Annotated in this window: 60 protein-coding genes (1 of these 60 only partly in view); 15 read left to right on the forward strand and 45 right to left on the reverse strand. The window is 56.5% G+C overall.

Annotated elements, in window-relative coordinates; genetic code table 11:
* The 4 genes from ACTG19_RS09670 to rpsF form a co-directional block, all read right to left on the reverse strand.
* Positions 1 to 578, reverse strand: the 5' portion of a protein-coding gene (locus ACTG19_RS09670) for a ferredoxin--NADP reductase (protein WP_201990774.1). The gene continues 163 nt to the left of window position 1, outside the view; the window shows 578 of its 741 coding nt (coding positions 1-578); its start codon is at positions 576 to 578; its stop codon lies off the left edge, out of view.
* A gap of 101 nt (positions 579 to 679) precedes the next feature.
* Positions 680 to 1,126 carry a 50S ribosomal protein L9 gene (gene rplI / locus ACTG19_RS09675; RefSeq protein WP_005340490.1) on the reverse strand — a complete coding sequence of 149 codons (447 nt, stop codon included), beginning with the start codon at positions 1,124 to 1,126 and terminating at the stop codon, positions 680 to 682.
* A 52-nt stretch (positions 1,127 to 1,178) separates the two neighbouring features.
* A complete protein-coding gene (gene rpsR / locus ACTG19_RS09680) occupies positions 1,179 to 1,409 on the reverse strand; it encodes a 30S ribosomal protein S18 (protein ID WP_005308890.1) in 231 nt (76 codons plus the stop codon).
* 30 nt (positions 1,410 to 1,439) lie between these two features.
* The gene (rpsF, locus tag ACTG19_RS09685; protein ID WP_005308887.1) at positions 1,440 to 1,826 is read right to left on the reverse strand and encodes a 30S ribosomal protein S6; all 387 of its coding nucleotides are present in this window, start codon (positions 1,824 to 1,826) and stop codon (positions 1,440 to 1,442) included.
* A 237-nt stretch (positions 1,827 to 2,063) separates the two neighbouring features.
* On the opposite strand from rpsF, the gene ACTG19_RS09690 reads away from it, so the two are divergent.
* The 3 genes from ACTG19_RS09690 to ACTG19_RS09700 all read left to right on the forward strand — a co-directional run bounded on the left by ACTG19_RS09690 (position 2,064) and on the right by ACTG19_RS09700 (position 4,860).
* Positions 2,064 to 3,287: an Nramp family divalent metal transporter gene (locus ACTG19_RS09690; protein WP_005340487.1), complete on the forward strand. Its 1,224-nt coding sequence runs from the start codon at positions 2,064 to 2,066 to the stop codon at positions 3,285 to 3,287.
* A 112-nt stretch (positions 3,288 to 3,399) separates the two neighbouring features.
* Positions 3,400 to 4,257 (forward strand): hypothetical protein, encoded by an 858-nt coding sequence (locus ACTG19_RS09695; protein ID WP_439973736.1) that lies wholly within the window; start codon positions 3,400 to 3,402, stop codon positions 4,255 to 4,257.
* 159 nt (positions 4,258 to 4,416) lie between these two features.
* Positions 4,417 to 4,860, forward strand: coding sequence for a PACE efflux transporter (locus tag ACTG19_RS09700; protein ID WP_005358045.1), 444 nt, complete (start codon positions 4,417 to 4,419; stop codon positions 4,858 to 4,860).
* Positions 4,861 to 4,987: 127 nt separating this feature from the next.
* Here ACTG19_RS09700 and hupA read toward each other — a convergent pair whose 3' ends face one another.
* Positions 4,988 to 5,260 carry a nucleoid-associated protein HU-alpha gene (gene hupA / locus ACTG19_RS09705; protein ID WP_005340484.1) on the reverse strand — a complete coding sequence of 91 codons (273 nt, stop codon included), beginning with the start codon at positions 5,258 to 5,260 and terminating at the stop codon, positions 4,988 to 4,990.
* Between the two features lie 337 nt (positions 5,261 to 5,597).
* On the opposite strand from hupA, the gene ACTG19_RS09710 reads away from it, so the two are divergent.
* Positions 5,598 to 6,080 (forward strand): Rsd/AlgQ family anti-sigma factor, encoded by a 483-nt coding sequence (locus ACTG19_RS09710; RefSeq protein ID WP_005348975.1) that lies wholly within the window; start codon positions 5,598 to 5,600, stop codon positions 6,078 to 6,080.
* 100 nt (positions 6,081 to 6,180) lie between these two features.
* Positions 6,181 to 6,561: a PilZ domain-containing protein gene (locus ACTG19_RS09715; RefSeq protein WP_005340482.1), complete on the forward strand. Its 381-nt coding sequence runs from the start codon at positions 6,181 to 6,183 to the stop codon at positions 6,559 to 6,561.
* 81 nt (positions 6,562 to 6,642) lie between these two features.
* On the opposite strand, the gene radA is transcribed toward ACTG19_RS09715, so the two are convergent.
* A complete protein-coding gene (gene radA, locus ACTG19_RS09720) occupies positions 6,643 to 8,010 on the reverse strand; it encodes a DNA repair protein RadA (protein WP_005340481.1) in 1,368 nt (455 codons plus the stop codon).
* A 100-nt stretch (positions 8,011 to 8,110) separates the two neighbouring features.
* Between radA and ACTG19_RS09725 the strand changes: the two genes are divergently transcribed.
* On the forward strand, positions 8,111 to 10,489 hold the full coding sequence (locus tag ACTG19_RS09725; protein WP_064337329.1) for a PilZ domain-containing protein: 2,379 nt from the start codon (positions 8,111 to 8,113) through the stop codon (positions 10,487 to 10,489).
* Between the two features lie 53 nt (positions 10,490 to 10,542).
* On the opposite strand, the gene ACTG19_RS09730 is transcribed toward ACTG19_RS09725, so the two are convergent.
* Positions 10,543 to 11,448 (reverse strand): alpha/beta hydrolase family protein, encoded by a 906-nt coding sequence (locus ACTG19_RS09730; RefSeq protein WP_110304068.1) that lies wholly within the window; start codon positions 11,446 to 11,448, stop codon positions 10,543 to 10,545.
* Positions 11,449 to 11,476: 28 nt separating this feature from the next.
* Positions 11,477 to 12,487, reverse strand: a complete 1,011-nt coding sequence (gene serB / locus ACTG19_RS09735) for a phosphoserine phosphatase SerB (RefSeq protein WP_113740113.1) — start codon at positions 12,485 to 12,487, stop codon at positions 11,477 to 11,479.
* A 120-nt stretch (positions 12,488 to 12,607) separates the two neighbouring features.
* On the opposite strand from serB, the gene ACTG19_RS09740 reads away from it, so the two are divergent.
* Entirely contained in the window at positions 12,608 to 13,228 is a 621-nt protein-coding gene (locus ACTG19_RS09740; RefSeq protein WP_005348965.1) for a YtjB family periplasmic protein, read from the forward strand.
* Positions 13,229 to 13,295: 67 nt separating this feature from the next.
* Here ACTG19_RS09740 and deoD read toward each other — a convergent pair whose 3' ends face one another.
* From deoD to ACTG19_RS09775, 7 genes are all read right to left on the reverse strand, one after another.
* Positions 13,296 to 14,012: a purine-nucleoside phosphorylase gene (deoD, locus tag ACTG19_RS09745; protein ID WP_005340471.1), complete on the reverse strand. Its 717-nt coding sequence runs from the start codon at positions 14,010 to 14,012 to the stop codon at positions 13,296 to 13,298.
* Positions 14,013 to 14,088: 76 nt separating this feature from the next.
* A complete protein-coding gene (locus ACTG19_RS09750; protein ID WP_021230981.1) occupies positions 14,089 to 15,297 on the reverse strand; it encodes a phosphopentomutase in 1,209 nt (402 codons plus the stop codon).
* A 14-nt stretch (positions 15,298 to 15,311) separates the two neighbouring features.
* Positions 15,312 to 16,643, reverse strand: coding sequence for a thymidine phosphorylase (gene deoA / locus ACTG19_RS09755; RefSeq protein WP_111901018.1), 1,332 nt, complete (start codon positions 16,641 to 16,643; stop codon positions 15,312 to 15,314).
* A 109-nt stretch (positions 16,644 to 16,752) separates the two neighbouring features.
* Positions 16,753 to 17,526: a deoxyribose-phosphate aldolase gene (gene deoC / locus ACTG19_RS09760; RefSeq protein WP_113740112.1), complete on the reverse strand. Its 774-nt coding sequence runs from the start codon at positions 17,524 to 17,526 to the stop codon at positions 16,753 to 16,755.
* 423 nt (positions 17,527 to 17,949) lie between these two features.
* Positions 17,950 to 18,120, reverse strand: coding sequence for a XapX domain-containing protein (locus tag ACTG19_RS09765; RefSeq protein WP_005340467.1), 171 nt, complete (start codon positions 18,118 to 18,120; stop codon positions 17,950 to 17,952).
* A gap of 125 nt (positions 18,121 to 18,245) precedes the next feature.
* A complete protein-coding gene (locus ACTG19_RS09770) occupies positions 18,246 to 19,520 on the reverse strand; it encodes a NupC/NupG family nucleoside CNT transporter (protein ID WP_439989031.1) in 1,275 nt (424 codons plus the stop codon).
* A 216-nt stretch (positions 19,521 to 19,736) separates the two neighbouring features.
* Positions 19,737 to 20,516, reverse strand: coding sequence for a TatD family hydrolase (locus ACTG19_RS09775; protein WP_270656970.1), 780 nt, complete (start codon positions 20,514 to 20,516; stop codon positions 19,737 to 19,739).
* Between the two features lie 41 nt (positions 20,517 to 20,557).
* Between ACTG19_RS09775 and ACTG19_RS09780 the strand changes: the two genes are divergently transcribed.
* A complete protein-coding gene (locus ACTG19_RS09780) occupies positions 20,558 to 21,199 on the forward strand; it encodes a type II secretion system protein (RefSeq protein ID WP_042053354.1) in 642 nt (213 codons plus the stop codon).
* Positions 21,200 to 21,524: 325 nt separating this feature from the next.
* On the opposite strand, the gene luxS is transcribed toward ACTG19_RS09780, so the two are convergent.
* The 4 genes from luxS to ACTG19_RS09800 all read right to left on the reverse strand — a co-directional run bounded on the left by luxS (position 21,525) and on the right by ACTG19_RS09800 (position 24,678).
* Positions 21,525 to 22,034 (reverse strand): S-ribosylhomocysteine lyase, encoded by a 510-nt coding sequence (gene luxS, locus ACTG19_RS09785; RefSeq protein ID WP_101531102.1) that lies wholly within the window; start codon positions 22,032 to 22,034, stop codon positions 21,525 to 21,527.
* Between the two features lie 18 nt (positions 22,035 to 22,052).
* On the reverse strand, positions 22,053 to 22,646 hold the full coding sequence (locus ACTG19_RS09790) for a transglycosylase SLT domain-containing protein (RefSeq protein ID WP_272868849.1): 594 nt from the start codon (positions 22,644 to 22,646) through the stop codon (positions 22,053 to 22,055).
* Positions 22,647 to 22,707: 61 nt separating this feature from the next.
* On the reverse strand, positions 22,708 to 23,046 hold the full coding sequence (gene glnB / locus ACTG19_RS09795; RefSeq protein WP_005308848.1) for a nitrogen regulatory protein P-II: 339 nt from the start codon (positions 23,044 to 23,046) through the stop codon (positions 22,708 to 22,710).
* Between the two features lie 9 nt (positions 23,047 to 23,055).
* A complete protein-coding gene (locus ACTG19_RS09800) occupies positions 23,056 to 24,678 on the reverse strand; it encodes an NAD+ synthase (RefSeq protein WP_439989032.1) in 1,623 nt (540 codons plus the stop codon).
* Between the two features lie 146 nt (positions 24,679 to 24,824).
* On the opposite strand from ACTG19_RS09800, the gene ACTG19_RS09805 reads away from it, so the two are divergent.
* Together ACTG19_RS09805 and ACTG19_RS09810 are read left to right on the forward strand one after the other, a co-directional pair.
* Positions 24,825 to 25,343 (forward strand): GspH/FimT family pseudopilin, encoded by a 519-nt coding sequence (locus ACTG19_RS09805; protein WP_439989033.1) that lies wholly within the window; start codon positions 24,825 to 24,827, stop codon positions 25,341 to 25,343.
* Positions 25,344 to 25,441: 98 nt separating this feature from the next.
* A complete protein-coding gene (locus ACTG19_RS09810; RefSeq protein WP_139735219.1) occupies positions 25,442 to 25,969 on the forward strand; it encodes a GspH/FimT family protein in 528 nt (175 codons plus the stop codon).
* A gap of 27 nt (positions 25,970 to 25,996) precedes the next feature.
* Here ACTG19_RS09810 and tapY2 read toward each other — a convergent pair whose 3' ends face one another.
* From tapY2 to murJ, 12 genes are all read right to left on the reverse strand, one after another.
* Positions 25,997 to 26,278, reverse strand: coding sequence for a type IVa secretion system protein TapY2 (tapY2, locus tag ACTG19_RS09815; protein WP_139735220.1), 282 nt, complete (start codon positions 26,276 to 26,278; stop codon positions 25,997 to 25,999).
* Complete coding sequence (locus ACTG19_RS09820; RefSeq protein ID WP_439989034.1) at positions 26,275 to 29,961, reverse strand: pilus assembly protein; 3,687 nt, start codon at positions 29,959 to 29,961, stop codon at positions 26,275 to 26,277. The genes tapY2 and ACTG19_RS09820 overlap by 4 nt, the downstream gene beginning before the upstream one ends.
* Positions 29,962 to 29,971: 10 nt before the next feature.
* A complete protein-coding gene (gene tppD / locus ACTG19_RS09825; protein ID WP_110304056.1) occupies positions 29,972 to 30,409 on the reverse strand; it encodes a type IVa pilus pseudopilin TppD in 438 nt (145 codons plus the stop codon).
* Entirely contained in the window at positions 30,406 to 31,407 is a 1,002-nt protein-coding gene (locus ACTG19_RS09830) for a PilW family protein (RefSeq protein ID WP_101530170.1), read from the reverse strand. The genes tppD and ACTG19_RS09830 overlap by 4 nt, the downstream gene beginning before the upstream one ends.
* On the reverse strand, positions 31,404 to 31,973 hold the full coding sequence (pilV, locus tag ACTG19_RS09835) for a type IV pilus modification protein PilV (RefSeq protein WP_439965112.1): 570 nt from the start codon (positions 31,971 to 31,973) through the stop codon (positions 31,404 to 31,406). Before pilV ends, ACTG19_RS09830 begins: the two co-directional genes overlap by 4 nt.
* Before the next feature lie 2 nt (positions 31,974 to 31,975).
* Positions 31,976 to 32,380 (reverse strand): type IV pilin protein, encoded by a 405-nt coding sequence (locus tag ACTG19_RS09840; RefSeq protein ID WP_216949680.1) that lies wholly within the window; start codon positions 32,378 to 32,380, stop codon positions 31,976 to 31,978.
* Positions 32,381 to 32,490: 110 nt separating this feature from the next.
* The gene (gene ispH / locus ACTG19_RS09845) at positions 32,491 to 33,426 is read right to left on the reverse strand and encodes a 4-hydroxy-3-methylbut-2-enyl diphosphate reductase (RefSeq protein ID WP_058057986.1); all 936 of its coding nucleotides are present in this window, start codon (positions 33,424 to 33,426) and stop codon (positions 32,491 to 32,493) included.
* Positions 33,426 to 33,878 (reverse strand): FKBP-type peptidyl-prolyl cis-trans isomerase, encoded by a 453-nt coding sequence (fkpB, locus tag ACTG19_RS09850; RefSeq protein ID WP_042059691.1) that lies wholly within the window; start codon positions 33,876 to 33,878, stop codon positions 33,426 to 33,428. Before fkpB ends, ispH begins: the two co-directional genes overlap by 1 nt.
* Positions 33,875 to 34,372, reverse strand: coding sequence for a signal peptidase II (lspA, locus tag ACTG19_RS09855; protein ID WP_439989035.1), 498 nt, complete (start codon positions 34,370 to 34,372; stop codon positions 33,875 to 33,877). Before lspA ends, fkpB begins: the two co-directional genes overlap by 4 nt.
* On the reverse strand, positions 34,372 to 37,233 hold the full coding sequence (gene ileS / locus ACTG19_RS09860; RefSeq protein WP_113740102.1) for an isoleucine--tRNA ligase: 2,862 nt from the start codon (positions 37,231 to 37,233) through the stop codon (positions 34,372 to 34,374). Before ileS ends, lspA begins: the two co-directional genes overlap by 1 nt.
* Positions 37,233 to 38,207 (reverse strand): bifunctional riboflavin kinase/FAD synthetase, encoded by a 975-nt coding sequence (ribF, locus tag ACTG19_RS09865; protein ID WP_113740101.1) that lies wholly within the window; start codon positions 38,205 to 38,207, stop codon positions 37,233 to 37,235. Before ribF ends, ileS begins: the two co-directional genes overlap by 1 nt.
* 155 nt (positions 38,208 to 38,362) lie before the next feature.
* Positions 38,363 to 39,925, reverse strand: coding sequence for a murein biosynthesis integral membrane protein MurJ (murJ, locus tag ACTG19_RS09870; RefSeq protein WP_005348927.1), 1,563 nt, complete (start codon positions 39,923 to 39,925; stop codon positions 38,363 to 38,365).
* Positions 39,926 to 40,116: 191 nt separating this feature from the next.
* Between murJ and rpsT the strand changes: the two genes are divergently transcribed.
* Entirely contained in the window at positions 40,117 to 40,380 is a 264-nt protein-coding gene (rpsT, locus tag ACTG19_RS09875; protein ID WP_005308808.1) for a 30S ribosomal protein S20, read from the forward strand.
* 49 nt (positions 40,381 to 40,429) lie between these two features.
* On the opposite strand, the gene ACTG19_RS09880 is transcribed toward rpsT, so the two are convergent.
* The 8 genes from ACTG19_RS09880 to rppH form a co-directional block, all read right to left on the reverse strand.
* On the reverse strand, positions 40,430 to 40,732 hold the full coding sequence (locus ACTG19_RS09880; protein WP_013724128.1) for an ArsR/SmtB family transcription factor: 303 nt from the start codon (positions 40,730 to 40,732) through the stop codon (positions 40,430 to 40,432).
* Between the two features lie 51 nt (positions 40,733 to 40,783).
* Positions 40,784 to 41,716: a transcriptional activator NhaR gene (gene nhaR / locus ACTG19_RS09885; RefSeq protein ID WP_005340434.1), complete on the reverse strand. Its 933-nt coding sequence runs from the start codon at positions 41,714 to 41,716 to the stop codon at positions 40,784 to 40,786.
* Positions 41,703 to 42,110: a hypothetical protein gene (locus ACTG19_RS09890; protein WP_019445581.1), complete on the reverse strand. Its 408-nt coding sequence runs from the start codon at positions 42,108 to 42,110 to the stop codon at positions 41,703 to 41,705. The genes nhaR and ACTG19_RS09890 overlap by 14 nt, the downstream gene beginning before the upstream one ends.
* The gene (gene nhaA / locus ACTG19_RS09895; RefSeq protein WP_005348917.1) at positions 42,107 to 43,297 is read right to left on the reverse strand and encodes a Na+/H+ antiporter NhaA; all 1,191 of its coding nucleotides are present in this window, start codon (positions 43,295 to 43,297) and stop codon (positions 42,107 to 42,109) included. Before nhaA ends, ACTG19_RS09890 begins: the two co-directional genes overlap by 4 nt.
* 223 nt (positions 43,298 to 43,520) lie before the next feature.
* Positions 43,521 to 44,315 (reverse strand): thymidylate synthase, encoded by a 795-nt coding sequence (thyA, locus tag ACTG19_RS09900; RefSeq protein WP_113740099.1) that lies wholly within the window; start codon positions 44,313 to 44,315, stop codon positions 43,521 to 43,523.
* Complete coding sequence (lgt, locus tag ACTG19_RS09905) at positions 44,315 to 45,139, reverse strand: prolipoprotein diacylglyceryl transferase (RefSeq protein WP_113740098.1); 825 nt, start codon at positions 45,137 to 45,139, stop codon at positions 44,315 to 44,317. The genes thyA and lgt overlap by 1 nt, the downstream gene beginning before the upstream one ends.
* 67 nt (positions 45,140 to 45,206) lie before the next feature.
* Positions 45,207 to 47,486 carry a phosphoenolpyruvate--protein phosphotransferase gene (ptsP, locus tag ACTG19_RS09910; RefSeq protein WP_005348914.1) on the reverse strand — a complete coding sequence of 760 codons (2,280 nt, stop codon included), beginning with the start codon at positions 47,484 to 47,486 and terminating at the stop codon, positions 45,207 to 45,209.
* Between the two features lie 14 nt (positions 47,487 to 47,500).
* Entirely contained in the window at positions 47,501 to 48,028 is a 528-nt protein-coding gene (gene rppH, locus ACTG19_RS09915; protein ID WP_005357996.1) for an RNA pyrophosphohydrolase, read from the reverse strand.
* A 733-nt stretch (positions 48,029 to 48,761) separates the two neighbouring features.
* Here rppH and mutH point away from each other — a divergent pair.
* Together mutH and ACTG19_RS09925 are read left to right on the forward strand one after the other, a co-directional pair.
* Positions 48,762 to 49,436: a DNA mismatch repair endonuclease MutH gene (gene mutH, locus ACTG19_RS09920; protein ID WP_042084339.1), complete on the forward strand. Its 675-nt coding sequence runs from the start codon at positions 48,762 to 48,764 to the stop codon at positions 49,434 to 49,436.
* An 80-nt stretch (positions 49,437 to 49,516) separates the two neighbouring features.
* Positions 49,517 to 49,840 (forward strand): isoamylase early set domain-containing protein, encoded by a 324-nt coding sequence (locus ACTG19_RS09925; protein WP_005348910.1) that lies wholly within the window; start codon positions 49,517 to 49,519, stop codon positions 49,838 to 49,840.
* A gap of 108 nt (positions 49,841 to 49,948) precedes the next feature.
* Here ACTG19_RS09925 and rplS read toward each other — a convergent pair whose 3' ends face one another.
* The 5 genes from rplS to ffh all read right to left on the reverse strand — a co-directional run bounded on the left by rplS (position 49,949) and on the right by ffh (position 53,461).
* On the reverse strand, positions 49,949 to 50,296 hold the full coding sequence (gene rplS, locus ACTG19_RS09930) for a 50S ribosomal protein L19 (RefSeq protein WP_005313505.1): 348 nt from the start codon (positions 50,294 to 50,296) through the stop codon (positions 49,949 to 49,951).
* A 32-nt stretch (positions 50,297 to 50,328) separates the two neighbouring features.
* Entirely contained in the window at positions 50,329 to 51,078 is a 750-nt protein-coding gene (gene trmD, locus ACTG19_RS09935; protein WP_113740097.1) for a tRNA (guanosine(37)-N1)-methyltransferase TrmD, read from the reverse strand.
* Positions 51,079 to 51,112: 34 nt separating this feature from the next.
* Positions 51,113 to 51,634 (reverse strand): ribosome maturation factor RimM, encoded by a 522-nt coding sequence (gene rimM, locus ACTG19_RS09940; RefSeq protein ID WP_113740096.1) that lies wholly within the window; start codon positions 51,632 to 51,634, stop codon positions 51,113 to 51,115.
* 24 nt (positions 51,635 to 51,658) lie between these two features.
* Complete coding sequence (gene rpsP, locus ACTG19_RS09945) at positions 51,659 to 51,907, reverse strand: 30S ribosomal protein S16 (RefSeq protein WP_005340392.1); 249 nt, start codon at positions 51,905 to 51,907, stop codon at positions 51,659 to 51,661.
* 177 nt (positions 51,908 to 52,084) lie between these two features.
* Positions 52,085 to 53,461, reverse strand: a complete 1,377-nt coding sequence (gene ffh, locus ACTG19_RS09950) for a signal recognition particle protein (protein WP_005357987.1) — start codon at positions 53,459 to 53,461, stop codon at positions 52,085 to 52,087.
* A 202-nt stretch (positions 53,462 to 53,663) separates the two neighbouring features.
* Between ffh and ACTG19_RS09955 the strand changes: the two genes are divergently transcribed.
* Complete coding sequence (locus ACTG19_RS09955; RefSeq protein ID WP_005340390.1) at positions 53,664 to 54,452, forward strand: cytochrome C assembly family protein; 789 nt, start codon at positions 53,664 to 53,666, stop codon at positions 54,450 to 54,452.
* A 42-nt stretch (positions 54,453 to 54,494) separates the two neighbouring features.
* On the forward strand, positions 54,495 to 55,775 hold the full coding sequence (locus tag ACTG19_RS09960; protein WP_206900538.1) for an HlyC/CorC family transporter: 1,281 nt from the start codon (positions 54,495 to 54,497) through the stop codon (positions 55,773 to 55,775).
* Positions 55,776 to 55,815: 40 nt separating this feature from the next.
* Here ACTG19_RS09960 and ACTG19_RS09965 read toward each other — a convergent pair whose 3' ends face one another.
* Positions 55,816 to 56,286 carry an Rrf2 family transcriptional regulator gene (locus ACTG19_RS09965; RefSeq protein WP_005340388.1) on the reverse strand — a complete coding sequence of 157 codons (471 nt, stop codon included), beginning with the start codon at positions 56,284 to 56,286 and terminating at the stop codon, positions 55,816 to 55,818.
* Positions 56,287 to 56,328: the final 42 nt, after the last annotated feature.

Here is a 56,328-nt window from a genome sequence, read left to right on the forward strand (position 1 = left end):
AACTGACCATTGGCAATCGCCGCCGGGATCCGCCCTGCCATTGCATCGGGCCAGAGCTCGCGGCTGACAAAGGGGACATAGCGAAAGCGCGCGCCATATTGCTCGGCAAAGCTGGCGATCAAATCCTGATAGCTCAGCTCTTCGCCTTTGCGCACCCCGTGCACCAACACCAAATTCTCGAAACGGTTGAAGGCCTCGCCATCGGCCAGCATGGAGAGGAAGGGGCCGATGGCAGTGCCGGTCGAGAGCAGCCAGAGATCGCACCCGGCGGGCACCTCATCCAGCGTCAGAAAGCCGGTGGCCTGGGATTGCACCAGCAGGGTATCGCCTGCTTGCAACGAGCCGAGGGACGGAGTCAGCTCACCGCTCGGGATCTCGACCAGATAGAACTCGTGATATGGCGCAGAGGGGGGATTGACGAAGGAGTAGGCCCGCTGGATGCGGCGATCGCCCTGAACAAGGGCCAGTTTGGTAAATTGCCCTGCCTTGTAGGGGGCCAGCTCGGCCGCTACCCGCAGGGAGAACAGGGTGGGTGTCCATTCGATGCGTTCGATGACGCGGCCTTCTACCCAAGCCATAAGGATCTCCTCCTGTGGAACAGACCTTCACTCTACCCCCGGGCCGGAAAATAAAAAACCCGCGCAAAAGCGCGGGTTTTCTCTGCAAAAGCGAATCGCTATTACAGGGCAACAACCTGGATCTGTACGGTTGCTTTAACGTCAGCGTGCAGCTGAACAGCAACTTCGTAGTCACCGGTGTTACGCAGAACGTTGCCCATGCGGACTTCGCTCTTGGCAACGGCTACGCCAGCAGCAGTGATGGCTTCAGCCACATCACGGGTACCGATGGAACCGAACAGCTTGCCTTCGTCGCCAGACTTGGAAGCGATAACCACGGTAGCCAGTTCGGCCAGCTTGGCAGCACGCTCTTCAGCAGCAGCTTTGTTGGCAGCCAGTTTGGCTTCCAGCTCAGCGCGACGAGCACCGAAAGCTTCGATGTTGGCCTTGGTGGCCATAACAGCTTTGCCTTGCGGGATCAGGTAGTTACGGGCATAACCAGATTTCACGGAAACTTGGTCACCCAGACCGCCCAGTTTGGCGATTTTGTCGAGCAGGATAACTTGCATTACCTTTCCTCTATAAATTTCGTTGAGTTAGGCTTAAGTGCCGGGCCGATTCTTACTTGTTGTGCAGATCGGTGTACGGCAGCAGAGCCAGGTAACGAGCACGCTTGATGGCGCGTGCCAGCTGACGCTGATACTTGGCGCGGGTACCGGTGATACGGCTCGGTACGATCTTGCCAGATTCAGTGATGTAGTTTTTCAGAGTAACGATATCTTTGTAGTCGATCTCGGTAACGTTCTCGGCGGTGAAGCGGCAGAACTTACGACGACGGAAATAACGTGCCATGGCCTTTATCCTCTAGTCAGTGATCCAGAATTACTCTTCGGAAGCAGCTTCAGTAGCTTCTTCGCGGCGCTCGTCGTCACGACGGGTGAAGCGCTCTTCTTTGGCCTTGGCCATCGGAGAAACTTCAGTCACGGCGTGCTTGGTGCGCATGATCATGTTGCGGATAACGGCATCGTTGAAGCGGAAGTTGGTTTCCAGCTCATCGATAACGGCTTGCTCTGCTTCTACGTTCATCAGAACGTAGTGGGCTTTGTGCAGTTTGTCGATCGGGTAAGCCAGCTGACGGCGGCCCCAATCTTCCAGGCGATGAATGGTACCACCGGAGGTGGTGATGGCGCCGGTGTAACGCTCGATCATGCCGGGAACTTGCTCGCTCTGGTCCGGATGAACCATGAAGACGATTTCGTAATGACGCATTTTAGCTCCTTACGGATTAATTCAGCCTCCGCCCAGGTGCAGCCAGACCTCGGAGGCAAGGAACATAAAGGTGTTTAGTCGCTGCTTTTCTAGGGCGGCGTATTGTACGAAATCACATCCCTCACTGCAACTGACCGCCTCAAATGTTTTTCCCGATGGAAATCATCAGAAACAACAATTGATAATGATTATCACTTAGATCTATTCTCTCTCCATATCCTTATGGAGGGTGATGCCATGCAACCCGCACTGACGACTACGATTCCAGCCCGCAAATTCAAACTGACCCTGCTCGGGCCTGCCTTTATCGCCGCCATCGGCTATATCGATCCGGGCAACTTCGCCACCAATATTCAGGCGGGCTCTACCTTTGGCTACCAACTGCTCTGGGTGGTGGTATGGGCCAACCTGATGGCCATGCTGGTGCAGACCCTCTCGGCCAAACTTGGTATCGTCACCGGCAAGAATCTGGCGGAGCACATCCGCGACCGACTGCCAAAACCGGCGGTCTGGGCCTACTGGGTACAGGCAGAGATCATCGCCATGGCCACCGATCTCGCCGAATTTATCGGCGCCGCAGTCGGCTTCAAGCTGCTGCTTGGCGTGACCTTGCTTGAAGGAGCCTGTATCACCGCCGTAGTGACCTGGGGGATCCTGATGCTGCAATCCCGTGGTCAGAAACCGCTGGAGTTCGTGGTCGGTGGCCTGCTGCTGTTTGTCGCGGCGGCCTACATCGTCGAGCTGATCTTCTCCCGCCCCCATCTGCCCAGCCTGCTGGAGGGCGCCCTCTTCCCCGGTCTGCCCAACAGCGATGCCGTCTATCTGGCCGCCGGTGTACTCGGTGCCACCGTGATGCCCCACGTTATCTACCTGCACTCGGCACTGACCCAGCACACGCAGGATCAGGGTTCAGTCAGCCAGCGGCTGCACACCACCCGGGTCGATGTGGCGATTGCCATGACCATCGCCGGCTTCGTCAATCTGGCGATGATGGCGATGGCGGCCGCTGCGTTCCACAGCTCGGGCCACCAGCAGGTAGCGGAGCTGGAATCCGCCTACCAGACCCTCACTCCGCTGCTGGGTCAGGCAGCAGCCACCCTGTTTGGCCTCTCGCTGGTCGCATCTGGCATCAGCTCTACCGTGGTAGGGACCCTGGCCGGGCAAGTGGTGATGCAGGGCTTTGTCCGCTTTACCATCCCGCTCTGGCTGCGTCGCGCCATCACCATGGCTCCCGCCTTCGTGGTAATCGCTATGGGGCTCAACACCACCGAAATTCTGGTGTTGAGTCAGGTAATCCTGAGCTTTGGCATCGCGCTGGCCCTGATCCCGCTGTTGATGCTGACCGGCGATCGGGCACTGATGGGACAACATCGTAACCACCCCGTCACCCAGGCGGTAGGACGCCTTATCGTTGCGCTGGTGATCGGGCTCAACGCCTATCTGCTGGTTGCCATGATCTAGCGAACCGTAAAACCGAGAGAGAGGGGCTCATTAACACTGGTTAATGAGCCCTTTCGCACTTTGGCGTATGCTGCCGCTTTCTCTTCTCATTTATCGTTGCGGGAGCCTTGCCATGGAACATACCCGAGCCAGCTTCGTACTGGGCCATCATCAGGAGCAGGCCAGCGTGGTCTGCTGCCAGCGCGGTGACACCACGCTGCTGGTCACCGACCTCACCCCTTTTCATCCCCAGAGCCACCTCTGGCCCGATCAGCCGGGGGATGTGGGCCATGCTCGCTGGGAAGGGGGCGAAGCAACCATTGGCCCTTGCCGAATGGGGGCCATCAGCCCGGATGGCGAGCTGTTCGTCGATACTGCCATTCCGGTCAAGCGGGGCGCAGAGGGGTGGCGTTTCGTGGTGGTCCATCCAATGACCGGAGACCACGCGCTAGCCATTGGCAGCCAGGTCGAATTACAAGTAGATAGCGCTGCCCGCCACGCCCTGAGTCTGGGCCATAGCGGCTGCCATCTGGCGGCACTAGCCCTCAACCGGGTACTCATCCCCTACTGGCGCAAGGAGGTAAGCGAGTGTGATGCACTGGGCCAGCCCGACTTCGACCGCCTGGCTATTCAAAGCTCTCGGGTCGAGCCTTGCGGATCACGGGAGCAGTACCGCATCGGCAAGAGCCTGCGCAAGAAGGGGGTCAACAGCGAGGCGCTGCTGGCAGATTTGGCGGTGATTGAAGAGAAGGTCAACCAGCAACTGGCCGACTGGATCGCAGCAGGGAGCGAAATCCGCCGCAGCCGCGCTGGTGAGGCGATCATCGATTCCCGTTACTGGCACTGCATGCTGGAAGGCAAGGAGGTGACCATTCCCTGTGGCGGCACCCATGTTGCCTCGCTCGCCGAGTTGGGAGAGGTCAAGGTAGAGCTCACTCTGGTGGAAGAGGGCTTTGCCATGCTGACCCGGGTCACGCCAACCGACGCCTGAGTCGCAGACTTGACCACTCAGGGCTAACGCCCAAATTGGCAATGAAGTATCGCAAAGAGGGGCATCATCATGCCCCTCAACGCCAGTCATGACGGACCGATGCTTCTCTTTTAACCACTCCCTGATTAGAATGCGCCTCCCACAGGAGGCACATCACCCATGAGTAGTACCCAACTACGCACCACCCCGGATCGACTTCGTTATCTGGTTCTCTACGAAGGCATAGGGCTGGCACTGGTCGCACCGCTGATCAGCCAGCTGTTCGGTCAGGGCGTCGCCGAGGTCGGTTCGCTGGCCATCTTCTTCTCCATCGTCGCCACCGCCTGGACCTATGGCTGGAACCTGTTGTTCGACAAGGGGTTGCTCAAACTTTGCGGGCGCACCAACAAGCGACCACTGGACCGCTTCCTGCACGCGTTTGGCTATGAGGCAAGCTTTATGATGCTCTCCCTCCCCTGCGTCATGTTCTGGCTCGATTTGGGGGTGTGGGACGCCCTGATGCTGGATCTCGGCTTCGTCGCCTTCTACCTCGTCTACATCATGGTCTTTACCTGGGCCTATGAGCGGATCTGGCCGCTGCCATCCAACCCGCAGACGGCATAAGGCCTTAGCCACAACGAGGCCGACAGAAGGAAAAGTCAGGAAGGACTAATAGGAAGGATGGGAGAATCCCATAAAAACAATGCCAGTCAGCGAGCTGACTGGCATTGGACAAAACAGACTTTCGGACTTACTTGACGGCGTCTTTCAGAGCCTTGCCAGCCACGAATGAAGGCACGTTGGCAGCAGCAATCTGGATCTCTTTACCAGTTTGCGGGTTACGACCGGTGCGGCCTGCGCGGTGGGTGACCTTGAAGGTGCCAAAACCGACCAGTTGCACAGCATCGCCTTCTTTCAAGCTCTGGGTAATACCATTGATGATCTCTTCCAGAGCCACTTTGGCCTGAGCTTTGCTCAGATCTGCTTTGGCGGCAATCGCATCGACAAGTTGAGCTTTGTTCATAACATTTCCTTTATGATCTGGCATTTAGCGCTGGGTCACTCTATGCAAAAAAAAACGCACAGGCAAAGCCTTTATCGAGCCGAACGCGTCAAACGCTGGGGTTTTCATCAAGATCTGCGGAAATAGTCACATTCCACACGCGAAAAACCGTGAGCAGGCCTGAAACCTGCTAGCACGCAGACACAATCCGCTGACTATTTCTTCGCCACTTAACATTATCCCCCCATGGCTATTGACGCTTGCCCAGATTTTCCCTAGTTATAGGTTGTGTCACTGCTCAAACGGCTCGGAATACCGAACAATCGGCCAGCCTTTGCCCCACGGAGGGATAGGGATTATGTTGACGAAACTGGAACAGACCAAGCAGGCGCTGGCAGGCAAGCATAAGGCTATCGACGACTGGCTGGATGCAAGGCAAGCGTTGCTGGTTGGATACATGCAGCTGGCAGGCCTCACTCCGGCGCGGACCAAGCAACGCAGCCTGCCCAAAACAGAAGAGCTGCATCAGTTTTGCGACCGGCTGGTCGACTATGTCAGCGCGGGCCATTTCGAAATCTACCACCACGTCGTCACCGCCTTCGAGCAAGCCAGCGGCGAAACACTGGAGCTGGCCAAGCGCATCTATCCCCATATTCGTAACAGCACTGAATTCGCCCTCGAGTTCAACGATAAATACAGTGATGCCGACGAGGCCCAATTGCTGCTGCTGGATGATGATCTCAATGAGTTGGGTCCGGTTCTGGAAGAGCGGTTCAAACAGGAGGACCGCCTGGTCAAGGCGCTTCATGTGGTGGAATCCTTGAGTACCCAGCAAGCCTGAATGCCATTTTCGGAGCAAGTTCAAGATACTGGCAACCAAGGTGGATTACACTCAGAGCAATGACCCTAGCGTCCACACTTATTGCATACAGGAGATGAGCATGTCTGAGCGCCGCCGTTTTGCACGGATCCTCTACTTGACCATGGCAGAACTCACCCAGGGGGAACAGAAGTGGCAGACCCAGCTTGTCGACGTCTCCTTGCAGGGGGCCCTGCTGATCCGCCCCGACGACTGGGAGAGCCGTGACAACAAGGAGTACCAGCTCAGCTTTATCCTGAGCGGTAGCGATATCGAGATCAAAATGCAGGTCGAGCTGACCCACGAAGCCAGCAAGAAGCTGGGTTTCTACTGCCACCACATCGATATCGACAGCGCCACCCACCTCAAGCGGATGATCGAGCTCAACGTCGGTGACGAAGAGCTGCTCCACCGCGAGCTGGAACAACTGCTGAGCGAACATCTGGAACATAGCCAGCCCTGATGGCAGGTGCCAGCCCATAAAAAAGAGCGCCGAGGCGCTCTTTTTCCGTTGTGCTGTTGTCTCGATTGCAATGCTGAGAGATTACAGCGCCTCGAGTGCCTCAGACAGCTTCTTGACCGGCACTACCTCCATCCCTTCGATCGGGTGCTTGGGGGCATTGGCGTGCGGCACGATGGCGCGACGGAAGCCATGCTTGGCCGCCTCCTGCAACCGCTCCTGGCCGGACGGCACCGGACGAATTTCACCGGAAAGGCCCACTTCGCCGAACACCACCAGATCCTTGGGCAGCGCCTGGTCCCGGAAGCTGGAGACCATCGCCAGCAGCAGCGCCAGATCCGCGCTGGTCTCCTCGACCTTGACCCCGCCGACCACGTTGATGAAGACATCCTGATCCGCCATCTGCAGCCCGCCGTGACGGTGCAGCACCGCCAGCAACATGGCAAGCCGGTTGTGATCCATCCCCACCGCCACCCTGCGCGGGTTGGAGAGCTGAGAGTAGTCCACCAGCGCCTGCAACTCCACCAGCAGCGGCCGGGTGCCCTCCCAGATCACCATGACGATGGAACCGGGCGCCTGCTCCTGCCCTCGGCTGAGGAAGATGGCGGAGGGGTTGCTCACCTCGCGCATCCCCTGCTCGGTCATGGCAAAAACCCCCAGCTCGTTGACCGCACCGAAGCGGTTCTTGTGAGAGCGCAGGGTACGAAAACGGGAGTCATGGCCACCATCAAGCAGCACAGAGCAGTCGATGCAGTGCTCCAGCACCTTGGGGCCCGCCAGACTGCCATCCTTGGTCACATGACCCACCATGAAGATGGCCACATGATTCTGCTTGGCATAGCGGGTCAGCAGCGCCGCCGCTTCGCGCACCTGCGAGACAGAACCGGGGGACGATTGCACATCCGCCACATGCATCACCTGAATGGAGTCAATCACCATGATCTGCGGCTGCTCCTGCTGGGCAATCAGACAGATCTGCTCGACGCTGGTCTCGGAGAGCATCCGCAGCTTGTCGGTGGGCAGCCCAAGGCGGTTGGCCCGCATCGCCACCTGCTGCAGCGACTCCTCACCAGTGACATAGAGGGTTTTCATCCGTTCAGCGAGACCACACATGGTTTGCAGCAGCAAGGTCGACTTGCCCGCCCCCGGGTTGCCGCCGATCAGAATGGCCGAGCCTGGCACCACACCGCCACCAAGCACCCGATCCAGCTCCTTGAAACCTGAGGTAAAACGGGGAATTTCGGTGGTGGCAATCTCTGCCAGTGTCTGTACCTGACTGCCGACCGCGCCGGCATAACCGGTGTAACGGGCACTCTTGCCAGCGGGGCTCACCGAGCCGAGGCGCACCTCGGTGATGGTATTCCACTCCTTGCACTCGCTGCATTGACCTTGCCAGCGTGTGAAGTCGGCACCACATTCGGAACAAACATAAGCAGTTTTATTTTTGGCCATTGATAACTCGGGGACAGGATGAATTCCTGCTTGATATACTTGTTTGCGACCGACAGATCAAACCCAGAATCGGAAAAGTGACTTTCCGTGGCAGGAACAAATGGATTCAGAACACCAGCAACATCTGATTGAACAACTCGTCCCCTTGCTGCGGGAGAAAGATTTCGAGGAGATCTTCAACCGCATGACCCAGGAGGAAAACAGCAACAGCCGTTTTCTGATCAAGATGGAGCTCAAGCGCAAGTGCTCCCCCTGCCGCAGGGTCATCGACATGCGCGATGAGCTGGAGGATGAGTGCCTGGTGCATGAGTTCGACGGCATCACTCACTTCATGCCCGCCGATGCGATTGCCCTGTTCCAGTCCCAGTGCTATCTCTACCGCGATATCTATACCCTCGGTGTCTACGAGGCGCTGCAACAGTGGCAAAAACAGCACCACAACGCCCGCGTGGATGGTCAGCTGTCGCCGCCTGCCAGTCCCTTCCGGCAATATGATGTCAACACCATCGCCTTTGCCAGCTACTACGGCCGCCGCCAGGAGCGGATGCACTTCAGCTCGCCGGTGCTGATCAAGTTTCAGGACGGAGAGAAGCTGTTCGCCAAGAGTTCAGATCTCTCGCTGGGTGGCATGCGGGTCTCGGTTCCCTATCTGCCGAGCTATCACACCGGCGCCCAAGTGGAGGTCTTCTTTACCGGACTGGAGCGGGACACCCCCAATCCGGTGCTGCACCAGCCGGTCGGCTATCAGATCCTCGGCGAAGAGAGCAAAGAGGGGAAATACTGGCTGCGACTGGTGCGCTCCGGCGAACAGCCAGCCTTTGATGCCTTCCTCAGCGACTTTATCGACGCCAACAAGATCCGCTATCGGGTCAGCGTCGACTATCTGCTCTCCGCCGCCATCATCAAGGGGTATGAGCAGTTCTACCTGCCGCGGATGACCGGCATGCCGCTCTTCTTCGGCACCGGCGACAGCCCCAATCTCGAGATAGCCCTGCGTACGGAAAACAACCAGCACCTGCTGGAGTATTGGCGCGATGAAAAAAATCGCGATGCCCTCGCGGGGCTTTTCAGCGCAGAGCGGATGAAACGGCTCTGCCCGGCCCCCGGCACCACCACCGAGACCATCATCTACTGCTTTACCCACACGGTACGCAGCCACATCTACTTCTTCTCCGCCACCGCAGAGGAGCTGCGCCAGAGTGGCCTCACCGCCCTCTTCTTCCAGGTGGGCTCACGCCGGCCCAGCTGGCGTGTCTACAAGTTCACGCTGGAGGCATGCGATCTGGTCGAGGCGGATGTGGGGCAACTGCAGGGGCAGGACAACCCGCAGTTGCAAGATATCTTGCTGCTCGAGCGGCTCAAGCAGATCGGCTACTGCGGCCTGCTGCAGGAGATCGGCCTGGAGTCCCAGCGGGAAGAGTTCCATCAGGAAGGGGTCAGCAACAACGCCAACGAGCTGCAACGCTTTGGTCACGAGCAGGGGGTTGCCCCGTTCGAGATCGAGACCCTGCACTATGTTCAGCTTCGTAAGGAGTCGCGCTACATCCACAAGACCGCGGTCGCCATCCATCACAACGGCAAATCCTGGATCGGCTGGACCCGCGACATCTCGACTCACGGCCTGCAAATCGAGCTGGAAGATGCCTTTATCGGCGAGAAAAACGATGTGGTGACCATCGCCCTGCCCCGCTTGCAGGAGCTTTCCAAGAGCATGGATCTGCAGCGCCTCTCCTACCGGCTGGTCAGCCTCAACATGACCCGCACCGTGCTGCACCTCTGCATCGAAGGAGATTCGGATCGCCATACCGGCCGCCAGTTCTTCAGCCTGCTGATCGAGAGCAACCAGAACAAGCTCAAGGCGGCGCAGGAGCAGCGTCGCTATCGCGGGCTGGCGCGGGCACTGCGCAACATCTACACCCACCACCTGTTCAACTCGCCGGTCTACGTCAACAAGCTGAAAGGCGCGCCCAAACCGGCCTCCATCGGCAAATCCCTGCAACCGCGCAGTCTGCAGCGGTTGCTGCAAGCCTGTGCAGAGCTGCCGGAGCAGGAGAACCTCTATCCGCTGTTTCAGGGGGAGCTGCTCAAGGAGCTGCTGATGAACCCGCTGCGCGCCATCGAGCGGGAGGACAAACCGAGAGAGGACGAGGTCTATATCGCCAGCATCCAGACCAAGGCCGGCCTGCCCATCTTCAGCAGCCGGCTAGCCAGCAGCTTTGCCAACGTCAAAGAGAAGCGTCAGTTCATCGAGCTGGCGCAGCAACAGGGGGAGTTCTACTCGGTGCTGGTCGGCATCTCCCGTACCGGACGGCCCGACACCAACTTCATCGCCAACGAGCTGGACTACATCGCCAAGTTCGCCATCCACAAGGCGCGCAAGCTGGAAGAGGAGCTCTGGAGCGTGGTGGGGGTAGGAGAACTGACCGATACCACCCAGGCCACCCTGTTCCGCTTTGGCATCACGCCGCCACTGAACTGATGATCCGGAACAGACAGAAATGAAACAGGGCGCTCGAGGCGCCCTGTTTTTTGTCATGCCGCCTGCGGGTTGAGCAGCCAGTCGAGGATCTGGGGAAAGTGATCCTCCTGGGCCTGCGGGGCGGTCAGCATATTGATGTGGTCATAATCGAGGCGGTTGCCGTTATCCCGCCCCAATCGGGTGTGACGCGTGGCCGATCCCATCTCGTCGCTGAAGCGGCGCACATCGGTCGGGTGACCCAGAACCTTGTCCGCTTTGGCCGAAATCATCCAGAGCGGTGGCCAGTTGACCCGTGCCGCCGCCTCGTCATAGGCAAAACCGTCGTGAGGATCCTGCCAAGGGCCGCACTTGACCCAGGGGATGGTCTCCTGCAGATAGCGCAGCGGCTCGTCGTCAGCACCGATCTTCAGAGTGCGAGCAGCCAGAAACCCACGGCGGCGGGCCAGCCAGGGGGCCAGCCGATTCCAGATCAGATCCACCTTCAGCCAACGCTCGGGATTGTGCACCGACACGCCGCGCTTGGTGCCAAAAAACAGCAGGCTGGCCACCTGCTCCGCCAGCTCGGGGAAGCGCACCAGGGTCGAGGCCATAATGACACCGCCCCAGGAGTGGGCCACCCAATGAACCTTGAAGCCATGATGGCGCTCGGCAATCCAGCGCTGCAGGGCGGGCAGATCCTCGGTGATCAGCTCATGCTGACCGTGCTCTGCCTGCTCGGCTATAGCCGGAGTGCTGAGCCCCCGCCCCCGCAGATCAGCCACATAGACCTGATAGCCGTGACGGGCCAGAAAGCAGGCCAGCCCCTTGCCCGATTCGGTATAGAAGATCCGCCCATTCTCGATGGCGCCGTGCACCATCAGGATCGGCTCTCCATGCACGGCGACCCGGGGTTTGATGTGGCGCACATGCAATTGATGGCCACCACAGGGGATAAACAGAGACTGCTGCAACAATTCCATTTTAATGGGTTTCCTCCTTGAAACACTGTCAGCGCTTGTCCCAGCGTTGCTCGCTACAGGCCCGCGCCGCCAGCAGGCAGATCACCCCCTCCAGATCGTGATGATTGAGGGTGGCCGCCGCCTGCGCCCGCACCAGCGGCTTGGCGTGAATGGCGATGCCAAGGCCCGCGATCCCCATCATTTTGAGATCGTTGGCACCATCGCCGATGGCCACGGTCTGAGCGGCAGCAATGCCGTACTCCTGAGCAAGCTGCTGCAACACCTTGGCCTTGACGCTGGCATCAACGATGCGCCCGCTCACCTTGCCGCTCAGCTGGCCCCCCTCCACCGCCAGCTCGTTGGCGAAGATGGCATCGAGCCCCAGATCGCGCTGCAACTGGCCAGCAAAACGGGTAAAACCGCCGGAGGCGATGGCCACCTTCCAACCCGCCCCTTTGAGGGTATCGACCATCAGCTGCAAGCCCGGCATCCAGGGCATCCATGCCGCCACCTCGTCGAGAATGGTGACCGGCGCCCCTGCCAGCAGGGCCACCCGATTGCGCAGGCTGTCGGAAAACTCCAGCTTGCCCTGCATGGCTGCGGCCGTCACTGCCGCCACCTGCTCGCCGACCCCGGCAAGCCGGGCAATCTCGTCGATGCACTCGATGAGGATCGCGGTGGAGTCCATGTCCATCACCAGCAGGCCGGGCTCCTTCAGGGTCGGTAGCGCGGGCAGATGGCAGAGATCGATCTCCCACTCACCGTTCTTGAGCTCGGCCACCAGCTCGGAAGAGAAGCGATCGCAGCCAAGCAGCAGCAACGGCACGCCCGCCACCTCGGCGGGAGGATAGAGGGTGGCCGCCAACCCCTGTGCAGCCAACAAAGGTGACAGACACGCCAGATGGGATGCGCCCAGCCCCTTGCCAAACAGCACCAACCAGCCGCCAGCCTGCGGAGTCTCTGTCGGTTGCAACGCATCTGCGTGGAGCTGCCAACAGGGTGAGCCGGACAACAACGCGGGCCAATCGGATAACAGAGGGGGGAGCCGGGACAACAACATAAGGGATACGCCTTCCTTGGTGATCAGGGGATTAACAATGCTGGCCCAGAGTAGCGTATTGCTTTTTGTACAGGCAAGCGCCAAGATCCCGCCACTCCTTGTTACCATGAGGTCTCGCGCTTGCAGCGTCATCTTCCCATCAAACGTGTTCTCAGCCTGGGTGCCGGTATCCTGCTCGGATGCTGGGTGCTCGGTGTGCTTATTCATATGCAGGGTGAAAGCCAAGCCTCGCTGCACAGCGAAGCGCGCAACCGGGCGCAGGCGCTGGTCGCCTATGCCGCCCGAGACATGAAGCGCTGGATCAAGGAGGAGAAGAGCAGCGAGCTGGAGCGGCTGGCGCGGGATCTGGCGGCGGAGCCGGAGATCCTCGATGCCACCCTCTACGACGGACGCGGCATTCCCCTCGCCCAGTCTGAGCAGGCGGTGCCGCTGGAGAGCCTGCTGCCCATCGGCAGCGATAACAAGTCGCTGCCGGAGCAGGGCAAGGGGCGGATCCAGTTCGTGCAGGAGATCCGGGATGGCGAGCAGACCATCGGCTTCCTGCGCATCACCCTGGAAGAGCAGCAGATGCTGGCAGACAAGGACACCCGGCTCAAGGTGGTGCAGGAGAAACAGCGGCTGATGCTGCTGGTCGCCCTGCTGGCCGGAGTGCTCATCTCCTACGGCGTGCGCCGTAACTACATGCGGGTGCGCAAGCACAAGAAAAAGAGTACGCCCCCCGCGCCGCCTCCGGAAAATTGATGGCACAACCAGTGAGCAGATACAAAAACGGCGGCCAGAAGGCCGCCGTTTCTTATTCGCAAGGGAATTACTTGTCGCCCAGCAGGACGGAGTCCAGTGCGATTTCGATCATGTCGTTGAAGGTCAGCTGACGCTCTTCAGAGGTGGTCTGCTCACCGGTACGGATATGGTCGGAGACGGTGCAGATGGTCAGTGCCTTGGCACCGTACTCTGCGGCCACGCCGTAGATACCGGCGGCTTCCATCTCGACACCCAGGATGCCGTATTTTTCCATGACGTCGAACATGGAGGGGTCCGGAGTGTAGAACAGGTCGGCAGAGAAGATGTTACCGACGCGCACGGCAACGCCCTTGTTCTTGGCGGCCTGCACGGCATTGGCAACCAGGTCGAAGTCGGCGATGGCAGCGAAGTCGTGATCCTTGAAGCGCAGACGGTTTACTTTGGAATCGGTGCAGGCACCCATACCGATCACCACGTCACGCAGTTTCACGTCTTCACGCACAGCGCCACAGGAGCCCACGCGGATCAGGGTCTTCACACCGTAATCGGTGATCAGCTCTTTGGCGTAGATGGAGCAGGACGGGATACCCATGCCGTGGCCCATCACGGAGATACGACGGCCCTTGTAGGTACCAGTAAAGCCGAACATGTTGCGCACGTCGCAGATCTGCTCGACGTTCTCCAGGAAAGTTTCAGCGATGTACTTGGCGCGCAGGGGGTCGCCCGGCATCAGTACGGTATCAGCAAAGGCGCCATCTTTCGCATTGATATGAGGAGTTGCCATTCTCTTGATTCCTTCACACTAGGTTGAGTTTTATTGTTTTATGAATTGCCCGCCGCCGAAGTGGCGGGCGGGTAAATTACAGGAAGCTGGTACCGTACGCCAGTTTCGGCAGGCCGTGGTAAGCCGCGATGCTCTGGCCGATATCGGCAAAGGTCTCGCGACGACCGACGGAGCCAGCCTTGACCGGCTTGCCGAAGAACAGCACCGGAATGTATTCGCGGGTGTGGTCGGTGCCACCCCAGGTCGGGTCGCAACCGTGGTCAGCGGTCAGCACCACCACGTCGCCATCTTGCAGCAGCTCAAACAACTCCGGCAGGCGGGAATCGAAATACTCCAGCGCACCGGCATAACCGGCAACATCACGGCGGTGGCCGTAGGAGGAGTCGAAGTCCACAAAGTTGGTGAAGACGATGGTGTTGTCACCGGCCGCTTTCACCTCTTCCAGCGTGCGATCCCACAACTCGGTCAGACCGGTCCCTTTCACCTGCTTGGTGATGCCCTGCTGGGCATAGATGTCGGCAATCTTGCCGATGGAGACCACCTGACCGCCCGCATCTTTCATGTAATCCAGCACGGTCGGCGCCGGCGGCAGCACTGAGTAGTCGTGACGGTTGCCGGTGCGCTTGAAGTTGCCCTTGCCAGTACCTACGAACGGACGCGCAATCACGCGGCCGATGTTGTAGGGCTCCAGCAGCTCGCGCACGATGTGGCACAGCTCATAGAGCTTCTCGAGGCCGTAGGTCTCTTCGTGGCAGGCAATCTGGAACACGGAGTCGGCAGAGGTGTAGAGGATCGGCTTGCCGGTCTTCATGTGCTCTTCGCCCAGATCGTCCAGCACTTGGGTACCGGAAGCGTGGCAGTTACCCAGATAGCCAGGCAGACCGGCCTTCTCGACGATGGCGTCCAGCAGCTCCTGCGGGAAGCTGTTGTGGTGATCCTTGAAGTAGCCCCACTCGAACAGTACGGGCACACCGGCGATCTCCCAGTGACCGGACGGGGTATCCTTGCCGGAGGAGAGCTCCTGCGCAAAGCCGTAGGCACCGACCACCTCGATATCTTTCTTCAGCCCTTCCGGGAAGTAGCCGGAGGCCTGCTCGCAAGCGTGGCCCAGACCCAGCTTGTTGAGGTTGGGCAGATTGAGGGCACCGCGGCCTTCAATTTCACCTGCCGCACACGCCTTGGCGATATGGCCAAGGGTGTTGGCGCCCACATCTCCGAACTTGTCGGCATCGGCAGCAGCGCCAATACCGAAAGAGTCCATCATCAGAATAAAGGTACGTTTCATGGGTCTTCCCCTTGTTACAAATCGGCCAGGGTGATACGGCGGTACACTTCAGGCAGTGCTTCCGGCCGCTCGCCACCAATCCGGACAGCCGCCTGCACCATGCTGGCAGCCTGAGCATATTGCTCTTCAGTCTGAGCGTGGATCATCGCGATCGGCTTGTCAGCATCGACGTTTTGACCCAAGCGGATAAAGTCGGTCAGACCGACCGCATAATCAAGTTTGTCACCGGCAGCGCGGCGACCACCGCCCATCGCCACCACGGCCAGACCCAGCTCGCGGGTATCCATGGCGGTCACGAATCCGCTGTTGGCCGCGAAAACCGGGCGTACGATGGCTGCCTTGGGCAGGTAAGCGTCGTAACGCTCCATGAAATCGGCCGGGCCACCGAGACCTGTTACCATCCGACCGAATATCTCGGCCGCCTTGCCGTTATCCAGCACCGCCTGCAGCTTGGCGCGGGCATCGCGCTCGTCGCTGGCCAAGCCTGCAGAGATAAGCATCTCGGCACACAGCGCCATGGTCACTTCGTGGATGCGCGGGTTGCGGTATTCACCGGTCAGGTAACGCACCGCTTCACGTACTTCCACCGCGTTACCGGCGCTGGAGGCCAGCACCTGGTTCATATCGGTCAAGAGCGCAGAGGTGCGGCAGCCGGCACCGTTGGCCACGGCCACAATGCTCTTGGCCAGCTCTTCGGAGGCTTCAAAAGTCGGCATAAAGGCGCCGGAGCCCACTTTCACATCCATCACCAGTGCTTCCAGCCCGGAGGCGAGCTTCTTGGAGAGGATGGAGCCGGTGATCATCGCGACAGATTCGACGGTGGCGGTGATGTCCCGTACTGCATAGATACGCTTGTCAGCGGGGGCGAGATCGCCGGTCTGGCCGATGATGGCGACACCCGCCTCTTTCACCACTTTCAGGAAACGATCGTTGTCGACCGAGGTCTGGTAGCCGGGAATGGCGTCCAGCTTGTCGAGGGTACCACCGGTGTGGCCCAGGCCACGGCCGGAGATCATCGGCACGAAACCGCCGCACGCAGCGACCATCGGGCCAAGCATCAGGGAGACAACGTCCCCCACCCCGCCGGTGGAGTGCTTGTCGACAATCGGGCCACCCAGATTGAGGTGATCCCAGGTCAGCACCATGCCGGAGTCGCGCATGGCGCAGGTCAGGGCAACCCGCTCATCCATGGTCATGTCTTTGAAGTAGACCGCCATCGCCAGCGCGGCAATCTGCCCCTCACCGATGGTATTGTTGGTAATGCCCTGAACGAAGAATTGAATTTCTTGGGTACTGAGCGCTTCACCGTTGCGCTTCTTGCGAATAATTTCTTGAGGCAAAAACATCTTTCATTCCCTCCGCCATTGCTGGCGTTACACAAGCCTGAATCCTTGCCCGCACACCGCATGGTGGGGGCTAACAGGGCGGACAGCAGTCCGCCCTCTCATCAACCTATTAGTAACCGCTGGTGTTGGCTGGCTTGTCGCCATGCCCCAGAGTGGCCAGCAGACTGGCCAGCAGGCTGGATGCACCAAAGCGGAAGGTACGGGCGGACACCCAGTCGTTGCCGAGGATCTCTTCGGCCATGGCCAGGTACTGACCGGCAACGGCGGCATCTTTCACGCCTCCAGCAGGCTTGAAGCCGACTTTCGAATTCTTGGCCTTGATCACTTCCATCATGATGCGTGCCGCTTCTGGGGTCGCATTGACCGGCACCTTGCCGGTGGAGGTCTTGATGAAGTCGGCACCGGCATCGATACAGATTTCTGAAGCGCGACGGATCAGCGCCTCTTCTTTCAGCTCGCCGGTTTCGATGATCACTTTCAGCAGCACGTTGGCACCGCAGGCCTCTTTACAGGCTTTGACCAGATCAAAACCGATCTGTTCATTACCAGCCATGAAGGCGCGGTACGGGAACACCACGTCCACTTCGTCAGCACCGTAGGCGACAGCGGCACGGGTCTCGGCCACGGCGATCTCGATGTCGTCGTTGCCGTGGGGGAAGTTGGTCACGGTCGCAATGCGTACGTCGGCTGCGCCGATCTCACGCAGGGTTTTGCGAGCGATAGGGATAAAACGGGGGTAGATGCAGACGGCGGCGGTCAGGCCAGCCGGTGACTTGGCCTTATGGCACAGGTCGATCACCTTCTGATCGGTGTCGTCATCGTTCAGGGTGGTCAGGTCCATCAGGTTCAGGGCGCGCTGAGCGGCCACTTTCAGATCAGTCATTCTGTTCTCCAAAGTCTCGATTTAATCCAGATAACCGGGCACCACCAGACCATCCAGCGATGGATGCACAGGCAGTATCCCCAGCTATACGGGAATGGAATTACAGTGCGAAGGCACCGGCACTATCGGGATGCTATTCAAAACACCCTGCAGGCACTGCGACTGTAAATAAGGCAAGAGCCCTGTCACTTTCTTACAAAAGTGCGGACTTGGTTCCATGAAGACTTGAGAAAGGCCGACAACATCTGACCCGACTTCCCAATCAATTCCATTTGACCGCCAACACCCGATTTCATCGAGTATTAGTCATTGCCAGCACCCTGCTGGCAACGCCTATTTCAGCCGAGATACCCCCTGTTTGCAAGCCGGATTTGCCAATTTCAGAGGTACCTCACATCTGGCAAATCCAGGTCTAAAAAAGCCTTACGAAAAGAAACGGGTCAGGATCCATGAGTAGGCCAATCCCCCCAGATAGACCCCGACGATCCCCATTACCCCGGACAAAACGGGAGGCGCCGGGATCGGCAATTTGAGGAAAGAAAACAACAAACCAACTATAAAGCCGGCCACCATCGCCAGTAGCACTTCATTCATATAACCTCCGATTTGACTCATTTTATTATTAGTTTAGATAGGAAAACGGTTGTCACCGCTCCATACGCGAACGCCACGGCAGATGCCGTGGCGTTCGTGTTTATACCCTGTCAGTCAGGCGGCGATTACATGCCGGACAGTGCCAGGAAGAAGCCTGCGATAGTGGCAGACATCAGGTTGGACAGAGAGCCAGCCAGTACGGCTTTCAGACCAAAGCGTGCAATGGTGCCGCGGCGGTTCGGCGCCATGGACCCCAGACCACCCAGCAGGATGGCAACAGAGGAGAGGTTGGCAAAACCACACAGCGCGAAGGAGATGATCGCTTTGGTGTGATCGGACATGGCCACACCGTTGATCAGCACTTCGTCTTTCAGGTACGGAGCGAAGTTCAGGTAAGCCACGAACTCGTTCACTACCAGCTTCTGACCGATGAAGGAACCGGCAACCACGGCTTCATTCCAAGGCACACCGATCAGGAAGGCCAGCGGGGAGAAGATCCAGCCCAGCAGCAGCTCCAGAGAGAGTTGCGGATAACCGAACCAGCCACCCACACCGGAGAAGATGCCGTTGATCATGGCGATCAGACCGATGAAGGCCAGCAGCATGGCGCCGACGTTCAGGGCCAGTTGCATACCGGCAGAAGCGCCAGCTGCAGCAGCGTCAATGACGTTGGCAGGCTTGTCATCCAGCTCGGCATCGGCAGAGCTTTCGTCGTAGTTCGGGGTCTCGGTCTCGGGAACCAGCAGCTTGGCGAACAGCAGACCACCCGGTGCAGCCATGAAGGAGGCAGCAATCAGGTACTCCATCTTCACGCCCATGGAGGCGTAACCGGCCAGTACGGAACCGGCAACGGAAGCCAGACCACCACACATGACGGCGAACAGCTCGGAGTCAGTCATCTTGGCGATGTAAGGACGAACCACCAGTGGCGCTTCGGTCTGACCGACGAAGATGTTGGCAGTTGCAGAGAGGGATTCGGTGCGGGAAGTACCCAGTACTTTCTGCAGACCGCCGCCCAGCAACTTGATGACCATCTGCATGATGCCCAGGTAGTAGAGCACTGCAATCAGGGAAGAGAAGAAGATGATGACCGGCAGAACACGGAAGGCAAAGACAAAGCCGCCGCCACCGAACACTTCAAACATCTTGTTGCTGACCAGACCGCCAAACAGGAAGTCGATCCCGTTCTGGCCGTAGCTGATCACGCTGGATACCGCATCGGACACGCCGACCAGGATATCGCGACCAACCGGAACATAGAGAACAAACGCCCCCAGACCGGCTTGAATAGCGAACGCACCGACAACGGTACGCACGTTGATTGCCTTGCGATTGCTGGAGAACAGCACCGCGATAAGGACGAGCGTCGCCATCCCTACCAGACCCATGAAAAAATTCATTATTATCTTCCTCTAGTAGCACCTGACTTGTTAGTGAGTTGTTATTAAACCCAACTAATCAAGGGGAGCGCATTATACTAATTAAAGTCCGATAAAATAGAATGCTGGTCACATTTTATCGTTATCAAAATGTCCAAGTGTCACAAAATTAGACAGCAAACGATTTTTACGCTCATTTTTTTTCCTGACAACTAAATCAGGTGTTGCGAAATTGTTTCATAGCAATTGGTCGTGATGGAAAATATGCCGGGCAGTTTCAAATAACACCTTGGCAACATCTGCCGATGCTTCATCCCGCAATGTCATCAATATTTCCGCTATTTTCGGCAGCGCTTCCGGGGTATTCCGGGTGCCTTGCTCACCTTGTAAGGGCATATCGGGCGAATCGGTTTCCAGCACCAGAGCCTCGAGCGGCATGGCCCGAAATACCTCTCGCGTCTTGTTCGCCCGTTCAAAACTGATCACCCCGCCCACCCCGAGTCGAAAGCCCAGTTGCCAGAAGGCCTCCGCCTGCTGCAACGAACCGCTGAAAGCATGGATCACCCCGCCACGAGGCGGCTTGAAGCGGCGCAACAGCTTGGCCACAGTGTCATTGGCACGCACCGAGTGGATCATCAGGGGGAGCCCGGCATCTGCAGCCAGCCGGATCTGAGCCTCAAACAGCGCAAACTGCCCCTCTTGCGGCACGTGAGAACGGAGGTCCAGCCCACTCTCGCCTATGGCCACCAGCCCGGCAGGCTGGCTCATTACCAGCGTTCGCAGCCGCTCCATCACCCCCTCCCGCTGCTCACCGGCATACCAGGGATGAACGCCCAGACCATAAAAGAGGCCGTCATGTTGCTCTGCCAGTGCCATCACACGAGTCCAGTTATCCTCAGCGATGGCAGGAATGATATACTCCGTCACCCCTAATGCCCGACAACGGGCCAGCAGCGCCTCCCTGTCCTGGTCAAACACCGGAAAGTCGAGATGGCAATGGGTATCTATCAGCTGCATATCACTCACACCTGTTTGCGGTATTTAATGGGTCATTGAACATGATGAACAACAGAAACAACGGCTTTACCCTGATTGAACTGGTGTTGGTGATCATAGTGCTGGGGATCCTGGCCGTCACCGCCCTGCCCCGCTTTATCAATATCAAGGATGATGCCCTGAAAAGCACGGTCTCGGCGACCGCAGGCAGCTTTGCCAGTGCAGTTCAGCTGGCTCATGCTGGCTGGGCAGTGAAAGTACAGGGGCAAGCGATCGCGCTCTACAACCTGAGCAGCTTTGGTAAAGGCGATGTGGATATCAATCGATATGGTTGGCCAACGGGCTCGAAGGAAGACCAAGGGAGTGCGGGAAGCGATAAACCATATCAGCCGGGCTCAGGTAACCATATATCGGTCAACAATGATGATGACTGTGAATTGCTATTCAATGACCTGCTTGATGGAGACCAAACGGTCACCCCCATAACTCCCAACGCTGTGAATATCCCAGAAGGGTTTGATTATCTATCCACACAAGTCGGTTCAGGCCATCAAGATGAGGATGAAGGCAACGAGAAACACTTCAACTGCCGCTATATCCTGCGCGACTCAATCAACCGCTTCCAGACCAACCCGGATTATCGAAACGGCCTCGGCTTCGAGTACAACAGCGTTACCGGTGCCGTGACCCGCAATTTTGATTGAGCTCAGCCTCTTCTGCGCAAGCTCGCTTTTTGGTTGAATCATCATCATAACGAACCGGCGTGCAGCAGCGCCGGTTCTCCTGGGTGAGCCCCCACTCCTCGCACCACGCGTCGTAACGGGCCAGCCAACGCAGCAATATCCCTTTCATCGTCACACCTCCGCCAACGGATTCGGTTCAAAAACCATCCTAATCAGAGTCGGCAAGGTGAGCAAGCCATCCCCACTATGGCGGTCGGGCGAGATAAAAAAGAGCCGGTCAACATGGCTGACCGGCTCTTTTAACATTTCCTGAAGAGGTTATCCGATGAGCGACAGCTCATCAGCCTCACAGACTCTTCAGCTTCTCTTCCGGCAGGGCCAACTCGTCGTTGTGGTTGACGCCGATACCGCGCTCCAGCACATGACGGGCGATGGCGTGCGCCTCTTCCAGCGAGTGCATGCTGTAGGTGCCGCACTGATACTCGTTCAGCTCGGGGATCTTGGCCTGCTCCTGCACGGTCAGCACGTCGCTCATGGCTGCCTGCCAGGCTGCGCCAACACGGGCTTCGTCCGGCGCGCCGATCAGGCTCATGTAGAAGCCGGTACGGCAACCCATAGGGGAGATGTCGATGATCTCCACGCCATTGCCGTTCAGGTGATCACGCATAAAACCGGCGAACAGGTGCTCCAGCGTATGGATACCGCGCTCGGAGAGGATCTCCTGATTCGGTACGCAGAAACGCAGGTCGAACACGGTAATAGTGTCCTTGTTCGGGGTCTGCATGGTCTTGGCCACACGCACCGCTGGCGCTTCCATACGGGTGTGGTCAACGGTAAAACTGTCCAATAACGGCATTTCTGACTCCTGATTTGGTTACCAGAACCAGCCCCCACGGGAGAGCTGATCCTTGCATTGACGGTACTGGGCGCCGTAGCGCTGGGCGCGAGCCTCTACCTTGCGAGAGGTCTTCATCAACCACCCCTTGCTGCGATAGCTGCCACGCCGGTAGCCACCCCACCCTTCGTGATAGTTGAGGTACTGGCCATAGGCATCCCACTTGGAGGTGCCATTTAGCCGCTGGGCTTTGTTAGTGTACCAACCCATAAAATCGATGGCGTCGGCAAAATCATCGCGGTCACTCCAGCTGTTGCCGGTTTCTCGCTGGTAATCGGCCCAGGTTTCATCTTTGACCTGAGCATAACCATAAGCCGAACTGGCACGCCCGGTCGGGATGAAGAGGAAATACTGCATCGGCGGCTGGGCATCATGTACGTAAGAGGACTCCTGATACATCATGGCCATCACCACATGAATTGGCGTCCCCCACTTCTCGTTCATCTTGAGCGCGGCCTTGTGCCACTCCGGCTTCTCGCGAAAGATCTGGCACAGATTCTCCGGCTGGGCCGGCGGCCGGGTACTGCAGGCGGTCAGACCGGCCAGCAGGCCGGCCACCGCAACGAGACGCATCCAGGACATCAGCGGGATCGAGTCTCCATTCGTTGGCTCATCACGAGGCACGGCAATCTCATCAGATCGCGTCTTCGTTCTCTTCGCCGGTACGGATACGAATGACACGCTCCACCTCGCAGACGAAGATTTTGCCATCACCAATCTTGCCGGTGCGAGCGGTATTCTGGATCGCTTCCAGACAGGCATCGAGATCCTCGTCCTGCACCACCAGCTCCACCTTCACTTTCGGCAGGAAGTCGACCATATATTCGGCGCCGCGATAGAGCTCGGTATGGCCCTTCTGGCGGCCGAAGCCTTTGACTTCGGATACGGTCATGCCGTTGATGCCGATCTCGGCCAGGGCCTCGCGCACATCGTCCAGCTTGAACGGTTTGATGATGGCTTCAATCTTCTTCATGGTGACTCCTTACCAGTTCTGTTTGCCGAACCCGGATGTAATGGGGTAACGGCGATCCTTACCAAAGTTGCGAGCCGTAATGCGGGGCCCGACCGCCGCCTGACGGCGCTTGTATTCGTTGAGATCCACCAGCCGAATCACCTTGCGCACCACCGCTTCCTCGAAGCCTTCTGCCACCATGTCGGCGACCGAGGCATCCTCTTCCACGTAACGCTTGAGGATGGCATCCAAGATGTCGTACGGGGGCAGACTGTCCTGATCCACCTGATCCGGCGCCAATTCTGCCGAAGGGGGGCGGTCGATAACCCGCTGCGGGATCACATAGTCAACTGAGTTGCGATATTCGCACAGCTTGAAGACCAGCGTTTTGGGCACATCTTTCAGCACGTCGAAGCCACCGGCCATGTCACCGTACAGCGTGGCATAGCCGACCGCCATCTCGCTCTTGTTACCGGTGGTCAGCACGATACGACGACGCTTGTTAGAGAGCGCCATCAGCAGCACGCCGCGGCAGCGGGCCTGCAGGTTCTCTTCGGTGGTATCGCGGGCGGTACCTTCAAACAGCGGCGCCAGCTGGGCCATAAACCCTTCGAACATCGGCTCGATGGAGATGATGTTGAACTCAACCCCCATCCGCTCGGCCTGCTCCTTGGCATCCTCCACGCTCATCTGGGCGGTATAGCGGAACGGCATCATCACCGCCTGCACCTTGTCGGCACCGATGGCATCGGCCGCGATGGCCAGCGTCAGCGCCGAGTCGATGCCGCCGGACAGGCCCAGCACAGCCCCATGGAAACCGTTCTTGGTGACATAGTCGCGCACTGCCAGCACCAGCGCCTGATAGGTCTCGGCCAACGGCTCCAGCGGCGCAGTGGGTTCCCGCTCCTTCACCGGCTGACCATCGGCAAAGCGCACCAGCGCCAGCTCTTCGGCAAACGGGGCGAGCTTGTGGGTCAACTCGCCCTGGCTGCTGAACACCTTGGAGCAGCCGTCGAAAATCAGCTCATCCTGACCGCACACCTGATTGAGGTAGACCAGCGGCAGACCGGTCTGATCGCAGCGTTCGGCCATCAGCTCGCGGCGGATCCAGGGTTTTTCCTGATCATAGGGCGAGGCGTTGATGGTGAGCAGCAGCTCGGCCCCCGCCGCCTTGGCGGCCAGCGCCGGACCTGGCTGCCACAAATCTTCGCAGATGAGTAGGCCCAGCTGGTGACCACGGAACGGCACCACGCAGGTCTTGGTCGCCGCGGTGAAGTAGCGCTTCTCATCAAACACACCGTAGTTGGGCAAGTCCTGCTTGAAGTAACGAGCAATCAGCTTGCCCTGCTCATAGAGGGAGGCGGCGTTATAGAGTGACTCCCCTTCACGCCAGGGATGCCCGACCAAAATGGCGCAGTTGCCCTGCCATTCGGCAACACGAGCCAACGCGGCTTCGACCCGCATCATCAGATCGGCGCGCAGCAGCAGATCTTCCGGTGGATAACCGGTCAGGGCCAGCTCGGAACAGACCAGCAGATCGGCACCTTGCTGTTCGGCCTGAGCCGCCGCAGCGAGCACTTTGTCAGTGTTATCTTCGATGGCGCCTACCGTCAGATTCAACTGGGCAAGCATCAGAGAGAGGGCTTTTGCCATGGCGATGCATCTTGAATTCGAAAATGATGGGGAATGATAAAGAAAAGGGGGGCAATCTGCCAGTTCAAGACAGGCGTAACCGTGTGACAGCAACCAGCGGGAAGGATAAGCTGTAGATAGTCACGGAACGACAGGCCTTCGCAGATATGAAAAACGCCGGATTTACCCTGATGGAGTTGATGATAGCCATTGCGCTAGGCGTCATTCTGTTGGGGATTGGTATTCCTTCCCTCTCTAACCTGCTTGGCAGTAATAATTTGGCGACCCAAGAAAAAAGCCTTCTAAACCACTTAAACTATGCCAGACAACAGGCTATCTCTAACCAGCAAACGGTTACTCTCTGCCTGACCACTATCAATAATTCTGTAGAAGAGTGCATTAGTGCCAATCAAAATGGAGCGACCCGGCAGATCGCTTTTATCGATACTAATAGCGATCAGAAGCTCAATGGCAGCGAAACAACTCTGACGGCAAGTCCCGAGTTTCCTGCAGAACTGGCCATTTCTGCAGATGCACAGGCGCTGCGCTTCACCCCAGATGGCACCATTACGTCTGACAGCGAGGTCATCTTTTCACTCTGTGTAAGCGGCGAAAAGGGCGTTCAGATTGAAGTTATGCCTGCCGGGCGTGCCCATAGCCAAGCAAGTGGTGCTGTATGTCCATGACCAGCATTAACTACAGCGAAACACACACGAGCACAAAAGGATCCATTTCAATCCAATAGCTATGCTTAGAGTCTCCTTTGAATAGGGACTCATACGCTATGGCACGAAATGGATTTACCCTGCTTGAGTTTTTAATATCTGCAAGCCTGACAACCATCCTGCTGACCTTGGGACTGCCGTCATTGGCAAATCTGCTGACATCTACCGACAGCGACATCTACACAAGAAACTTGCAGGACCACCTGATCTTCGGCCAACGGCAAGCCATCACACAGCAGCAACCCGTCACAGCATGTCTTGCCATGCCTGTCAGAAACTCCACAAAAGAAGGCTGTGTACTCGCAAATCAAACCGGCGCCCAGCGCATGCTTGTCTTTATCGACACCAATCAGGATCGCCAATTCGATATTGCAAGTGGCGATATCTTGTTATCAGCAACAGAACCCTTTCTTGAAAAACATACCGTGACGGCCAATCGACAATTTGTGCGATTTAGTCCAGATGGCACTGCGATTGGCACCAACATGACACTCCGGTTTTGTATCGACCAAGCACCTCGAGTCGATATCATCGTTTCCCCATCCGGCAGAAGCAGAAGCGAAAAAAAGGGGCTGAATTGTTCTTAGCCCCTTTACCCTACTCAATAACCAACGTTATCTGGGTTGGATTTCATCTTGTTTCTTTGCATCAGCCAGCGAAAAGGTGGCCGCCAAAGGAACGCACTCGATTACCTCTGTGACAAGATGCACCACCCCATCAATCTCATAACCTTTCTGTTTAAACACCCTGACCAGATTTGCCTTGCTCGTATCAGTTACCGGTTGCTGCAACACCATCTGCACGCCACCTTCCAGAGTGACATAACATTTTATGTCTTCCGTTTGAGCCTGAACCAACAAGGGTAAGCCCAAACACCAGAGCAGCATGCGTTTCATCCCTGTTCTCCTTCATAGAGATAAATTTTCTTGGGAGACATATCCATTTTTGCCTCCTCCGCACCTTGTGAGCACTCACCTTCATCAGTACAGCGCTCAGGCTCTCCCTTCCCATCATCTTTGAGGATGACCTCCTTGCCCGGAGCACCACCTATAATCCTGATCCGGCCATCATCCCCACCATGAATAACCAGATCATCAGCAACCTTATTTTGCACCTCTACGTAACGCTGAATAACTTCCTGATTGTTGCTATCCAGTACATATTTGAAAGAAGTGCCATAGTGCATATCAATCATATATTGGCGCATTGCACCGATGGATTGGATCGTACACTGCTGGAAGTTCTGAACCTGGGGCAAGAAGGAGGTGAAATAGAGCTTGCCTTGCAGAACCAAACCAGCCCCCATGGATTTTTCGCCGCTTTCATTGAGCCAGAATTTCCATCCTAGCTTGCTGGTCAACGCCTTGGTGGTGTTTACAATCTGCTCTTCATTCAAACCCGTAAAAGGATCGCTGGTCACATCGTAGAGGTCGTCCAACGTGATACTTGATGGTACGTCTGGTTCAGATGTTGCCCCAAACAAGGTCGGATTGACATGGTAGTCACGTAGCATCACATAGACATTTTTGGTGGTTGCCTCCGAGGAGGGACGGTTACGATCACCAGATCCAATCAATACCGCATCAAACGGGCGCTCACCATAATTGTATTCACTATTTTGACTATTCCACGACCACCCTTTATTCAGAGTTCGCACCAATACCGGCTGAGTAAAGAAGCGACGGTCGTCTACCAGCTTCTTATCATCTCCACTTAAATGGGCATTACCCAAACTGGCAAACTTGATGGCCGTCCACTCGGACTTCTTTGTCCCCTTCATATCGATACGCCAGATCTGACCACCGGTATCACCGGCATAGATCCGGTCTGAAATACCATCCCCATCGCTATCCAACACGGAGACAGAGCCTGGCATGCTATAAACCATGGCCGCCACTTGCTTGTGATTTACATTATTTTCATCAGCATCAGGAGTAAAGCTGAACAATAGAGAGCCCGTCTCAGCATCAACAATATAAACCCCTAATCCTTCACTATCCTCAGTCCCCTGCCCCAAGGAGCTTTTTGCCTGAGCGTAGCCACCCGAGAAAATCAAAACCGGCTTGTATATCATTTTTCCACTAGCATCAGTTATATGATGGCCAGGAATAAATGCCACTTCTGGAATAGACCAAGTCTCGCCCAGTTTTCCGAAACCGGAACTATTTTTATCCAACTTCCACATTAGCGAAGGGGAATCCGGATTTGATATATTTAAGGCATAATATGCCTTGCCACCGCCACGCAACCCGGTAAATAACCAAACCTTGTCACCTTGTGACGACTGGATATGACCATCTTTGACTTGCTCATTGACCAACACAGTGGGCGATGCATCCACACCATAGAGATGCACTGATGATTCAAGATTTTCCTGCAAGGCTTTCTGATTGGCGATAAATTGATAGGGCATAACGGCCCAGCTTTCATCAATCGTGGTGCCGCTGTCTTTAAACATATGCAAGAAGCCGGCATTACTTCCCATCACAATGCGCAAGTCAGGTGTACATGTAGTCTGTCCTGTCGATTTTGTACAACCGTAGTTGATCACTAATGGCCGTGAATGCAGAGGGTCACCAAGAATATGCTCCCGATTATCTGTTTTATCACCATCCTGATTCTCATCAAACGCATCAATCCCCTTGGTCCAATTAAGCAGGTCATCCATGCTATCAGCACTATCAAGTTTCATGACAGTGCGTAGCTGCGTCGCCCCGCCTGCCATACCCTCAAGAGCAGACTTGCTAAAGGGGGTTAATGTATTAGTGGAAGGGGGAATAATATAAAGATTGCGATTGGTTTTAGCTGCCAGCATCTCTTGTACGCCCCCCTCGGCAACCTTGTTACCATCACTGGTGGATGACCAATAGGTTCTTGCTGACTCAAGAATTGTTCCATCACTGGATATCGCAGGTAAGCCACTCTGATCGACTACATAACCCTTATCTGGATTCAGAACCAGCTTTTTAAGATTGCCCTTCCATCGTGGACCAGAACCAGGCTCAAACATTGCGTAATAAATATTATTCAGACTGCGAGTACGGTCAAAGTTATTAGTGGCAATCGCGGGAGAGACCAGCGAGGTATTCATCTTCAAGATGGCCAGCAATGATGACTTTAACGCCTCATTAAGCTGAGTTGCATCGGTGGCGGGATAATATTTACCGCCACCACGACTGGCAGTTTTTGCCAGCAACTCCCCAGCACCTTTAATCGCTTCATCTCCAAAGCCAACGGTGAATGTTGTGACTGTTTGCTTGCCATCTGCAGATTTATTGACATCACTATTTTTCATATAACTAGCAAGTGCAGCAAGGTAGCTTGTTTCTTTTCCTGTTCCATAAGGGACTGGGTCTTTATCTTTAATATTTGCTGGCAAAAAATTCTTATCTTCAAGTAACTTTTTCACCAACTCATCAGCAGCTTTATCATTTGTTGGAGCACCATCAGTCATGTATATGATATAACCATTACTGGAACACTTATCATAGGGGGATTTATAAATACCTGCTGGCGACTCTGAATTTGGATCACGTTTTGGATTTCGATTAGAATCATCATTCCCAAAATCAACACCCGCGCCACCAAAATAACGGTATGCCTCATACAAGGTTTCGCACAAAGGCGTCCATCCCTCCGCCGTAAGGCTATTTGACTTGTCAATAAGATCCTGTTCGCCTGTTTTGCCGCCAGCCAAGATAGCGTCATTACCCATTATGTGCCTAATAATACGACCACCATTTTTATTGGTGCTGCCGTCACCATCATTTTGGTTAAACACTGCAAGGCCAAAATCTACCGCTGGCGTAGAGCGAACCAACTCCCTCAGCGCCTGTTTGGCTACACTTAGTCTCGATGCGGGAATAGCGGAAGGGGCATAGTACCAACGCAAATAGTTGGCGGTATATATGGTCAGCACTTCTGCCCCCCCCGTATTCGGGGCGACAGGTGTAGCACTATCATCCCATGGAATATTAACGCCAGTATTATTATATCTATTTACTGGGTAACCCTTAGTTGTTCCAGAGATAGACTTATATGACCCGGTAAAACCGCTATTATCATTGTTTTTTGCTGAAATATCCTGTTGGCAATCCACTATATTGGTTGTATTGGACGCATAGTTTTTTAATGGCTTCCACTCCCCTTTCTTGCCAGACACCTCATAATTCCAATAGATAGATGAAAACAGTCCAATTTGGTTAAGAGGTTCCCGAGATGTGGCACAAGCATTTTTATTCGTTGCGAATCGTCTGCTATTGTTACTGTCTAGTTTTTGCGGAGGCGTTCCGCCCGTTGAATAGTACAAAAAACTATTACTGCCATCATCATTTTTCGCCAACTTGGGATAGGAAAATTCAGGGTCATACTCTTCCTTTCCTAGCAAAGTTTTTTCGCCCATACTGCCTGAAGTATCGAATATAAAGAGCACCTTTGGCCGAAAATCCCCCGCCTTGGCAAAGTCATAAATAAACAACTCGGTATCATCTGAATAACCAGTGCCCACAGCCATAGATGTGCTGGATATTCCACTACACAACACCAGCAAGCTTGTCAGTAAACAGTTCCTTATGTTCATCACACGCCCCCTAATTGGCACTGAGCAGGGGCTGTTCTACCCCGGCAGTAAAGGTCATTTGGCTATTCACCTTGCCATAAGCACTGGATGTGGTGGCTTCAGCATAACGACAAGCTGGCGTTACATTCTGGCTACTGGCTTCAAATTTACGTTTACATACACTCTCTGTATTGACTGTCAGGGTCGTCGATGGAGTAGTCGTGCCTATTGCAGCTGAAACCCCAATTGCCTGTGTAGCAATTTGTGTTGAGAGAGAAGTATCGCTCAATGCAGACTCCAGAGTACCTTCAACTTCGTGCTCTGCCCGTTGCAAACTGGCACTGGAACCCGCCATCTTCAGACTCATACCACTGGATTGCATGACAACTACCGCAATCAGAGTCAAAGGAACCAGAATAACCAGTGCGACTATCAGTGCAATCCCTTGCTGTTGTTGAAACGATCTCATGTGCCACTCCGAGTAACAATTTGCGGGTTACGCAATGCGATGCTGCTTTCCAGCAATAGGCGGCGATAGCCATCGCCATTGCCTTTTATCGGGGGCAGATTGCCAAGTTGATAGGTGTTATTATTTTTGTAACGTGCAGACTCTTTCGCCGCTCTAATTAATAAAAATAACCGCACCCCCAATACCCGACCTTCATTCCAGAGCTGGGTGGTCATCTGGTCTGCTGAGAGATATCTGTCGATCCGCCCATCAGGGATAACAGAGTCATCGACACCGAACATCAGCACCATATTCTCTACCCCTTCAGCCATAGCGCCTCCAATCTCGAAAGAGCCACTATTAGCCGTCAAGTAACGTTTGCGCAGAACCGGAATACCATTATCTTGTGACAGGTAATAGATATAGTGCTGATATTCCCAAAGCTGACTTTCATTATTGGCCCCAAAGATCGGTCTGGTATTGCTCCCCTTAATACCGCGAATAACTCTCGCCTCTTGGCTATTGGTCGCCATATAAAAACGATTTTCATCCAAATTTTCGGTCTCAGGAATAGGTCGCCCAACCAGCCGCTTTATACTGATCACGTCCGAATTAGCTACTCGGTCAGCCTCTTTAATACAGGTGAGTCCCTCTAGCGATTTGGTGGCCGAGACCCGACTCACCCATAGTCCCCTGATGGGCGCTTTATTTGATGGTAAGCTGCCAACGTCACGTTCATCCAAGCAGTCATCATCGTCATCAATTACAATGTCATTTCTTAAAGAAGGGCCAATCTGTACAGGCTGGCCGGTATAAGCTCCAAAAAAGCCAGCCCATTTGATATCCTGGCTGATCAACCGAATGGCCAATCGACCATTTTCCTGTAATTCACTTTGATCAAAGGCATCTTCAGAGCTGGAGCGAGACATCACAAAAACTGTGAATACCCCCGCCAACAAAAATAGACCGAGCAGCATAGCGACTAGCCACTCTACCAGCGTGAAACCGCGAGAATTCATAAAGTCGTCGTCAGAATAAACTGGCGCCTCGAAAGATTATTTGCTGTCGAGAGTTGACACTCATTGATCAGCGTTGCTGCGGCGGCAGCAGCCCCCCCATCAGATATCTCTTGCTTGCCAGCCCAGAATATCCCGACAGCCAATACATTATTGGCCCGCCGCACCACGCAACCTATCGGTGAATTCAAGGAAGATGCAGCCCCCGACACACTGGCCCCAAGCAAGGCTTGTTGCCAGTAGTGAAGGTCGGCATTACGTAAATCTGCAGCACTGCAATTACTGATAGTGCCATCTTCCGATGCGCAAGTCGGTCGAGTTAAATTAGAGGCAAGACCTACCGCTGCAGAGCTTTCTTCACTCCAGCTGTCCCTGTTGATCCGCACCCGCTCGACCATATCGTTAGCCAGCCAGCTGGCAATCGTGCGCTGACGAGCTTCATAACTGGCAAATTTGGAATGGGTTTGCAAAGCAACCAGACCAAGCAGCCCCAACGACAGGATTACTGCGGTGATCATCACCTCCAGCAGGCTGAATCCTCTCTCATGTGATGAAACATGAATGGCCATGGCTATTCCCAACAGCTATTGCTAGCTGCACCAGAGGCACTTTTGACGCCCAACTGATTAATGGAAAACACTGTGCAATCGGTATCGTTAGCTTGGGCTGTCGTCGCGCCAGCACTGGCTGACAAGGTGTAGGTGTTACCTGATACGGCAATGGATAATTGATACAGACCATTCTCAGATGCACTACTGATACCAAGAGCAGCAGCAGAGGATGCATACTGATTGAAATCCATAAAATAGGTTTCTTGCCGATTGGCCGCATTGAGCAGCATGCTCTTGGCTTCGACACGATGACTGGTCAGCACATATTGCTGATAGGCGGGATAAGCGATGGTGCCAAGAATCGCCACGATGGCGATGACAATCATCAACTCAATAAGAGAAAAGCCACGAAAGTATCCAATCATATCCCATCCTTGGTGACAGACTGCTTCATAAGTTTAACGCCGAGCCTGTCTCTTGAACAAACCCGGCGCCATTATCAACACACTTTATTCTTAAGCCTTCCTGGCTGCACTCAAATTATTCTAAGTTCGGGAGGAACCTCAAAGACTACGTTCTCTTCACGGCCAGGATGCTCGGCGACCACCTTGCCTCCCAGCTCCCGCAGGCGGGCAATCACGTTTTGCACCAGCACCTCGGGGGCGGATGCACCTGCAGTGACGCCGATCGCCTTCACGCCTTCCAGCCAGCTCGCCTCGATCATCGACGCATCGTCGATAAGATAGGCTCTGGCGCCCACCTTCTCGGCCAGCTCGCGCAGACGGTTGGAGTTGGAGGAGTTACGAGACCCCACCACCAGCATGGCGTCCACCAGCCCCGCCATCTCCCGCACCGCATCCTGACGGTTTTGGGTGGCGTAGCAGATATCGTCCTTGCGCGGCCCCTGGATCTTGGGGAAGTGCTTGCGCAGCGCATCGATGACGTCAGAGGTCTCATCCACGCTCAGGGTGGTCTGGGTGACGAAGCAGAGGTCATCCGGATTCTTTACCTTGAGCTTGGCCACATCTTCCGGTGTTTCTACCAGATACATGCCGCCTTCGCGATTCTCGTACTGCCCCATGGTCCCGATCACCTCGGGGTGACCGGCGTGGCCGATGAGCACAGCCTCGGAGCCCTTGCGGCTGGCGCGATGGACTTCCATGTGAACCTTGGTCACTAGCGGACAGGTGGCATCAAATACCTTGAGGGCGCGGGACTTGGCCATCTCGCGCACTGTCTTGGCCACGCCGTGAGCAGAAAAGATGACGATGCTGTCGTCCGGCACCTCGTCGAGCTCCTCGACGAAGACTGCGCCAGCCTCTTTCAGCTTGTTCACCACATACCGGTTATGCACCACTTCGTGGCGGACATAGATGGGGGCACCGAACTTCTCCAGCGCGCTCTCGACAATGCTGATGGCGCGATCAACACCGGCGCAAAAACCGCGAGGGTTAGCGAGCAGAATATCCATTAATGCACCTTCTCCTCATCATCAACGCCCAGGATCTCCACCTCGAAGGTGACGGTATGACCGGCCAGCGGGTGGTTGAAATCGACCGTCACCGACATCCCGGCTACCGCCCGGATAATGCCCGGCAGCTCGCTGCCATTGGGCTGATCGAACAGGATGATGGTGCCGACTTTTGGCTCCACATCGGCGCCAAATTTGGCACGGTCGAGATGGTAGATATTGTCGGGATTGGAGAGACCAAAGGCCTCTTCCGGCGCCAGAGTAAAACTCTTGCTCTCCCCTTCGCACAGGCCCAGCAGACACTGCTCGAAGGTGGGGGTCAGGCTGCCATCGCCCATCCGCAGGCGGGCTGGTTTGCCGTGCAGCGCCGTGCTGTCGGCAACCGAGCCATCTTCCAGCTTGATGGAGAAGTGGAACAGCACGCTGCTGTTAGCGGTGATCTGCTGGCTCATGCCTGCTCCTTTTTCTCACCACGGAAACCGTCCAGCACAATCATGGCGGCCCCGATAAAGATAAAGCTGTCGGCCAGGTTGAACGCAGGCCAGTGAGCGGAACCCCAGTAGAAATCGAGAAAATCGACCACATGGCCCAACACCAGTCGATCAAAGACGTTGCCGAGGGCGCCGCCGATGATGAATGAATAGGCGATACCGCTCCAACGCTGGGTCACCGACTGCTTGTGCAGCCAGTGGATCAGCAATCCACAGATGGCAAAAGCCAGCACCGCGAAGAACCAGCGCTGCCAGCCCCCCTGATCAGCCAGAAAGCTGAATGCGGCGCCCTTGTTGTAGACGTGAACCAGATTGAAGAAGGGGGTGATCTCCACCCCCGGGTAACCAAATGGCAGCAACTTGACCACGGCAAGCTTGCTCGCCTGGTCCAGTACAAAGGCCAGCACTGCCAGCCACAGCCAACGCAGGCCGCTTTTATGTTGAGTCATGTTCATCAGGCAAATTGACGCGTTTCGCCGTCACCCTCGACGTTGGTGACGCAGCGGCCACAGATCTCTTCGTGACCGGCTATGGTGCCCACATCTTCGACATGGTGCCAGCAGCGGTCGCACTTGGCGGCGGCAGACTGGGCCACGCTCAGCCACAGGTCATCACGTTCGGTCGCCACAGAGCCTTCCGGCGCAGTATCAACCACGACCACCTTGGCCTTGGAGGTGAGCAGCACGAAACGCAGCTCATCGGCCAGGGCATTCAGGCGTGCAGCCAGCTCCGGCTTGGCGAACAGGGTCAGTTCGGCCTGCAGGGAGCCTCCGATACGCTTCTCGCCACGGGCCACTTCCAGCGCCTTGTTCACTTCACCACGCACGGTGAGGATCTCGGCCCAGAAATCGTCGTTCAGCACTTCGCCCGCTTCCAGCCCGAACAGGCCGTCGTACCACTCTTCAGTGAAGACGAACTCGCCGCGCTCACCCGGCAGCAGGGCCCAGATTTCATCGGCGGTGAAGCTCATGATCGGCGCCATCCAGCGCACCATGGCCTCGGCGATGTGATAGAGGGCGGTCTGGCAGGAGCGACGGGCCAGGCTGTCAGCCTTGGCGGTGTACTGACGATCCTTGATGACATCCAGATAGAAGGAGCCCATCTCGATGGAGCAGAACTGCATCAGCTTCTGTGTCACGCCGTGGAAGTTGTACTCGTCGAATGCGGCCACGATCTCGGCCTGTACTGCTTTGGCACGGCCCACAGCCCAGCGATCCACTACCACCATGTCGGCAGGAGCCACCATGTCGGTCGCCGGATTGAAGCCGTTCAGGTTGGCCAGCAGGAAGCGGGCGGTGTTGCGGATACGACGATAGGCATCGGCAGAGCGCTTGAGGATCTCGTCGGAGACGGTCATCTCGCCGGTGTAGTCAGTGCTCGCTACCCACAGACGCAGGATGTCTGCACCCAGCTTGTTCATTACGTCCTGCGGGCTCACCACGTTGCCGATGGACTTGGACATCTTGCGACCCTGACCATCCACGGTGAAGCCGTGAGTCAGCACCTGGTTGTAGGGAGCCTTGTCCTTCATGGCCACACCGATCATCAGGGAGGACATGAACCAGCCACGGTGCTGGTCAGAACCTTCCAGATACATGTCGGCTGGCTTGCCGTTGAACTCGGGACGGGCATCGACCACGGAGGCGTGGGTAGAACCGGAGTCAAACCAGACGTCGAGGGTGTCAGGCACCTTGTCGTACATGTCGGCGTCGCTACCCAGCAGCTCAGCCTTGTCCAGATCCCACCATGCCTGAATGCCGGACTGCTCGACCCGCTTGGCTACTTCGTGCATCAGGCGCACGGATTCCGGATGCAGTTCCTGGGTCTCTTTATGGACGAACAGGGAGATGGGCACACCCCAAGTACGCTGACGGGAGATACACCAGTCAGGGCGGTTCTCAACCATCGCCTGAATGCGGTTTTTACCCCAGGCCGGTACCCAGCCGCTCTGGCCTTGCTGGGCAATGCCGTCCTTCTCGATGCGCTCGATCTCTTCCAGCGCGCGCTTGCGCAGACCCTTCTGCTCCATGCTGATGAACCACTGCGGGGTGGCACGGAAGATGATCGGGGTCTTGTGACGCCAGCAGTGCGGATAGGAGTGGTTGAACACCTTGTGATGCAGCAAGGCGCCGCGCTCGGTCAGCACTTCGATCACGGAGGCATTGGCCTTGAACACATGCTGGCCAGCAAACAGTTCGGTATCCGGCAGGTAAACACCGTTGCTGCCAACCGGGTTGGCCACTTCCAGACCGTATTTCTGGCCGACCACGAAGTCTTCCTGACCGTGGCCTGGGGCAGTGTGTACGGCGCCGGTACCGGCATCCAGGGTGACGTGGTCACCCAGTACCACCGGCACGTCGAAGCTGTAGAAGGGGTGGTTGAATCGCAGCAACTCAAGCGCGGCGCCCTTGGCGTAACCCAGATTGTGGAACTTCTCGATACCGGCGCGATCCATCACATCCTTGACCAGCTCGGCGGCCAGGATCAGACGCTCGGGATGCTCACCTTCAACCTGCACCAGTGCGTAATCCAGATCGGCGTGCATGGCGATGGCGCGGTTGGCTGGCAGGGTCCACGGAGTGGTGGTCCAGATCACCGCAGAGATCGGGCCCTTGCCGGTGTGGCCTTCGGCGCAGTCAAACTTGGCGGCAACGGTCGCCTCATCAACGGCCTTGAAGCGCACATCGATGGAGGGAGAGTTCTTGTCGTAGTACTCCACTTCGGCTTCAGCCAGCGCGGAGCCGCAATCGGTACACCAGTGCACCGGCTTGGAACCTTTGTGCAGGTGACCGTTTTCAACGATCTTGGCCATGGAGCGGATGATGTTGGCTTCGGTGCCAAAATCCATGGTCAGGTAGGGGTGTTCCCAGTCACCCAGCACACCCAGACGGATGAAGTCGGTCTTCTGCGCTTCGATCTGGGTCTTGGCGTATTTGCGGCACTCGGCGCGGAATTCGGCAGCGGAAACCTTCTCGCCCGGCTTGCCGACCATGCCTTCTACTTTCAGTTCGATAGGCAGACCGTGGCAATCCCAACCCGGCACATAGGGGGAATCGAAACCGGAGAGGCCCTTGGACTTGATGATGATGTCTTTGAGGATCTTGTTGACCGAGTGACCGATGTGAATGTTGCCGTTCGCATAGGGGGGGCCATCATGCAGAATGAAAGAAGGCTTGCCCGCTTTGGCGCGGCGAATAGCGCCGTAGAGATCCTGATCGTACCAACGTTTCAGCATGTTGGGTTCGCGCTTGGCCAGATCGCCACGCATCGGAAACTCGGTTTCCGGAAGATTCAGGGTGTGTTTATAGTCGCTCATCAGTCCTGGGTTCCCTTCTTTTCTAAAAGAGTGCTGGGTAAATTGAATTGTGGCAGCCCGAACCAGGCTCGGGCCGCCAGGGCATCTCGTTCGATCTGCTCTTTCAAGGCAGTGAAAGAGGCAAACTTCTGCTCTTCGCGCAGCTTGTGGCGAAGCAGCACCTTGACCTGCTGACCATATAGATCACCAGAAAAATCAAATAGATGTACTTCCAATCTGGCTTGTGTACCGCTCAAGGTCGGCCGTACACCCACATTGGCTACACCGGGGAAGGTCTTGCCGGAACATATCACTTCCACCGCAAACACGCCACCGACCGGGATCACCTGACGCTTGAGGGCCAGATTGGCAGTGGGAAAACCTATGGTGCGCCCCAGCTTGTCGCCGTGGGCCACCCGGCCGCTGATGATGTAGGGACGGCCAAGCATCAGCTCCACCTCCGCCATCCTGCCCGCTTTCAAGGCCTCACGTACTAGTGTGCTGCTGACCCGCTGCCGTTCGAGCTGGAAGCTCTGGGTACTGATCACCTCGAAGCCGAAGCGATGGCCCGCCTCCTCCAGCAGGTGGAAATCCCCTTCCCGCCCCTTGCCGAAGCGAAAATCATCGCCGACCACCAGATAGCGCACTCCGAGCTTCTCCACCAGCAACTGCTCGATGAATGTCGAGGCCGCCTGCTCGGCAAAGCGGTAGCTGAAGCGCACACAGAGCATGCGGTCGATATGCAGCCCCTGCAGTGCTTCGTACTTTTCCCGCAACCGGCTCAGCCGGGCGGGCGCAGCTGTGCCGGCAAACAGCTCCAGCGGCTGCGGCTCAAACAGCATGACGCAGGCGGGCAATCCCAGCTGGGCCGCTTTCTCCTTGAGACGTGCCAATACCGCATGGTGACCCTGATGAACCCCATCAAAGTTGCCAATGGTTAATACACATCCCCGGTGACGGGGCTTGAGATTGTGAATGCCGCGAATAAGCTCCATCAGTGCCTTGTGCGTTGCTGCCATGGAAATCGGCGGATTATATATCAGGCAGCAGGCAGGGTCAGCCCTCATAGCCTGATTTCAACTATCCGGGCCCAATCCCGCCCCTTGGCGGCGCCATGAGACACTATCCCCATGACACCGCAGGATCACGGCTACTGCTGCCCCGATTTAAGGTGACGCGGCCGAATGCCCAGCAGCAGCAACACCACGGCATAGACCGCAGCCCCCAGCGACAGCAGCATGGTCAGCTGCAAACTGGCCTTACCCATGCTCCATGCGCCCCACTGGGCCAGATCCGGCGACAGATAGGCGAGCACGCCGCCCATCAGCACGCTGGCGACCAGCAGCTTGAGGCAGAATACGCCAGTATGGCGGGAGGGACGATAGACGCTCTGCTGGTACAACCCCTTGAACAGCAAGGCCGCATTCAGAGTGCCCGAGCAGGCGGTCGAGAGCGCCAGCCCCACGTAACCGAGCGGGTAGATGAAGATGAGGTTGCAGACCATGTTGGCAATCATCGACATCACCCCGATCCGCACCGGAGTTTTGGTGTCCTGACGGGCGTAGTAACCGGGTGCCAGTACCTTGATCAGCATCAGGGAGAGCAGACCGGTAGTGGAGGCCAGCAGGCTCGCGCTCGACATGCTCACTTCATGCAGGCCGAACTCGCCGCGCATGAACAGCACCCGCAAAATGGGCTCGCGCATCACCGCAATGCCTATCATGGCGGGCAGGCCGAGCAGCATCACCATCCGCACCCCCCAATCCATGGTGCGGGAGAAGTCCGCCGGATCGGCATCCACATGCTTCTTAGCCAGCGCAGGCAGGATCACGGTACTGATGGCTACCGCAAACAGCCCGAGGGGGAACTCCAGCAGGCGATCCGAGTAGTAAAGATAGCTGATGGCACCGGTCGCGAGGAAAGAAGCCAGCATAGTGTTGACCAGCAGGTTGATCTGGCTGACCGAGACCCCGAACAGGGCTGGGATCATCAGTGTGCGGATCTTCACCACCCCAGGGTGATTCCATCCCCACTTGGGCCATACCAGCATGTTGATTTGGCGCAAAAAGGGGTACTGGAACAAAAACTGCACCAAACCGCCCAAAAAGACACCAATCGCCAGCGAGATCTCAGGTTTGTCCATCAGCGGCGCAATCCACCAGGCCGCCGCAATCATGGTGATGTTGAGAAACACCGGCGTAAACGACGAGACTGCAAAGCGGCCGAAGGTGTTGAGGATGGCCCCCGCCATGGCGGTAAAAGTGATAAACCAGAGGTAAGGGAAGGTGATTTTGAGCATCAGACTGGCGAGCTCGAACTTCTCGGCCGCAGGGCCGCCATGCAGCCAGTCCCAGAACCAGCCCCAGCCAAACAGCGCGGTCAGCACACCAGACCCCAGCACACCGAGCAGGGTGACCACAGTCACTATCCCCCCCAGCGTGCCCGCCACTGCGGCCAGCAATTCACGCACTTCCCCCTCGTCGCCATTTTTCTTGTACTCCGTCATCACGGGAACAAAGGCCTGGTTGAAGGCACCTTCGGCGAACAGGCGACGCAGAAAGTTGGGAATGCGATTGGCAAAAAAGAAGACGTCGGCGGCCACCCCGGCACCGAGCAGATTTGCGATAACCACATCGCGAACCAAGCCCATTACTCGGGATGCCAGCGTCATTCCGGACACTATCATGCCGGATTTGATCAATTTCTTACTCAAGACGAGGCCTCTGGAACTGTCAGAATGAAAAGAATGCTGCTAGAATCGGCCGACAGTTTAACCGTCTCCCTACTGACACACCACCGGGAGGCGGTGTTTATTTGCACAAATCATTTGACAATATGTGGTTGGAAGGGCATATTTCCGGGCCTTTTCAATACACTCGCTAAGACAGTTTTAGGAGTTTTACCTTGGCTAACATCAAATCTGCTAAGAAGCGCGCTCTTCAGTCAGAAAAACGCCGTCAGCACAACGCCAGCCGTCGTTCCATGACCCGTACCTACCTGAAGAAAGTCATTGCTGCTATCGCCTCTGGCGACAAAGCTGCTGCGACTGCCGCTTTCGCTGTTGCTCAGCCGATCATGGATCGTATGGCGACCAAAGGCCTGATCCACAAGAACAAAGCTGCTCGTCACAAGAGCCGCCTGTCTGCCCAGATCAAAGCTATGGCTTAATCAGCTTCTGCTGATCAAAGCTGAAAAAACCGGCCTTAGTGCCGGTTTTTTATTTATCTGCGCTGCAATAAAGTCGATGCAGCAAACTGATCATTTCACGCACCTCATGGCTGCGCAGCGAATAGTAGACCGTCTGGGCCTCTTTGCGCGTTGTCACCAGCTCATCCCGCCGCAGCAGCGCAAGATGCTGTGACAAGGCCGACTGACTCAATCCCAATCGCTCGTTGAGCTCCCCCACCGACAGTTCGCGCTCCAGCAACTGGCACAGAATAAACAGCCGCCGTTCGTTGGCCAGCGCCTTGAGCAAGGCCACCGCTTTACTCGCATTGGCTTCCATCTCTTCAAGTTGCATCATATCTCTCCTCTACCACTGATCGCCGATGATACGTGGTGACGGGTCGTTTTAAAACGACAGGGTGGCCGGCTGGATGGCGGAGAAGTTCTCCTGGCCGGAAAAGAGAAAGGTAAAATCGCTCTCGCAGACCCGCTTCACCGCCGGATGCTGGATCATTCGCTCGGCGAAGATGACGTAATACTCCTCCATCAGATCCTGGGTTTCCCCGATCAGCATCACCCCCTCCCCCTCAAGGATCTCCTCCCGATAGATGGTGGGAGCCATGAAGATGCCCTGATTGAAGAAGCCAAACGCCTTCATCAAGGCGGCATCATCAAACTCGCCAAGAATGCTGGGAGAAACCCCCTGCTGCTCGAACCACTGGGTCAGCTGACGCCCCATGGCAGTACGGCGACCGGGGATCAACAGCTTGCGCTCCTCCAGACAGGCGGGAAATGGCTTTTCGGGCAATGGCGCCTTGCAGAAGAAGCTGACGCCACAGCCGCCCAGCCGTTTGGAGAGCAATCCAGCATGCTGGCTGGAATCTACCGGGCAGTCGGAGAGGATCATATCGAGCTTGTGCTCGCTCAGCTGCTCCAGCAGTAGTTCGTGGGTCGATTCGAAGCAGCGCAGGTGGATGGAGCCATCATTGGGGATGACAGAGAGCAGCACGCGGCTGGCAAGGCGCTTGGAGAGGGCATCGGCGATGCCGACGTCGAACAGGATCTGGCTCTCCTTGCGGTAGTTGACGATATCGAGCATCTCGTAGGAGAGGCTGAACATCTTGTCGGCATAACGAAACACCAGCTGACCCAGCTCGGTCGCCTCAAGAGAGCGCCCCTTGCGTTTGAGCAGCTTGCCCCCGAGGCGCTGCTCCAGCAGCTTGATCTGACCGGTGACGGTTTGCGGGGTCAAAAAAAGGGCTTCTGCTGCCTGGGTAACGGAGCCCTTCTTCTGAGTCATCCAGAAATAGTAGAGATGGTTGTAGTTAAGGTGTGACATCCGATGGGGTTCCCGCTTGACGCGGACTCCGGTAGCAGCTGAGTTCAACCGCCAGAATGTCATACATGTCGCTAACCGAGTCAACCTTGTTCGCGCCAAACTGCTCCATCAGACTGGCCTTGAGGCGTGCCTTGTCCGGCATCCGGTCAGCGCAATAACGCTTGTTGGAGCGCTTGACCATCTCGCCAGCCCGGCTGCTTAGCGCCCGCTCGGAGAAGGTCTCGCCAAAGCGCGCCTTGGCCTGCTTGTCCCCCAGCAGCAGGGCACTGTCTACCACTCCGTTCAGATAGGCAGAGCAGTTCGCCGAAGCGGCGTCCTGCTTGCAATCCTCCAGCCCGCCGGCCCAGGCCGCGGGGCTCAACAACAGCATCAACAACCCTGTATGCAGCTTCATAGTCCCTCCGTACTCTGTTCCCCTTCTCCCTTGGGAAGGGCCATGCGCAAGGCCAGATAGCCGACTACCGCCGCCATGGTGGAGCCCACCAGGATCCCGAGGCGAGAGTAGCTGCCGTAATCCAGCCCACCGTGCTCGAAGGCGAGCGACGCGATAAACATCGACATGGTGAACCCGATGCCACAGAGGATGCTGACCGCAAAAATCTGCTTGAAGTTGACCCCGGGCGGCAACTGGGCGATGCCCAGCTTGACCGACAGCCAGCTGATGGTGAACACCCCGAGCGGCTTGCCGATAAACAGCCCCAGCATGATCCCCATGGGTACCGGACTCAGCAGGGAGGAGAGACCAATCCCTTCCAGCGATACCCCTGCGTTGGCAAAGGCAAACAGAGGTAGGATCAGATAGGCACTCCAGGGGTGCAGTTGATGCTCCAGATACTTGAGTGGCGAGGCGTAACGCTTGCCGTTAAGCGGAACCATAAAGCCCACCACCACACCGGCCAACGTCGCATGGACACCAGACTTGAGCACCGCAACCCAGAGCACCAGACCAACCAGCATGTAAAGGCTGATCCTGTCCTCACCACGACGATTCATCCAAAGCAGGGTGAGGGTTGCCAGAATACCGATGGCCAGCGCCTCCAGCGACAGTTGCTGGGTATAGAAGAGCGCGATGATGATGATGACACCGAGGTCATCCATGATGGCCAGTGCCAACAGGAATACCTTGAGGCTCACCGGAACCCGCTTGCCAAGCAGCGCCATCACCCCGAGGGCAAAGGCGATGTCGGTCGCAGCCGGGATCGCCCAGCCAGCACGCGCCACTTCATCCGAATAGTTGAAAAAGGCGTAGATCAAGGCCGGAGCCAGCATGCCGCCCACCGCCGCAATAGCAGGGAAGGTCGCCTGAACCCGGGTCGAGAGCGCCCCTTCCAGCATCTCTCGTTTCACTTCCAAGCCAACCAGCAGGAAGAAGATCGCCATAAAGCCATCGTTGATCCAGAGCAGCAGCGGCTTGTTGATGTCGAGGGCCGCAATGCGCACCTGCACCGGCGTGTCGAGAAACGCCTGATACCCGCCAGCCAGCGCGGTATTGGCTAAAATCATTGCCAGCATGGCAGCCATGATCAGAATAATTCCGGAGGCGGCCTCCAGCTTCAGGAACTTTTTGATTACGTCACTCATGGTTAAATTTTCCACCGTATTGCTTTGGTTTGAGTCTATCTCCTGCAACAACCAATGGAAAATCGTTTCTTGCTGCTCAATACAACGAAAAAACCGAAGGCAAAATAGAACATACCTGCTATAAGCAGGTTTTTCCTCGTCTCTGGCTACCGTCTTATTAATCAATAAAATGAATTTTCAATTATTTAACTGCATAAAAAAGGCGCCCTGAGGCGCCTTGCTATCAGATGGCGACGGGCGCCTTGATGCCGGGATGGGGGTCATAACCCTCGATCTCGAAATCCTCGAACTTGTAATCGAAGATGGAGTCAGGTTTGCGCTTGATCATCAGGGTCGGCAGCGGGCGCGGCTCGCGGGATAGCTGCAGCGCAGTCTGCTCCATGTGGTTGGAGTAGAGGTGCACATCACCACCGGTCCAGACGAAGTCACCCACTTCCAGATCGCACTGCTGGGCCATCATGTGGGTCAGCAGGGCATAGCTGGCGATGTTGAACGGCAGGCCGAGGAACACATCACAGCTGCGCTGGTAAAGCTGGCAGGAGAGCTTACCGTCCGCCACATAGAACTGGAAGAAGGCGTGGCAGGGAGCCAGCGCCATCTTGTCCAGCTCGCCCACGTTCCAGGCGGATACGATGATACGGCGCGAATCCGGGTTGTGCTTGATGTCATCCACCGCCTTCTGGATCTGGTCGATGACAGAGCCGTCGGCCGCAGACCAGGAGCGCCACTGCGCGCCGTAAACCGGCCCCAGATCGCCATTCTCGTCGGCCCACTCATCCCAGATGCTGACGCCATTTTCCTTCAGATAGGCGGTATTGGTATCGCCATTGAGGAACCAGAGCAGCTCGTGAATGATGGAGCGCAGGTGGCACTTCTTGGTGGTCACCAGCGGGAAACCTTCCGCCAGATTGAAGCGCATCTGATGGCCGAACAGGGAGACAGTACCGGTGCCGGTACGGTCTGACTTGACGGTGCCCTCATCGAGGATTTTCTGCATCAGGTCGAGATAAGCTCGCATTATTTCACCTCCTTCACGGCATTACCGAACAACTGCGGACGCTTGTAGGCAACCCAAATCATCAGGGCACCGGCGATAATCATCGGGGTGGAGAGGATCTGGCCCATGCTAATTTCCTGGAAGTAGAGACCGAGCTGGCTGTCCGGCTGGCGCACAAACTCCACCAGGAAGCGGAACAGGCCGTAGAACAGCAGGAACATGCCGGAGATGGCACCACGGGGCGGATTCTTGCGCCAGAACAGGTTGAGGATGATGAACAGCACCACCCCTTCCAGTGCGAACTGGTAGAGCTGGGAGGGATGACGCGGCTCGGGGCCCGCCTCCGGGAAGATGATGGCCCAGGGCACATCGGTGACCCGGCCCCACAGCTCGCCGTTGAGGAAGTTGCCGATCCGGCCAACGCCGAGACCAAACGGAATGAGCGGTGCCACAAAGTCGGCCACGGTGAAGAAGTGGCGCTTGGTCTTGTGGGCAAACCAGATCATCGCGGTGATCACCCCGATCAGACCACCGTGGAACGACATACCGCCGGTCCAGATCTTGAACAGATAGGTGGGATCCGCGAGGAAGAGATCGAAGTTGTAGAACAGCACGTAACCGACACGGCCACCGAGGATCACCCCGAGGAAACCGTAGAACAGCAGATCCGACACCTCGTTGCGGGTCCAGCCGCTATTCGGTGTATCGGCGCGACGGCCGGCAAGCCACATGGCAAACGCAAAACCGAACAGGTACATGAGACCATACCAGCGTACCGATAGTGGTCCCAAACTGAATGCTACGGGATCAATCTGCGAGAAAACCCAATATCCATCGTGCTGCATATGCGGCCCCAGTCAAAATAAAAGCCGCATTTTCCGATCATTCGTCAGCAGGGACAAGGCATGATTATCAATCACTCTGTTTCGATTTATGACCGGCTCGCAGCAAACCGCCCAAACCATGCTCCTCCAGATAGCGGGCAAACAGGCCGCGCAGTACGTGGGGGTTGTCATGTTTGAGGCCATCGGCCATCAGTTCGGTCAACTCGCTCAGGGTGGATTGACGCAGCACGTACTTGATCCGGGCGATGTTGTGGGTATTCATACTGAAGCGGCGATAACCCATGGCCAGCAGCAGCAATACACCGACCGGATCACCGGCCAGCTCGCCACACACCGACACCGGCTTCTGGTAGCGATGGGAAGCATCAACCAGCTGTTGCAGGGCGCGGATCACCGCAGGATGGAAGGCATCGTAGATGTTGGCAACGCGGGAGTTGTTGCGATCCACCGCCAGCAGGTACTGGGTAAGGTCGTTACTGCCCACAGACCAGAAGTCGATGAGCGGCGCCATCTCCGGCAAGATAAAGAGGGCTGAGGGCACCTCGATCATCACCCCTAGGCTGGGGTAGCGGATCACTGCATCGCGGCTCGCCGCCTCTTCCGACACCTCTCGCCACGCCTGATCCAGCAGACGACGGGAGGCTTTGATTTCGCTGACGCTGCTGATCATCGGCAGCATGATGGCCAGATTGTCCAGCCCTTCACTAGCCCTCAGCATCGCTTTGAGCTGCACCAGAAACAGTTCGGGGTGATCCAGGGTGATCCGGATCCCCCGCCAGCCAAGGAAGGGGTTTTCCTCGACGATGGGGAAATAGGGTAACGGCTTGTCGCCGCCCACATCCAGCGTCCGCATGCAGACCGGTCGGTTGCGGTAGGTCTCCAGAATGCCGCGATAGCGGGCAGTCTGCTCCCACTCGGAGGGGAAGCTCTCCTGCAGCATGAAGGGGATCTCGGTGCGATAGAGCCCGACCCCGTCCGCCAGCTGGTTGAGGGAGATCTCGGTATCGGCGCTGAGACCGGCGTTGAGCAACAGGGAGACCTTGGTGCCGTCGGCCGTCTCGGATGGCAGGTTGTCGACGCTGCGCACCAGGGTATCGAGCGCCCGCTCTTCGCTCAGCAGCTGACGATACTCGGTCAGGATCACCTGATTGGGCTCGATGAAGAGATCGCCGCTGTAGCCATCGACGACCAGCATGCGACCGCCTATGTCACCAAGGGGCAGATCGACCCCCATGATGGCGGCCACCCCCATGGCGCGGGCCAGAATGGCCGCATGGGAGTTGGTTCCCCCCTTGAGCGAGACCACCCCGGTCAGATACTCGCGGGGCACTTCCGCCAGAATGGTGGCTGTCACCTCGTCGGCAACCAGCACCACCGGCTCGCCGATGGAGATATGTTCCGGTTCATTCTGCACCAGTCGGCTGATCAGCCGCTGGGCAATATCCTTCACGTCGGTGGAGCGCTCCTGCAGGTAGGGATCCTTCATCCCCTTGAACTGCTCGATCAAGCGATCGCTAATCAGCTTGACCGCAGAGACCGCAGTCCAGTGCTCCTTGCTCACCTTGTTGCGAATGGGCTTGATGTAGCCGGGATCGCTGAGCAGATGGAGATAGATATCGAAGATCGCCACCGAATCCTGGCTGTAGCTCTCGCGAAAACGCAGCGCCAGACTCTCCAGATCGTGGCGCACCTCCTCAACCGCCAGCTCCAGCCGCGCCAGCTGGCTGGCATGGTCTTCATCCTTGCGCGGGGTAATGGACGAGAGCGCCTTACGGGGCCGCCACACCCAGGCCTTGGCCATGGCGATGCCGCTGGCACCGGCAATACCACGCAGCGGCTTGCTCCAGTCGGTCTTCTGCAACCACCCCTTGGCTTGCGCCTGGGCGATCCGCGCCGCCAGCTGGGCCGCCAGGGTGACCATGAAGGACTCTTCCCCCTCATCGAAGCGGCGGCTCTCCTTCTGCTGCACCACCAGAATGCCGACTACCTGACGCTGATGCATGATGGGAGCGCCGAGGAAGGAGCGGAACGCCTCTTCGGCAACATCGGGCAGGAATTTGAAACTGGGGTGCGCGGGGGCATCAGCCAGGTTGATCAACTCTTCCCGCTGACCCACCAGACCGACGATGCCTTGCTCGTAAGGCAGAGTCACCTTGCCGACTGCGGACGGGGCCAAGCCGTCGGTAGCCGCCAAGCGATAGCGGCGCACCTCGGGTTCCGAGACATAGACGGAGCAGCAGTCCACTGCCATGGCGTGCCGGGTCTGGCTCACCAATGCCTGCAAGGCCTGCTCGAGGGTATTGGCCTCGGCCATGCTCTCGACGATACGTCTCAGTTCCGTTAACAACTAATCTGTGCTCCTTAACGGGCGCGGTTGCGCCGCCCATCCTTCTTGTTGACCTGCACTACCGGCACTGGCATCGCCAGCGGGGCAAACTCTTTCATGACCCGGCGGTAAACCTCCCGCTTGAACGAGACGACCTGACGCACCGGATACCAGAAGCTGACCCAGCGCCAGTCGTCAAATTCGGGATGGCCATGACAACCGAACTGGATCCGCGACTCCTTGCCCGAATTCAGCTGTAACAGGAACCATTTTTGTTTTTGGCCAATACAGACCGGTGAACTGTCCCAGCGGACAAGACGTTTGGGTAAACGGTACTTTAGCCAGTTACGACTGGTGGCCATGATGGTCACATCTTCGGGCTTGAGGCCAATCTCCTCATACAGCTCTCGATACATGGCCTGCTCTGGCGTTTCACCATCATCAACCCCCCCCTGCGGAAACTGCCAGGAGTGCTGCCCATAGCGTTTAGCCCACAACACTTGTCCTTCACGGTTACAGATCACGATACCGACATTGGGACGAAATCCGTCGCCATCAATCACGTGATCACCTTATAAAGGCTGAATCTATAAGGAGATTGTTCCACATTCACTCCGTGGCAGCAAACAAGGAGTGAATCCCCTGTTTCATGAATAACTTTCGATTTCAAACATACTTATAAACAAATCCAAGGATCCGCGCCCCCAAGTTGCCCACCCAGGCTGTGCATAAAGCTGTTAGCAAACGGGTATATACAGTACTTTTTAACTGTACGCGAAAAGTGCCCCTCCGTATCACCACGCGACATAAAATATAAAAAATCATTATTTTTTATAAACTTGAGATAAGGCAACTGGATCTAGGTCCATGTTCCCCCAAGAGTCAGATCCATGATCCGGATTGTGAACAAGTTCAACTGCTCAAAGATCCACCGCGGCGAAATTATCCACAGGAGTGGCACAATATCTACCCCGTTTACCCTGTAAAAATGGGGTGGCATTCACAATTTTTTGTAACATATCAGCGACTCCAATCACTTTCATCCACTTATCCAAGATTTCTGTGGATAACTGTGTGTAACATCATGCACAAACCCTTGGACAACTATTTCGAGGTCAAACCAGACCTGGCTTACTGCTCGATAAAACAGACAAAATCCTTTAAAATCATAATGATGAACTGATAGCCCCCAAATTCTCTGCATTTGATCTTATCCACTCAGGATCGGTTATAAAAACAGCGATCCTTCTCGGGATCCTCCCCTGTTAGAATATGGCGAGCAAGATGGAGCCAACTATGCCAAGCAATCCCCAATCCGAGCAGGAGTTATTGAGCCGCGCCTATGCCATGGCCGGCTTCACGCTGGCGCAGCTGGCCGCCGAGGCTGGTGTTGCGGTGCCCAAAGACCTGCGCCGTGACAAGGGGTGGGTCGGTCAGTTGATCGAGCTGCAACTGGGAGCCAGCGCAGGGAGCAAGCCGGAGCAGGACTTCCCGGAGCTGGGGATCGAACTCAAGACGATCCCCGTGGATCCTCAAGGCAAACCGCTGGAGACCACCTTCGTCTGCGTCGCCCCGCTGATCGGCGTCAGCGGCCAGCGCTGGGAGGAGTCCAACGTACGCAACAAGCTCTCCCGGGTGCTCTGGATCCCGGTGGAAGGCAGTCGGGAGATCCCGGTTGGCGAGCGGCGAGTCGGCATGCCGCTGATGTGGAGCCCGAATGAAGAGGAAGATCGGCTACTGCGTCAGGACTGGGAGGAGCTAATGGACATGATAGTGCTGGGAGAAGTGGAGCAGATCAGCGCACGCCACGGCCAGGTGATGCAACTGCGGCCCAAGGCGGCCAACAACAAGGCGCTGACTCGCGCCATCGGCCGCGATGGTCAACCCATCATGACCCTGCCCCGCGGCTTCTATCTCAAGATCGACTTTACCCACAGTTTGCTGCAACGCTATTTTGCCTTGCCGACTTGATCTGCCTTATCAACATCTTTGTCATATGGTGGTATAAAAATAGACAGGAGCCATTTTTAACTCACAGACAAGGAGGCGTCATGCCACTGATCAAACAGTTTTTAAAGTCCAAGCCCGAGGTCAAGGTGACCTTTGCCGTAGAGAAAGAGGCAGCAGCAGGGGCGGAACAGGTGATGCTGATCGGCGAGTTCACCCAGTGGCAACCGGTCGAGCTGAAGCGCATGAAGAGCGGCGAGTTCAAAGCCACCCTCAATCTGCCGACCGACGGCCCGGGTTACTTCGAATATTGCTACCAGCTCATCACCCCGGCAGGGGAAACCCTCTACGAGAATGACTGGGCAGCGGATGACTATGTGCCAGGCCCCTTCGGGCGAGACAACTCGGTAGTTCGGGTCATCCAGTAACGGCTCCCAGATAGCCAATAGACGGATACAAAAAAGGCTCGCCATTGGCGAGCCTTTTCACTACCTGTCGAGCTATTTGCCGACATACCGACACCAATTCGAATCGAATTAGTTGAGCTTCTCTTTGATACGAGCAGCTTTGCCGGACAGGTTGCGCAGGTAGTACAGTTTGGCGCGGCGAACATCACCACGACGCTTCAGTTCTACACTGTGGATCAGCGGAGAGTGAGTCTGGAATACACGCTCAACACCTTCGCCGTTGGAGATCTTGCGAACGGTGAAAGCAGAGTGCAGACCGCGGTTACGCTTGGCAATAACGATGCCTTCGAAAGCCTGCAGACGCTCTTTACCACCTTCTTTAACACGAACTTGAACACGTACAGTGTCGCCCTGGGCAAAAGCCGGGATGTCGGTACGCAGTTGCTCTTGTTCAAGCTGCTGAATAATCTTGCTCATTGTCTTTCCTTACCTAGGATAAACTGAAAACTCTACTTAACGCTGTCACGCACTTCGCGGACATACTCGGCAAGAAGTGATTCTTGCTCGTCAGTCAGAGCTAGGTTGTTAATAAGTTCCGGCCTTCTTTGCCAGGTTCGTCCGAGCGACTGCTTGAGACGCCAGCGTCGAATCACTTCGTGATTGCCGCTTGTCAGCGCCTCGGGCACCACCAATCCATCCAACACCTCCGGCCGAGTGTAGTGGGGATGATCCAGCAAGCCATCCGTGAAGGAGTCTTGCTCGGCACTGGCCTGATCACCCAAAACCCCCGGGACCAGACGCGAAACCGCATCGATCAGGGTCATGGCAGGCAACTCGCCACCACTTAACACGTAATCCCCGATAGACCACTCTTCGTCGACTTCGGTTTGTATCACGCGTTCATCGATACCTTCGTATCGACCGGCTACCAGAATCAGTTTCTGATTCGTCGCCAACTCGGTTACGCCCGCTTGAGTCAGCTTGCGTCCCTGAGGAGAGAGATAGATGACTTTCGCCCCGTCTCCCGCCGCTTGCTTGGCTGCATGAATCGCGTCACGCAGCGGCTGAACCATCATTAACATGCCGGGCCCACCACCATAAGGACGATCATCGACCGTACGGTGTTTATCGTGGGTAAACTCCCGGGGGTTCCAGCACTCAATCTGCAGCAGGCCACTCTTGACGGCCCGACCCGTTACCCCGTGCTCGGTAATGGCTCGGAACATTTCAGGGAAGAGGCTAATAACCCCAATCCACATAAGAAACCTCCGGCACCCGTGTTAGCGCGGGAAACTAGAAACCAGGATCCCAATCAACTTCGATTGTTCGAGCAGTCAGATCAATATTCTTGATCACCTGCTCTTCCAAGAACGGAATCAACCGCTCCTTTGCACCAAAGGCATCTTTTACATTGGCCTCAACCACCAACACATCGTTGGAGCCGGTTTCCATCAATTCGGTCACCTTGCCCAGGTCGTATCCCTTGGTGGTCACCACGGAGCAACCAATCAGGTCACGCCAGTAGAACTCACCTTCAGGCAACGCAGGCAACAGATCGGCGGGTACGCCAATCTCGACATTGGTCAATGCCAGGGCATCTTCGCGCACATCGATACCATCGAGTTTGCAGATCAGACCCTTGTTGTGACGTTTCCAGGATGAAACCCGGATTTCACGCCACGCCCCGTTCTGACTAATCAGCCAGGGGTTGTAATCGAAAATCGCTTCGGCAACATCGGTGAAGGAGTTCACTTTAAGCCAGCCCTTGATGCCATAAACGGTACCCAGGGTGCCCAGAACTACAGGTTTTTCCACCTTAACTCCTTACCGTTGGGCTGATTAAGCAGCTTTTTTAGCGTCTTTGATCAGCTTGGCAACGCGGTCAGAAACAGCGGCACCAGTAGCAACCCAATGCTCGATACGAGCCAGGTCCAGGTTCAGCTTTTCAGCTTGACCAGCAGCAACCGGGTTGAAGAAACCAACGCGCTCGATGAAGCGACCGTCACGGGCGCAACGGCTGTCAGAAACTACTACCTGGTAGAACGGACGCTTTTTCGCGCCACCACGTTGTAAACGAATGGTTACCATATCGTCCTCATTAACATCTAATGAACAAGGCCCGCAAACACGCGGACCCTAGCTTAAAATAAGCCGCGTAATTCTACTTGGATTCGTAATAATTGCAACCAAGCCAGCCATTTTTTGCGCAGAGCGGCAATGAAAAGGGGCCTGCAACTGCAGACCCCCATCAACACGCAGGCCGGATCAGAACGGGCCGCGACCGCCACCGAAACCGGGGGGCATCATGTTCTTCATCTGGCTCATCATCTTGCGCATGCCGCCTTTACCGGACATTTTCTTCATCATGCGCTGCATCTCGGTGAACTGCTTGAGCAGCTTGTTCACATCCTGCACCTGCATGCCGGAACCTGCGGCGATACGGCGTTTGCGGGACCCCTTGATAAGATCGGGATGGGCGCGCTCCTTGGGCGTCATGGAGCTGATGATCGCCTCCATTCGCACGGTGAGCTTGTCATCCATCTGATCTTTCACGTTATCCGGCAGACCGGACATGCCGGGCAGCTTGTCGAGCATCCCCATCATACCGCCCATGTTGCGCATCTGGGCCAGCTGCTCGCGGAAATCTTCCAGATCGAAACCCTTGCCACTCTTGACCTTGCTGGCCAGCTTGGCCGCTTTCTCTTTATCGACGTTGCGCTCGACTTCCTCGATCAGAGAGAGCACATCGCCCATACCGAGGATACGGGAGGCGAGACGATCCGGGTGGAACGGCTCCAGCGCATCGGTCTTTTCACCCATACCGATAAACTTGACCGGCTTGCCGGTGATGTGACGCACCGACAGGGCGGCACCACCACGGGCATCGCCGTCCGCCTTGGTAAGGATGACACCGGTGAGCGGCAGCGCTTCATTGAACGCCTTGGCGGTGTTGGCGGCATCCTGACCGGTCATGGCATCCACCACGAACAGGGTCTCGACCGGCTTGATGGTGGCATGCAGATCCTGGATCTCGGCCATCATCTCGCTGTCTACGTGCAGACGACCGGCAGTATCGACGATCACCACGTCATAGAATTTCTTGCGCGCCTGATCGATGGCGGCGGTGGCGATATCGACCGGCTTCTGGCTGGCATCGCTCGGGAAGAAGTCGACACCGATGTCATTGGCCAAGGTTTCAAGCTGTTTGATCGCCGCCGGACGATAGACGTCGGCACTAACTACCAGCACCTTCTTCTTGCTGCGCTCTTTGAGCAGCTTGGCCAGTTTGCCAACTGTGGTGGTCTTACCGGCCCCCTGCAGACCGGCCATCAGGATGATCGCAGGCGGCTGGGCAGCCAGGTTGAGCTGTTCGTTGGCCTCCCCCATTACGGTGACCAGTTCACCGTGCACAATCTTGATGAATGCCTGGCCCGGGCTCAGGGATTTGGCCACTTCCTGCCCGACTGCGCGCTCTTTGACACGCGCCACGAAATCACGCACGACCGGCAGGGCGACATCCGCCTCGAGCAGCGCCATGCGGACTTCACGCAGGGTTTCCTTGATATTGTCTTCGGTCAGGCGACCACGGCCACTGACATTGCGCAAGGTGCGCGAGAGTCGTTCAGTCAAATTCTCAAACATGACGGATTCCGGTTCTTGGCGTAATAAATTGGGGGCATTATAACCCAGAGCGGGCGCGAGGACGATTATTCACCGCACCGCAGCAGCAGGGAGCTTCTCCCTATATATGGGCAGATCGGCCGTTGCACAACTGGCGAGCACTTCTCGTGCAAGGTATACTGCCCCTCTTACCCTCAAAAGCTTGTGCAACAACGACCTGGTTATGATCGTAATCTCTGTTCTGGCCCTGGCGTTTTATCTGCTGGCCATCATCGCCTCCCTGCATCTGTTACTGAGCGCCAAGCCGGTGGGACAGCGCTCCCTGTTTGCCTGTATCGGATTGGCCCTGATCGCCCACGCCAGCGCCCTCGGTTCAGAGGTATTGCAGAGTTACGGCCAGAACCTGAGCATGCTCAACGTTGCCTCGCTGGTCAGCCTTATTATCAGTTGCTTCATGACTTGCGTAACCCGCCGCTTCAACGGCTGGATCCTGCTGCCGGTGGTCTACAGCTTCTCGGCCCTGTTGCTGGCTGCCAGCGCCTTGATCCCGGGTCGCTACATAACCCATCTGGAGGCCCATCCCCAGCTGTTGCTGCACATCGGCCTCGCCCTGATGGCCTACTCGGTATTGATGATCGCCTGTCTGTTTGCGCTGCAGCTCGCCTGTCTGGACAAACAGCTTAAATCTCGAAAAATCAGCAACCTGCCAGCCATGCCGCCACTGATGACGGTGGAGAAACGACTGTTTCAGTTGATCTCTGCAGGGGTGCTGCTACTTACACTCTCCATCGCCTCCGGCCTCTTCTTCCTCGAAGATATGTTCGCCCAGGGCAAGTCTCACAAGGCAGTGCTCTCCATCCTGGCATGGTGTGTTTACGTGTTGCTGCTGTGGGGTCATCACACCTATGGCTGGCGCGGCCGCAAAGTCATCACGCTCAGTCTGATTGGCAGCTTCATCCTGACTCTTGCCTACTTTGGCAGCCGCTTCGTCAAAGAAGTGCTGTTGAGCTGACACCTATACTCTTTTAGCCATACCATCCAACAGGAGCCCTTTTTGGACAGCATCTCAACGAGTACATTACTGATTGTTCTCGTTATCTTGATCCTTCTTTCCGCCTTTTTCTCCAGTGCCGAAACCGGTCTGATGTCCATCAACCGCTACAAACTGCGGCATCTGGCACAGACCAAACACAAAGCCGCACGTCGCGTTGAGCAACTGCTCGCCCGCCCCGATCGCCTGCTGGGGCTGATCCTGATCGGCAACAATCTGGTCAATATCCTCGCCTCCGCCATCGCCACCATCGTCTGTATCCGGCTGTTTGGTGATCTCGGGGTCGCCATCGCCACCTTCGGGCTGACCCTGGTGGTACTGGTATTCGGTGAAGTGACCCCCAAGACCCTGGCCGCCATGTTTCCGGAGAAGATCGCCTATCCCGCCTCCTGGATCCTCAAGGGGCTGATGGTGCCGCTCTCACCGCTGGTCTGGCTGATCAACGGCATCACCAGCGGCCTGCTCAAGATGCTGAAGATCAATCCCAACAAGGATGACTCCCTCAACACCGAGGAACTGCGCACCATCGTCAATGAGGCGGGTAACCTGATCCCCCAGCGTCATCAGGAGATGCTGCTGAGCATTCTGGATCTCGACAAGATGCTGGTCGAGGACATCATGGTGCCACGCAGCGATATCTACGCCATCGACATCAACGATGACTGGAAGAGCATCCAGCGCCAGCTGGCCCACTGCGCACACACCAAAATCCTCCTCTATCGCGACAATATCGACGACGTTGTCGGCTTTTTGCACGCGCGCGATGCCCTGCGGCTGGTAGCCAGGGATCTGTTCAACAAATCGAGTCTGTTGCGGGAAGTGGACGAGATTTACTTCATTCCGGAAGGAACGCCGCTCAACGTGCAGCTGGCCAAATTCCAGCGCAACAAGGAGCGAATTGGCCTTATCGTCGACGAATACGGCGATATTCAAGGTCTAATCACTCTGGACGACATTCTGGAAGAGATCGTGGGCGACTTCACCACCTCCATGACGCCAGCGCCGAGCGACGAGATCCATCCCCAGTCAGATGGTTCTTATCTGGTCGAAGGCTCAGCCAATATTCGTGAGCTGAACAAGGAGATGAACTGGCACCTGCCCATCGACGGCCCGCGTACCCTCAACGGCCTGATCCTCGAATATCTGGAGGAGATCCCCCAGCCCAACATCGGGATCCGGCTGGCCGGTTATCCTATCGAAATCCTCGATGTGGAGAACAACATGGTAAAGATGGCGCGGATCATGCCGGCATCGTACCGAGCGGAGTCGGATTCGCAAGATTGAAAAAGGGCTGCCAGTGGCAGCCCTTTTCTATTGCTCATCGTCATTGCTCATCTTCATCATCCGGCTCCAGCACCAGCGTCGGGATCAACTCGCCAAACACCCTCTGTAGCTCGTCACGGTTGGCCAGCAGGTCTTGCAGCGTATAGCTGTCCATCACCGCCAGAAACGCATCCATCGCCTCTTTCAGCGCACTCTTGAGCAGACAGACAGAGACGATGTGGCAAGCGGGCGAGCCGCAGTCAATGCCGTCCAGATTACCTTCCAGCGCCCTGATCACCTGCCCGATATTGATGGTGGCGGGATCGCAAGCCATGCGAATACCACCATTCTTGCCCCGCTGGGATTGCAGATAGCCCAGCTTCACCAGCTGATTGACCACCTTCACCATGTGGTTGCGGGAAACGCCATACAGGGCCGATACCTTGGCAACGCTCGACAACTCCCCTTCCGGCAGGGTGGCAAGATAGAGCAGGGCTCTCAATCCAAAATCTGTATAACTGGTTAGTCTCATAAAACCTGATTAGCGCGATGCGAAAAGTGGAGTATTGATTCA

The sequence above is a fragment of the Aeromonas sp. 3P genome (genome assembly GCF_051919745.1).
In the GTDB taxonomy this organism is placed as follows: Bacteria; Pseudomonadota; Gammaproteobacteria; order Enterobacterales; family Aeromonadaceae; genus Aeromonas; species Aeromonas veronii.

Coding starts and splice junctions, on each gene's coding strand:
- ACTG19_RS09770 (WP_439989031.1), bottom strand. CDS start 19,520: ATGAATTTTTTCATGGGTCTGGTAGGGATGGCGACGCTCGTCCTTATC.
- ACTG19_RS09890 (WP_019445581.1), bottom strand. CDS start 42,110: ATGAAGCTGCATACAGGGTTGTTGATGCTGTTGTTGAGCCCCGCGGCC.
- ribF (WP_113740101.1), bottom strand. CDS start 38,207: ATGGAGCTTATTCGCGGCATTCACAATCTCAAGCCCCGTCACCGGGGA.
- ACTG19_RS09880 (WP_013724128.1), bottom strand. CDS start 40,732: ATGCAACTTGAAGAGATGGAAGCCAATGCGAGTAAAGCGGTGGCCTTG.
- ACTG19_RS09710 (WP_005348975.1), top strand. CDS start 5,598: ATGTTGACGAAACTGGAACAGACCAAGCAGGCGCTGGCAGGCAAGCAT.
- deoD (WP_005340471.1), bottom strand. CDS start 14,012: ATGGCAACTCCTCATATCAATGCGAAAGATGGCGCCTTTGCTGATACC.
- ACTG19_RS09730 (WP_110304068.1), bottom strand. CDS start 11,448: ATGGAATTGTTGCAGCAGTCTCTGTTTATCCCCTGTGGTGGCCATCAA.
- ACTG19_RS09775 (WP_270656970.1), bottom strand. CDS start 20,516: ATGCAGCTGATAGATACCCATTGCCATCTCGACTTTCCGGTGTTTGAC.
- ffh (WP_005357987.1), bottom strand. CDS start 53,461: ATGTTTGAGAATTTGACTGAACGACTCTCGCGCACCTTGCGCAATGTC.
- serB (WP_113740113.1), bottom strand. CDS start 12,487: ATGTTGTTGTCCCGGCTCCCCCCTCTGTTATCCGATTGGCCCGCGTTG.
- pilV (WP_439965112.1), bottom strand. CDS start 31,973: ATGGCCATTCATGTTTCATCACATGAGAGAGGATTCAGCCTGCTGGAG.
- nhaR (WP_005340434.1), bottom strand. CDS start 41,716: ATGTCACACCTTAACTACAACCATCTCTACTATTTCTGGATGACTCAG.
- lspA (WP_439989035.1), bottom strand. CDS start 34,372: ATGAACATGACTCAACATAAAAGCGGCCTGCGTTGGCTGTGGCTGGCA.
- ispH (WP_058057986.1), bottom strand. CDS start 33,426: ATGGATATTCTGCTCGCTAACCCTCGCGGTTTTTGCGCCGGTGTTGAT.
- hupA (WP_005340484.1), bottom strand. CDS start 5,260: ATGAACAAAGCTCAACTTGTCGATGCGATTGCCGCCAAAGCAGATCTG.
- glnB (WP_005308848.1), bottom strand. CDS start 23,046: ATGAAGAAGATTGAAGCCATCATCAAACCGTTCAAGCTGGACGATGTG.
- tapY2 (WP_139735220.1), bottom strand. CDS start 26,278: ATGAAACGCATGCTGCTCTGGTGTTTGGGCTTACCCTTGTTGGTTCAG.
- tppD (WP_110304056.1), bottom strand. CDS start 30,409: ATGAGATCGTTTCAACAACAGCAAGGGATTGCACTGATAGTCGCACTG.
- rpsR (WP_005308890.1), bottom strand. CDS start 1,409: ATGGCACGTTATTTCCGTCGTCGTAAGTTCTGCCGCTTCACCGCCGAG.
- thyA (WP_113740099.1), bottom strand. CDS start 44,315: ATGCGAGCTTATCTCGACCTGATGCAGAAAATCCTCGATGAGGGCACC.
- ACTG19_RS09965 (WP_005340388.1), bottom strand. CDS start 56,286: ATGAGACTAACCAGTTATACAGATTTTGGATTGAGAGCCCTGCTCTAT.
- ACTG19_RS09805 (WP_439989033.1), top strand. CDS start 24,825: ATGAAAAACGCCGGATTTACCCTGATGGAGTTGATGATAGCCATTGCG.
- ACTG19_RS09810 (WP_139735219.1), top strand. CDS start 25,442: ATGGCACGAAATGGATTTACCCTGCTTGAGTTTTTAATATCTGCAAGC.
- ACTG19_RS09715 (WP_005340482.1), top strand. CDS start 6,181: ATGTCTGAGCGCCGCCGTTTTGCACGGATCCTCTACTTGACCATGGCA.
- ACTG19_RS09830 (WP_101530170.1), bottom strand. CDS start 31,407: ATGAATTCTCGCGGTTTCACGCTGGTAGAGTGGCTAGTCGCTATGCTG.
- fkpB (WP_042059691.1), bottom strand. CDS start 33,878: ATGAGCCAGCAGATCACCGCTAACAGCAGCGTGCTGTTCCACTTCTCC.
- ACTG19_RS09690 (WP_005340487.1), top strand. CDS start 2,064: ATGCAACCCGCACTGACGACTACGATTCCAGCCCGCAAATTCAAACTG.
- ACTG19_RS09765 (WP_005340467.1), bottom strand. CDS start 18,120: ATGAATGAAGTGCTACTGGCGATGGTGGCCGGCTTTATAGTTGGTTTG.
- ACTG19_RS09725 (WP_064337329.1), top strand. CDS start 8,111: ATGGATTCAGAACACCAGCAACATCTGATTGAACAACTCGTCCCCTTG.
- nhaA (WP_005348917.1), bottom strand. CDS start 43,297: ATGAGTGACGTAATCAAAAAGTTCCTGAAGCTGGAGGCCGCCTCCGGA.
- ACTG19_RS09790 (WP_272868849.1), bottom strand. CDS start 22,646: ATGCGTCTCGTTGCGGTGGCCGGCCTGCTGGCCGGTCTGACCGCCTGC.
- ACTG19_RS09800 (WP_439989032.1), bottom strand. CDS start 24,678: ATGGCAAAAGCCCTCTCTCTGATGCTTGCCCAGTTGAATCTGACGGTA.
- luxS (WP_101531102.1), bottom strand. CDS start 22,034: ATGCCGTTATTGGACAGTTTTACCGTTGACCACACCCGTATGGAAGCG.
- ileS (WP_113740102.1), bottom strand. CDS start 37,233: ATGAGCGACTATAAACACACCCTGAATCTTCCGGAAACCGAGTTTCCG.
- rpsP (WP_005340392.1), bottom strand. CDS start 51,907: ATGGTAACCATTCGTTTACAACGTGGTGGCGCGAAAAAGCGTCCGTTC.
- ACTG19_RS09750 (WP_021230981.1), bottom strand. CDS start 15,297: ATGAAACGTACCTTTATTCTGATGATGGACTCTTTCGGTATTGGCGCT.
- ACTG19_RS09820 (WP_439989034.1), bottom strand. CDS start 29,961: ATGAACATAAGGAACTGTTTACTGACAAGCTTGCTGGTGTTGTGTAGT.
- rplS (WP_005313505.1), bottom strand. CDS start 50,296: ATGAGCAAGATTATTCAGCAGCTTGAACAAGAGCAACTGCGTACCGAC.
- lgt (WP_113740098.1), bottom strand. CDS start 45,139: ATGCAGCACGATGGATATTGGGTTTTCTCGCAGATTGATCCCGTAGCA.
- rpsF (WP_005308887.1), bottom strand. CDS start 1,826: ATGCGTCATTACGAAATCGTCTTCATGGTTCATCCGGACCAGAGCGAG.
- rplI (WP_005340490.1), bottom strand. CDS start 1,126: ATGCAAGTTATCCTGCTCGACAAAATCGCCAAACTGGGCGGTCTGGGT.
- ACTG19_RS09840 (WP_216949680.1), bottom strand. CDS start 32,380: ATGATTGGATACTTTCGTGGCTTTTCTCTTATTGAGTTGATGATTGTC.
- mutH (WP_042084339.1), top strand. CDS start 48,762: ATGCCAAGCAATCCCCAATCCGAGCAGGAGTTATTGAGCCGCGCCTAT.
- deoC (WP_113740112.1), bottom strand. CDS start 17,526: ATGACTGATCTGAAAGTGGCCGCTCAGCGCGCCCTGAACCTGATGGAC.
- ACTG19_RS09695 (WP_439973736.1), top strand. CDS start 3,400: ATGGAACATACCCGAGCCAGCTTCGTACTGGGCCATCATCAGGAGCAG.
- ACTG19_RS09780 (WP_042053354.1), top strand. CDS start 20,558: ATGATGAACAACAGAAACAACGGCTTTACCCTGATTGAACTGGTGTTG.
- trmD (WP_113740097.1), bottom strand. CDS start 51,078: ATGTGGATTGGGGTTATTAGCCTCTTCCCTGAAATGTTCCGAGCCATT.
- ACTG19_RS09700 (WP_005358045.1), top strand. CDS start 4,417: ATGAGTAGTACCCAACTACGCACCACCCCGGATCGACTTCGTTATCTG.
- ACTG19_RS09955 (WP_005340390.1), top strand. CDS start 53,664: ATGATCGTAATCTCTGTTCTGGCCCTGGCGTTTTATCTGCTGGCCATC.
- ACTG19_RS09925 (WP_005348910.1), top strand. CDS start 49,517: ATGCCACTGATCAAACAGTTTTTAAAGTCCAAGCCCGAGGTCAAGGTG.
- deoA (WP_111901018.1), bottom strand. CDS start 16,643: ATGTTTTTGCCTCAAGAAATTATTCGCAAGAAGCGCAACGGTGAAGCG.
- radA (WP_005340481.1), bottom strand. CDS start 8,010: ATGGCCAAAAATAAAACTGCTTATGTTTGTTCCGAATGTGGTGCCGAC.